The organism is Vibrio sp. SCSIO 43137 (genome assembly GCF_028201475.1).
Lineage (GTDB): Bacteria > Pseudomonadota > Gammaproteobacteria > Enterobacterales > Vibrionaceae > Vibrio.
In genome coordinates this window covers 865,072-922,742 of the sequence record NZ_CP116383.1, presented here as the reverse complement: position 1 = coordinate 922,742, position 57,671 = coordinate 865,072, and the positions used below count along the sequence as shown (strand labels likewise).

Genomic DNA, 57,671 nt, shown 5'->3' with positions numbered 1-57,671 from the left:
GCTTTGGTCGGATTTAATCCTTTTGGACAAACACTTACGCAATTCATAATGCCATGACATCGGAAAACACTAAAGGCATCATCAAGATCGGACAAGCGCTCATCCCTAGCTGTATCACGACTATCTATCAACCAACGATAGGCAGCCAACAATCCCGCAGGGCCAATAAATTTGTCCGGATTCCACCAGAAGGATGGGCAGGAAGTGCTACAGCATGCGCACATAATACATTCGTAAAGACCATCAAGGTGAGATCGATCCTCAGGGGATTGAAGATTTTCTCTCGAAGGCGGTAGGGCACCATCTGAAATTAAATATGGTTTTACCTTCGCATAATTATCATAAAACTGCGTCATGTCCACTATTAAATCACGAACAACAGGTAATCCTGGTAAAGGCCTGATTACGATCACATTATTCTGCATCAGATCGGATAACGGAGTGATACATGCTAGGCCATTTTTGCCGTTCATGTTCAGGCCGTCAGAGCCACAAACCCCTTCACGACATGAACGTCTGAAAGAGATGGTAGAGTCCTGTTCTTTCAGCAGAATTAACGCATCCAGCACCATCATGTCGGAACCTTCTTCCACTTCCAGAGTATACTCCTTCATGTAAGGCTTCTTATCGACATCCGGATTGTAGCGGTAAAGAGAGAATTTAAGTTTCATCATTATCGCCTCCCTTTAGTATGTACGTACTTTTGGCGGAAACGCTTCGCGATGAACCGGTTCCATATTAACACTACGCTTAGACATCTCTTCAGTCTCAGGATTGAAGATAGAGTGGCACAGCCACTGCTCGTCATCACGCTCCGGATAGTCAAAGCGGGCATGGGCACCACGGCTCTCTGTACGGAAGTTTGCTGCTACCGCCGTTGCGAAAGCTGTTTCCATCAGGTTATCCAGTTCCAGACACTCAATGCGTTGTGTGTTGAACTCAGATGACTTATCTGACAGATGCGCTTCTTTCAGGCGGTCACGGATAACTTTAAGCTCTTCAAGGCCTTTCGCCATAGCATCGCCTTCACGGAATACCGAGAAGCTGTTCTGCATACAAGTTTGCAGATCTTTACGGATCTGAACAGGATCTTCGCCTGTACTGCTGTTTTCCCAACGCATAGTACGGGCCAGAGACGCTTCAATATCAGACTCTGTCGCAGGACGGGCTTCAGCTTGTGCTTCCAGAGTCTCACCAAGGTGAAGACCGGTCGCACGGCCAAATACCACAAGGTCAAGCAGCGAGTTACCACCAAGGCGGTTAGCGCCGTGAACGGAAACAGAAGCAATTTCACCGCAGGCAAACAGACCCTGCACTTCAACATCATTACCGCTTGCGTCTTGTTTAATGGCTTGTCCGGACACCTGAGTCGGAACACCACCCATCATATAGTGACAAGTCGGGATAACCGGAATTGGCTCTTTAACCGGATCGACGTGCGCAAAGGTTCTGGAAAGTTCACAGATACCCGGCAGTCTCGACTCAAGAACATCTTTACCCAGATGATCAAGTTTCAGTTTGATATGTGGACCCCAAGGACCGTCACAACCACGACCTTCCCTGATTTCAATCATCATTGAACGGGCAACAACATCACGGCCGGCCAGATCTTTAGCATTCGGCGCATAACGCTCCATAAAGCGCTCACCGTCTTTGTTCAGCAGATAACCACCTTCACCACGGCACCCTTCAGTTACCAGTACACCGGCACCGGCAATACCTGTCGGGTGGAACTGCCACATTTCGATATCCTGCATAGGCACACCGGCACGCAGCGCCATACCCACACCATCACCAGTGTTGATATGAGCATTGGTAGTAGAGGCATAAATACGCCCCGCTCCGCCTGTAGCCAGTATGGTTGCCTTAGATTTGAAGTAGCAAATCTCACCAGTTTCCATACAGATAGCAGTACAACCTAAGATGGCACCGTCCTGATTCTTAACTAAATCAAGTGCATACCACTCAGAGAAGATGGTTGTTTTATGTTTGATATTTTGTTGATACAGCGTATGAAGTAGCGCGTGACCGGTACGGTCAGCAGCCGCAGCCGTACGTGCTGCCTGCTCTCCGCCAAACTCTTTTGACTGGCCACCAAATGGTCGCTGATAGATTGAGCCATCTTCAAAACGAGAAAAAGGAAGCCCCATTTTCTCCAGTTCAATAACAGACTCAGGTCCGTTTTTACACATGTACTCGATGGCGTTCTGGTCACCGATATAGTCGGAACCTTTTACCGTATCGTACATATGCCACTGCCAGTCATCCTTATGAGAATTACCCAGCGCTACTGTGATCCCGCCCTGTGCTGACACAGTGTGGGAACGGGTTGGAAATACTTTAGAAAGCAGAGCACATGTCAGGCCCTGCTCAGAAATTTGTAAGGCAGCACGCATACCCGCGCCACCGGCACCGATTACAACGGCATCGAACTCACGAACTGGAATAGTCACTTACGCACCCCACAGAATAAATAGGCCGGAGAAGAAATACACGAACAACACAGCTACAAATGCAAACTGTAAGAAACCGCGTACCAAAGTTGGCTTGATATAGTCAGTTAGCACCTGCCACATACCGATCCACGCGTGGATCAGAATAGAAGTGAGTGCCAGCATGGAAAATGCCTTGGTGAAAGTGCCACCGAAAAAGGCTGTCCATGAGTGGTATGTGATATCGCCGCTAAATGCACAAAATCCGACAATGTAAATAGTGTACAGAGTCAGAATAATTGCCGTCGCTCGAATCAGTAGGAAGTCGTGAATACCATTACGACCAAATGATGAAACATGTTTTACCATACCAAAATTCCTCCCAGTAGTGACAACACTGCTGTTGCAGCAAATGTAACCTTGGCAGTCATAGAACCGGATTCAAAATCTTCAAAATGGCCCAGGTCCATTATCAGATGTCGAATGCCACCGGCAATATGGTAGGCAAGTGCAGTTAGAATTCCCCACAGGATAAACTTAACAAAGAAGTTATCGACCAGATCAGCGGCTTGCATGAAGCCTTGAGGTGAGGAGAGGGATAATGACAGCAACCATAGCAGGATGCCGACCGCTACAAATGTAATTACACCAGATACGCGATGAATAATTGATGATATTGCAGTGATCGGAAAGTGAATGGTCTGCAAATCTAGATTAACAGGTCTTTGCTTTCTTTCTTTCACGGGCTTGCTCACTCAGCTCCTTTGAGCATTTATTGTTATGTTCAATTTAAGTTGTCAACTCCACAAAATTTAACATTTACTTAACACTCAATCCCTGAAATGTGCGACTTAAATGTAAAATTAACGTTAATCAGCCCGTCTGAATTTAAACTAATGGATTCTTTCAAGCCTTGAATTTATAAGGAGTTAACAACAAAATTCTCGGTCACTATACGATTGGCAACATATTAATACAATTGTCTTAACAAAAAGTGCTACACAGCACATGTTTTTTAAACGAAAAATGATGAAAATCTTAACAAGTGCACACAAAAAGTTAGAAAAATTGACTTTACTTGTGATCATGCGTACAAATTAGTGCGCTAATTTAAAGCCCTGGATGGACAAAATTATAATCAAAGGAGAATGTTATGGCAGATAAGAATGCGACCCTTCATATTGAAGGCAAAGCACCCATTGAACTGCCGATTATGGACGGAACTTTAGGCCCGGAGGTAATCGATGTTCGCAAATTAGGTTCAAATGGCTACTTTACTTTTGACCCTGGTTTTCTTGCCACTGCATCTTGTGAATCCCAGATCACTTTTATTGATGGCGGTAAAGGTGTTCTGTTACACCGAGGCTATCCAATTGATCAGCTAGCTAACAACGCAGACTATCTGGAAGTTTGTTATATCTTGTTATATGGCGAAGCACCAAATCGCAAACAGTACGAAGAATTCAAAAAAATCGTCACTAAACACACCATGGTTCATGAGCAAATTGCCAGCTTCTTCCACGGATTCAGACGTGATGCTCACCCAATGGCAATTATGGTTGGTGTTGTTGGTGCCCTTGCTGCTTTCTACCATGATTCACTTGATATTAATAACGACACTCACCGTGAAATTGCGGCTTACCGTCTGCTTTCAAAAATGCCGACTCTGGCTTCAATGTGTTACAAGTACTCAATCGGTCAGCCGTTCATTTACCCACGTAATGACCTGAACTATGCAGAAAACTTCCTGCATATGATGTTTGCAAACCCATGTGAAGACTACGAAGTAAACCCTGTTGTTGCCCGTGCTATGGATAAGATTCTTACCCTGCACGCCGACCACGAGCAAAATGCTTCGACCTCGACTGTGCGTCTGGCGGGTTCTTCCGGTGCTAACCCATTTGCTTGTATTGCCGCAGGTATCGCATCACTTTGGGGCCCTGCACACGGTGGTGCAAACGAAGCCTGTCTGAGAATGCTGGAAGAGATCGGCTCAGTAGACAATATCCCAATGTATGTTGCCAAAGCGAAAGACAAGGATGACCCGTTCCGCCTGATGGGCTTCGGTCACCGTGTTTATAAGAACTATGACCCACGTGCAACGGTTATGCGTGAAGCGTGCCACGAAGTTCTTAAAGAGCTTAACATCGAAGATCCACTACTGGATGTGGCAATGGAGCTTGAGAAGATCGCTCTGTCAGATGAGTACTTTGTAGAGAAGAAACTATACCCGAACGTAGACTTCTACTCAGGTATCATTCTGAAAGCTATCGGTATTCCGGTATCTATGTTTACGGTAATCTTCGCTATGGCACGTACCATAGGCTGGATTGCTCACTGGAACGAAATGCACACAGATCCAAACAACCGTATCGGCCGACCACGTCAGCTATATACTGGCAAGCAGATGCGTGATTTTGAACCTCTGCATGAGCGTGAATAATTTCCGCATAAAGTAATACCAAAAACGCCTTCTAATGAAGGCGTTTTTTATTGCGATTTGTTTATTACTGCCTGTTTAGTATTACTTGCAGAAAGCACTAATCAATCTTTCCAGACTGTCTAACTCTCCTATCACTTTCTTGGTCCTGTCCACCGACAACTCAGAGAGGTTACCAGAGCCGGAAACAGCCTCTTTCATTCTTTCAATATGCATAACAATTTCATTGGTTACTGCTACCTGCTCATTTAATGCCTCTGAAGTCTCTTCAGACTGACTCCCCACTACACCTATCTGAGCAACAATATCAATAAAAGCCGTATGACTCTGCTGAGTACTCTCTACACTCTGATCAGAAAAGCGTTGTCCGGAAACAATTGTCTGACTAGTTTGTTTAACGGTATTTTGCAGGCCTTCGATTTTTTGCCGAATATCCTCAACCGACTGAGCCGTTTTACCGGACAGAGAACGGACTTCATCAGCGACTACGGCAAAGCCTCTGCCCGCCTCTCCCGCTCTTGCGGCTTCAATAGCAGCATTCAGGGCCAGCAAATTGGTCTGTTCTGCAATGGACTGAATCAACTCCAGAATACTCTCTACACTGCGCACTTCTTTATCTAGCTGTTCAAGGGAAGACTGAGAAGAGAGCAGTTCTTGATGCAACTGCTGAGTGGCATTTAATGAGTCATTAACTACTGCCTGACCATTTTCGGCAATATTCTGCACCCTAAGCGCATAATCTGCGTTCTCTTTGGCCTTAACCGCCACAGTCTCAATTGCCTCAAGCATTTCTTGCGCAGACATAGACATGGCATCAGTCGCGACTGTCTGCTCATGTATATTATCTGTTAGTGTCTCGCGGCTTTTCAGTTCCTCTTTGCTGGCCGTGCGGATCTTTTGAGTTGTTTCTACCGATCTGGCGGTCACTGCCCTTAGCTCTGCACTTTTCATTTTTGCAGACAGTTCTATGGCAGACCAGTCATCATAAAACCCGGTATAGGGGTGCTCCATCAGACTGTTGTCGTACTGCTTCTTCGCTAAGCGTAAAACCGACTTATGCCGTTGCCTTAGCCAGAGACTAACAGGGATCTGCAGACCGGCAAATACTGCCGGCAGCCACCATCCCGTAATACCGGTAGCTGTTAAACCTAAGCTCCCGGCACAGGCCAGATTAAGTGTCAGATTCCAGTCTATCCAGCGACGTCGCATCCGGCTGCCGGATTTTCCGGACAGGATTGATTTATACAGCTTTTCTGCCCGCGCAATCTGTTCATTGTCAGGTTTACTGCGTACCGATTGATACTCGAAAACCTGACCATGACTGTCCATAATCGGTGTAACAAAAGCCGATACCCAATAATGAGAGTCACTCTCTTTGCACTGATTCTTTACCAATCCCATCCAGTTCTGACCAGATTGGATATAATCCCATAACTGACCGAATGCCGCCTTTGGCATATCTTTGTGACGAATAAGATTGTGTGGCTTTCCTGTTAGTTCCTCGGGCTTGTAACCTGCAACTCTGCAAAACACATCATTGCAGTAAGTAATATGGCTATCTGGTGTTGTGGTCGATATAAGGCTCTCTTGCTGCGAATACTCCACTCGTTTCTGTGTCATTAGCCAACTCCGTTTGTTTTCCGAGCTTTACCCTGAGCAGCAGTTCTGTCAGGGCAACTCTGTTTATTAGAACATCCTCAATGACAAGTATTACGCAAGAAAAAAATTATTCAAATTAAATAGTTATACAGGGTTATCGATATCAATAAACTCTACATCCAGACCATGTTCAGTTGCTAACCACTCGCCCAGTGCTTTAACACCATACCGCTCGGTGGCATGATGACCGGCAGCAAAATAGTGGATATCTAACTCTCTGGCCGAATAGGTGGTTCTTTCTGAAATTTCGCCGGAAATAAAAGCATCCAGCCCTTTGGCGGCGGCAAGTTCAATGTAATCCTGCCCTCCTCCGGTGCACCAGCCGACAGACTGAATAAGTTTGTCTGACTCAGGCGCTATATGCAGTGGCTTACGGTTCAACGCCTGTTCTATACGTTGCGAAAACTCTGACGCCTTCAGCGGTTGCTTTAATGTGCCAAACAGAGCAACAGATTGCGGACCAGCCTCAAAGCCGCCCTCAATCTTTATCTCAAGTAACCTTGCCAGTTCGGCGTTGTTGCCAAGCTCAGGGTGAACATCAAGGGGTAGATGGTAAGCGTATAAGTTAATATCATTTTTAATCAGAGACTTAACTCTTTTACCCTTCATACCTCTGATTGCTTCAGGCTCCCCTTTCCAGAAATAGCCGTGATGGACTAAGATTGCATCAGCCTGTTTTTCGATGGCGGTTTCTATTAATGCCTGCGAGGCAGTGACACCGGTAATGATCTTTTTAACTTCACTACCTCCCTCAATCTGTAATCCATTCGGGCAGTAATCTTTAATAAGCTCTGGTGATAGTTTTTGGTTGAGTATTGCTTCTAGTTCTATATTGTTCATTTTCTCTGATACCAAATTAAGGTCTGTGCCGTATTATACTTGAGTATATTTGAGCATATCACAGGAGATTGTTATGCAGGAATCTGTCGGAAAAATTGCACAGTGGATTGTCAGCCAGCCTACGCTGTTGATAGCAAATCAGGCTCCGGTCAGCGATAACCCTTTCAGGCAGTGTGACGGATTTTCTCCACCAGCATATAACGGCAGCTCAAGGTTGGGTTTTGTTTATCAGGAGCTATGCCATCAGCTGTTTCAGTATCACCCTGATTACCGTGTTGAGCTTGAAGAGTTTCAGGTTCAACAGGGAAAACAAACACTTGGTGCTATTGATTTTATCGTCTGTAATCAAGCTATTGAACACTGGGAAGTAGCACTTAAATTTTACCTGTTACACGACGGGCTCTGGTTTGGACCGGAAGGTCAGGACAGGCTGGATATCAAACTCGACCGGATGCTTAACCATCAGCTGGCTATGTCGTCATGTGCTGAATTTACCCGTCAGTTTCCTCAGTTTAGCCACGCTAAGAAAATGTTGTTTATTCAGGGACGGCTCTATATCAACCCCTTCTTAGATCAAAGGGTTCCTGATAACTGCCTTGGCTATACATTAAACCCCGAATGCTGTAACGGAAAATGGTGTTATCAAAGCCAGCTAAATGGCATTAAACAGAAACTATATCCACTGGATAAACTAAACTGGGTGGCAGGCATAACTAATCCTGACAAGCTGCTGGACAGCACTATGCCGGCAGACAGAACTGTACATTGTCAGTCAGAGTCCGGTGAGTTCTGGATGATTGTTCCTGATGGCTGGCCAGAGAAACGATAGATACTAAAAAGCCGATACAAATTGTATCGGCTTAGTCTCAGCTATAGGGTTAATTATAAACCAGCGTCAGCAAACACCTGATTTACAATCTCCTGAGCTTCTTTCTCAATCAGCTTAAGGTGCTGTTCACCTTTAAAGCTTTCACAGTAAATCTTATAGATCTCTTCAGTACCAGATGGGCGGGCTGCAAACCAGCCATTCTCAGTAGTCACCTTTAGTCCACCGATAGCAGCACCGTTACCCGGAGCATGAGTCAGACGGGCAGTGATTTTCTCACCTGCCAGCATTTCGGCTGAAACCATCTCTGGTGAGAGCTTAGATAACACCTTCTTCTGTTCACTATTGGCAACAGCAGAAATGCGGTTGTACTCAGAAGCACCATGTTTCGCTGCCAGCTCTTCATAATATTGCTGAGGGTTCTTGCCGGTTACCGCAGTAATCTCAGCAGCCAGAAGGCAAAGCAAAATACCGTCCTTATCTGTAGACCAAGGCGTTCCATCCTTACGCAGGAAGGAAGCACCAGCACTCTCTTCACCACCAAAACCGAATGAACCGTTATACAAGCCATCAACAAACCATTTAAAGCCAACCGGAACTTCACACAGTTCCCGGCCAAGGTCGGCTACCACTCTGTCGATAAGTGCACTGGATACCAGAGTCTTACCTACGGCAACCTCTTTGCCCCAGTTATCACGGTGGCGGTACAGGTAGTCAATACAAACCGCCAGATAGTGGTTAGGGTTCATCAAGCCTGACGGAGTCACGATACCGTGTCTGTCGTAATCAGGGTCATTACCAAAGGCTAAATCATACTCATCTTTCAGTGCCAGCAAACCTGCCATGGCGTATGGGGAAGAACAATCCATACGGACAACGCCATCTTTATCCAGAGACATAAACTGGAAAGATGGGTCAATCGCTTCACTCACTAAGGTAATATCCAGTTGATAAGCCGCAGCAATCTGGCGCCAGTAATCGATGCCTGAACCACCCAGAGGATCGACACCGATTTTCAGCTTCGCTTTCTGGATCGCTTGCATATCGATAACATTGATTAAGTCATCAACATAAGGCTTAACTAAGTCCTGCTCGCATAGCAGTTCACTCTGCTTAGCCTGTGCAAGAGGCATTCTTTTTACCCCGGTCAGGCCTTCTGCGATCAGTTGGTTGGCTCTGTCTTCAATTGCAGAGGTCAGTTCCCCTTCTGCAGGACCACCATGAGGAGGGTTGTATTTGATACCACCATCCTGAGGCGGGTTATGCGACGGAGTAATAACAATCCCGTCCGCTTTATCCTGATGCTTAAGATTATGAGTCAGAATTGCATGAGAAATGCCCGGCGTCGGTGTATAACCGTTCTCTTCTTGCACCACAACCTGAATGCCATTGGCAACCAATACTTCAATAGCAGAATAGATAGCCGCTTCAGACAAGGCATGAGTATCTTTACCTACGTATATGGGGCCTGTGGTTCCGTGGGCTAAGCGCACTTCAGCAATCGCCTGAGCGATGGCCAGAATATGATGCTCATTAAATGTAGATTTATCCGCGCATCCGCGGTGACCGGAAGTGCCGAACTGAACCTTGTGGGCCGGATTTGCCGCATCTGGCTGCAGAAGAAAGTAATTCGCAACCAACGCAGGAATATTATGTAAATCTTCTTGCAGTGCTTTCTGCCCTGCCCGGGAGTGTATCGCCATCGAATAATCCTTTAAAAAATAAAAATAAACATTACAAACTAAAAAGCCTCATAACGACGCTTGAGGACTACATCATTATGAGGCTGAAATCTTATATAAAACTAGATTACCATTTTAAATTTATATCGAACTGCACACTTTTTCGATTAACTCGGCCGGGTAGCTCATTCTGGTCATCAATTGCTCAACCATCTGGCGTTTACGATTAGTGTTGTTGTTGGTAATCACCCAGAAAGGCGTTTCTGGTATTGCCCGTGGTTTGGTGGTTTTACCACTGGCGAGCAGAACAGCTTCATTATCGGCAAAGTAAACCCGTGTTCTGCCTTTTACTTGTGTCGCTTCAGCAAAGCTCTGCTTATCGGTCTGATACAGAGATGACAACACCAGCATAAAACGATCAATGGCTTTTTTACTTCCGGCAAACTCGTCTGAGATCAGAAGCGATCTCATCACTTTAACGCCGTCGACTTTTTCTGTATTACCAGCGTCTTTGCTTACAACCAGCCCTGCCGGTTCTTTAGTAACAGGTGTCGACTCTTCTACGATCGCAGACTCAGCGACTTTAGGAGTGGATTGCTCTGTACCATCCATATTAAGTAGCCGCCTTAAAATGTCCGATGCACTCTCACCAATATGCTCGGTCTGGCTTGCTATATAACGGTAAAGATCCTCTTCTACTTCAATCGTTTTCATTCGCTTTCACAATCTCACTGTTTGAATATCCTGATGATTATACTCAAACAGGTTAAAGATGCGAGTTCCAACTCAGAATAATGTGTATTGAGTTTGCCTGAGCAGAAACGAAGCACTAACATAGGCTTAAAACTTCAACAACAAATAAACTATGTCTGCGTTGCTCAACTATAAACTTCAGGGAGAAGGTCAGCCCCTTCTGTTAATACACGGCCTGTTCGGCAATCTGGATAACTTAGGTCTGCTAGCCCGGGATTTAGCCAGTGATTTTCAGGTGCTCAGTATCGATCTAAGAAATCACGGTGTTTCATTCCATGATACCAGCCATACCTATCAGGAGATGGCTGATGATGTATCTCAGTTACTTAATCACCTTGGACTAAAACAAGTTATTGTTATCGGTCACTCCATGGGCGGAAAAGTGGCGATGAAGCTTGCTTCTGACCATCCGCAAGCGGTCAGCAAACTGGTAGTAATGGATATGGCTCCTGTGGCTTATCAGTACCGGAAACATGACAACGTTTTTGCCGGCTTGGAAGCAGTTATTCAACATCGTCCGGCCAATCGTAATGAAGCACTTTCATTATTGGCAGAACATATAGAGATGGAAGGGGTTCGTCAGTTTCTGGGCAAATCCCTCTACCGGGCAGAAGGTTATCTGAAATGGCGCTTCAATGTGCCGGCCATTCTGGATAATTACTGGAATATTCTGGGATGGGATTTACAACCGGGATGCCCTGTCGCTACGCTATTTCTTAAAGGTGCAGATTCGGACTATATTACTGCTGAATATCAGAAAGAGATTCAGCAACAATTTCCTAATGCCAAAGCGCATATTATTGCTAATACCGGTCACTGGTTACACGCAGAAAAACCACAAGAAGTGGTCAGGGCAATAAGGCGATTTATCCGCTAAAAAACATAAGCAGTGTATAAGAATCCCCAAGCTGATTGATTCTCAGTTTATGGTCTATAACATCAATTTCACACAGGATAGATCATTAACTTTACATGTTAACAGTGATATAGTTCTCCAACTAATTTGGCATAGGAAAATGATATGCTCTACGACTACATGGATACATTAAACACAATCGGCTTAGATTTGCTGTTTGCCGGTATCTTCTTTTTTATCGGAATGGCGATAAAAGATGTGCTTAAACAAGGCAATGTTCCTGTATTCGGTCAGCGGGTAGTATGGTCTGTTCTGTTTTTAGGTTGTGCAGGCTTTATCGCTAAAGGCATTATTCAACTTAGCTGGGAAGGCACCGGGCTGGGTTGACGGTCGTTTTCCGCCAATATCAACAATAAATATATAGGTATTCATTTATGGCAAGTGTAGGTCTCTTCTTTGGTAGCGATACTGGTAATACAGAAGCCGTTGCAAAGATGATTCAAAAGCAGCTGACTAAGAAGCTCGTTCACGTTCAGGATATTGCAAAAAGCAGTAAAGAAGATCTGGATAACTTTGACCTGTTGATTCTGGGTATTCCTACCTGGTATTACGGTGAAGCTCAGTGTGACTGGGATGACTTTTTCCCTGAGTTAGAAGACATTGATTTCTCTACCAAGCTGGTTGCTATTTTCGGTTGCGGCGATCAGGAAGACTATGCTGAGTATTTCTGTGATGCTATGGGTAACATCCGTGATATCGTGGAAGCCAAAGGCGGTACTGTATTAGGTCACTGGCCAACTGAAGGTTATGAGTTTGAAGCGTCTAAAGCTCTGGTAGACGATGAAACTTTTGTCGGTCTATGCATTGACGAAGATCGCCAGCCAGAACTTACCGATGAGCGTGTAACCAAGTGGGTTCAGCAGATTCATGAAGAGATGTGCCTGTCTGAATTAGAAGACTAATTCCCCACAGCAGAATGTCGAAGCGCCTCATTAAACTGAGGCGCTTTCTTGTTCATACTGACGGTACTTGGGCTTTTTCCTGACATACAGTTTTCTCTGCACTTCTGAAACCACATTTTCATTACGATCCTTAACGTAAATTATAAATTCAGGAAAACACTTCTCACCGCACGCTGTTTCACTCAATATTTTATCCAGCATATCCTGACTAATCTGAAACTCTGCATATAAATCACTGGAGCCCGGCTTAATAAAATTAATACTCGCCTCTTTATCCCAGACATAGTACTCCTCTCCCAATATTCCCATCAGCATAAGAGCGTAAATAGGATCCGTCAGCGAGAAGATACTTCCTCCATACTGAGTTCTATTGGCATTTTTATTCCACCAACGCAGCTTTAGCCTGACACGTACATTGCGAAAATCTTCGCTTATACTCTCAATTTTAATCCCCGATCCCCAAAATGGCGGCCAGATGTTCAGTGCAAACCGCACAATTCCCGGCTTATAAATCCGTGCAATACCTTTGTTCATAACCTTCCCTGTTAACAAATTGTTATTGGCAGAGTACAATATCTGAAATTTCGAGCAAATATTCAAATATTTATTATTAAGCCTTTGAAGTTTTGGGTTTAATGTTAGTTCACGCTGACCTATAATAGGAACAATTGTAACTGTCGCATTAACTATGCAGTTCATCTACAGGAAGAGATATGACAGATAATAATAAAGCGCTTAAAGATGCCGGACTAAAAGTGACCCTACCGCGTCTTAAAATTCTTGAGGTACTTCAAGAGCCTGCGAGTCAACATATAAGCGCTGAAGAGCTCTACAAAAAGCTAATAGACCTTGGTGAAGAAATTGGACTTGCGACAGTATATCGTGTTCTTAACCAGTTTGATGATGCAGGTATTGTGACACGTCACCACTTCGAAGGTGGCAAATCTGTATTCGAATTATCAACTCAGCATCACCATGATCACTTGGTTTGCCTTGATTGTGGCGAAGTTATTGAGTTTTCAGATGAGGTTATCGAGCAGCGTCAGAAAGAGATTGCACAGTCATACAATATTGAATTGACCAACCATAGCCTTTACCTATACGGAAAGTGCCTGAATGGTGACTGTAAAACCGATGCCAACGCTCATATGAAGAAATAACAGTGTTATTTCTCAACATGCATATAAAAGCCAGTTTGTTATAGCTGGCTTTTTTAATGCCTGCTGAACAAGGCAACGAATCTTCAGCTGCTATTAGCAAAATAAGTCGTTCCGCAATATAAAAAAACGCCCGATACCAACTGGTCCGGGCGTTTTTTATAGCTATTATCTGGCGTTTAAACGTCTTTCTTAGCCCAGGTATCCCGTAGGCCAACTGTGCGGTTAAACACTAAAGCATCCGCTTTTGAATCCTTAGAGTCTGCACAGAAATAACCAGTACGTTCAAACTGATAACCCTTCTCGGCAACAGCCTCGGCTAAGCTTGGCTCAACAAAACCATTTTTAACCACTAGTGAATCCGGGTTAATGGTTTCAGCAAAGTTATCTGTTGCAGCCGGGTTTTCAACGGTAAACAGACGGTCATACAGTCTGATTTCAGCCGGCAAACCATGGCTTGCTGATACCCAATGAATAACCCCTTTAACCTTACGCCCGTCTGACGGGTTCTTACCAAGGGTTTCTGAATCGTATGAGCAGAAGATAGTGGTGATGTTACCATCGGCGTCTTTTTCAATACGCTCAGCTTTAATCACATAAGCACCACGCAGACGAACTTCTTTACCAAGAACCAGACGCTTATACTTTTTGTTTGCTTCTTCACGGAAGTCATCACGCTCAATATACACTTCACGGGTAAACGGAACATCTCGGCTGCCCATTTCCGGTTTGTTCGGGTGATTAGCAACTGACAGAGTCTCTACTGATGACTCATCATAGTTTTCAATCACAACTTTAACCGGATCCAGCACTGCCATTGCACGAGGTGCATTGTCGTTCAGGTCATCACGGATACAAGATTCCAGAGAACCAAACTCAATCATGTTCTCCTGCTTAGTGACACCAATACGCTTACAGAACTCACGGATAGACGCAGGTGTAAAGCCACGACGACGCAGGCCGGAAATAGTTGGCATACGTGGATCATCCCAGCCATTAACCAGATTTTCAGAAACCAGCTGGCTAAGCTTACGCTTAGACATTACTGTGTATTCCAGATTCAGGCGGCTAAACTCGTACTGACGAGGCTGGCAGTCAATGGTAATGTTTTCCAGAATCCAGTCGTAAATACGGCGGTTGTCCTGAAACTCCAGCGTACAGATAGAGTGAGTAATCCCTTCCAGCGCATCAGAAATACAATGAGTAAAGTCGTACATCGGATAGATACACCACTTATCACCAGTCTGATGGTGATGGGCAAAACGAACACGGTAAATAACCGGGTCACGCATCACCATAAATGAAGATGCCATATCAACTTTCGCACGCAGACAAGCTTTGCCTTCTTCGAACTCCCCATTACGCATTTTTTCAAACAGCGCCAGGTTCTCTTCAACACTGCGGTCGCGGTAAGGGCTATTCTTACCCGGCTCTTTCAATGTTCCGCGGTACTCGCGTATCTGCTCCGGACTTAGCTCATCAACATACGCTAAGCCTTTAGTAATCAATTCAACTGCATAGCCGTAAAGCTTATCAAAGTAGTCAGAAGAGTAATGAATATCTCCCGCCCACTCAAAGCCTAACCAGTGCACATCATTTTTAATAGATTCAACGTATTCGATGTCTTCTTTCTCAGGGTTTGTATCATCAAAACGGAGATTACATTGTCCCTGATAGTCCTGAGCAATACTAAAGTTCAAACAGATAGATTTAGCGTGACCGATATGCAGGTAGCCATTCGGCTCCGGCGGAAATCGAGTATGCACACTTGTGTGTTTGCCATCCGCAAGATCTTTATCAATGATTTGGCGAATGAAATTCGATGGACGAGCTTCAGCTTCACTCATCTAAGCACCTCTATTTTTTGGGAGGATCGGTTATAAAACAACCGCCCTAGTATTGTCAGAAATTCGTTCCCAACGGCTGCCTGTTACTATTGCGAAGCCAGCCTGGGTTTTAGCTCCTAATGATCCACATTTATCACTATCGACACAACTAAAAGTGATGAAATAATAGTAATTTCCGCTCTTTTTATAGGGAAGTAACTTGTTCCGGTTAATTTACTCTGGAATCGGAGGCATTTATGACCTTGCAATAAGGTCTTTTGCACAAGAATACATAACTTAGCTGATCTGAATGGTAAGAACGAAAAAGGCCTTCCGGTTGGAAGGCCTATTCAATTAATCACTTATCAGAAGTTATGGTACCTGTACTTCAACAAGGTCTTCTGATGCAGGAATATTCTTCATCTCACCGGCAATAATTTCAGCCAGAGGACCAAGGATAACCTGAAGGTTGTTGTTACCCAGCTTAACCACACCCATTGCACCAAGGGCTTTCAGTTTAGCTTCGTCTACAATTTCCATATCTTTAACTGTTAAGCGCAGACGGGTAATACAAGCATCAATGTTTTGCAGGTTATCGTGTCCACCCAGAACTTTCAGATACTTTTTAGCAAGTACTGCTGAGTCTTCACTTACACCACTGCTTTTCGCTTCAACTGCATCTTCATCTTCACGACCCGGCGTTTTCAGCTTGAAGGTTGTGATAGCCCAGCGGAACACAAAGTAGTAGATAGCGAAGAATGCGAAGCCCTGAACAATCAGCATATACCACTTGTTCGCCAGTGGGTTTTGCGCAGACAGCACCATATCCACAAGGCCAGCAGAGAAACCGAAACCAGCAGTCCAGTTCATCATATCGGCGATAAACAGAGAGACACCTGTCAATACTGCGTGTACCAGATACAGTACCGGAGCAAGGAACATAAAGGAGAACTCTAGCGGCTCAGTTACACCTGTGAAGAACGATGCGAAACCTGCAGCAATCATAATAGAAGCTACACGCGCTTTATGTTCAGGACGGGCAGTATGGTAGATAGCAAGAGCGGCACCCGGCAGACCAAACATCATAATCGGGAAGAAACCAGCCATATAGCGGCCTGTTTCACCAACAACACCAACACCAGCTTCTACTGCATTCGGAGTCCACCAGTTACCAAGGTCGTTAATGCCCGCCATATCGAACCAGAACACTGAGTTAAGTGCGTGGTGCAGACCAACAGGAATCAGCAGGCGGTTGAAGAAGCCGTAGATACCAGAACCTACTTCACCTAAACCAACAATGCTTTCACCCAGAGAAATCAGACCGCCAAACACAACCGGCCAGATAAACATAAGCACAAATGAAATCACAATAGCAGCGAAAGAGGTTAAGATAGGAACCAGACGTTTCCCACTAAAGAAGGCGAGTGCTTTATGCAGTTCAACTTGGTAGTAACGGTTGTACAACTCAGCGGCAACGATACCAGACAGAATACCGATAAACTGGTTATTGATCTTATTGAAAGCCAGAGTAGAACCTTCATCTAAAGTAACAAGGCCGATAGCTTCTACCGCACCTGCACCACATAGTGTAGTAATTACCATGTAGCAGACAAAGCCAGCCAGAGCGGCAGCACCGTCTTTATCTTTCGACAGACCGTATGCAACGCCAATTGCAAACAGCACAGACATGTTATCAATGATGGCTGCACCTGCTTTAATTAAGAAAGCCGCCAGCGCATTGTTTCCACCCCAACCAGTTGGATCCAGCCAGTAGCCGATCCCCATTAGTATTGCTGCAGCAGGCAATGTTGCAACTGGTACCATCAGTGCTTTACCTACTTTTTGAAAGTATCCGAGAACGTTCACTGTAAAATTCCCCCTATAGAATTTTAATTAAGTTCGGTTGACTTATTTTAGTCTTCCAATTTAGTCACTTTCAGTTTAAGAAATTAAATTCGTCCCGCAAATTAAAACCTCCATTTGTGTGACTTAGATCTACATGTAAAAGTTGTAAACAAGGATTTTGCTAGCGAGATCATAAAACTTATTTTATGATTCGAATTATTGAAGCTTCGAGCTTAAGATTTAATCGTTATATACATATTGTTGAGGTGTCGTCGTGAGACTTATTCCATTAAATTGCGCACAAGATGTCGGGCTTTGGTCAGCAAAGCATATTGTTAACCGAATCAATACATTTAAGCCAACATCCTCCCGCCCCTTCGTTCTCGGGCTGCCTACCGGCGGCACACCATTAACGACCTATAAGCAGTTAATCCGACTTTATAATGAAGGCGAAGTAAGTTTTGAAAATGTAGTGACGTTCAATATGGATGAGTACGTTGGCATCCCTGCCGATCATCCGGAGTCATACCGATCATTTATGTATGAAAACTTTTTTAACCACATTGATATAAAAGAAGAAAATATTAATCTGCTGAATGGTAATGCAGAGGATCACGAAGCAGAGTGCTTGCGCTATGAAGAGAAAATCCGCTCTTACGGTCAGATTCATCTGTTTATGGGTGGTGTGGGGAACGACGGACATATTGCTTTTAACGAGCCCGCTTCTTCTTTATCATCTAGAACCAGAATTAAAACTCTGACTGAAGATACCCGGATTGCCAACTCGCGCTTTTTTGACGGCGACATTAATCAGGTACCTAAGTATGCTTTAACCATAGGTGTAGGTACGCTACTGGATTCGAAGGAGATCATGATACTGATTACCGGTCATAATAAAGCCCTTGCGTTAGAAGCAGCCGTTGAAGGTTCAGTCAATCATCTCTGGACTGTCTCAGCACTACAACTGCACCCTAAATCTGTCATCGTATGTGATGAACCTTCAACTCAGGAACTGAAAGTCAAAACCGTGAAGTATTTCAGAGAGCTTGAAGCTGAAAATATTAAGAATTTGAAGTAATCAATGAGAAATCCTGCCATGTATGCACTTACCAACTGTACGATTTATTCTGGTAGCGATGTGCTGGAAAACCACGCCGTCATTGTTGACGGCAATACTATCCAGAGCATTTTGCCGTCAGAAGAGGTTGCAGAACATATACCAGTTATTGACCTGCAGGGCGCCAATCTAAGCCCGGGCTTTATCGATCTGCAACTTAACGGCTGTGGCGGCGTTATGTTTAACGATGCAATTTCCGTTGAAACTCTGGATACCATGCACAAAGCAAACCTGAAATCAGGTTGCACAAGCTTTCTGCCAACACTGATTACGTCCTCTGATGCGGATATGCGTCAGGCGATTAAAGTGCAAAAAGAGTATCAGCAACAGCACAAAAACCAGTCGCTCGGCCTGCACCTTGAAGGTCCTTACCTGAATGTGGCAAAGAAAGGGATTCATAACCCTGACTTTATCCGCGCTTCAGACGATGAAATGATTAATTTCATCTGCGAAAATAGTCATCTTATTGCCAAGGTGACCCTTGCTCCTGAGAAGAACCAACCTGAAGTAATTAAAACCTTGGCAGACAACGGCATTGTGGTAGCTATCGGTCATAGTGATGCTACTTATGCTGAAGCCTGTCAGGGATTTGATGCCGGAATCAGTTTTGCTACCCACCTGTTTAACGCCATGTCACCTATGACTGGCAGAGAGCCGGGTACTGTCGGGGCAATTTACGATTCTGAAAAGGTCTATGCCGGCGTGATTGCTGACGGCTACCATGTCGACTATGCCAATATCCGCATTGCTCATAAAGTAAAAGGAGAAAAGCTGGTATTAGTGACAGACGCCACAGCTCCGGCCGGCGCTGAAATGGATCACTTTATTTTTGTCGGCAAGAAAGTATATTACCGGAATGGCAAATGCGTCGATGAAAACGGAACCCTTGGTGGCTCAGCATTGACCATGATTGAAGCAATTGAAAATACCGTTAAATTTGTCGGACTTCCGTTAGATGAAGCACTGAGAATGGCCACCCTATACCCGGCGAGGGCAATAGGCGTCGATCATCACTTAGGACAGATTAAAACAGGAATGACAGCAAACCTGACTGTGTTTGACAATGACTTCAATGTAAACGCAACAGTAGTCAACGGACATTACGAGCAGACATAAATATGAATGGCGGACAAATTGGTAACGTAGATCTGGTAAAACAACTCAACAGTGCGGCTGTATACCGCCTGATTGATCAAAAGGGTCCGATTTCACGGATACAGATCGCCGAAGTTAGCCAGCTTGCTCCCGCCAGCGTCACTAAAATTACCCGTCAGCTTATGGAACGCGGCCTGATCAAAGAGGTCGCGCAGCAAGCCTCTACCGGTGGCCGGCGGGCTATTTCACTCACCACAGAAGTAAACCCTTTCCACTCTGTCGCCATCCGTCTTGGACGGGATTATATTCAGTTTAGTCTGATGAATCTGAGCGGCGAAGAACTGGCCAGCGATCAATCTACCTTCGACTACAGCAATCAGTCTGAACTTAAAGATGGCCTGCTCTCTCTGATCAAAAAGTTTATTGATAGCCATCAGGATAAAATCAAACAACTTATCGCTATTGGTATCGTGTTGCCCGGTCTGGTGAACCCGGAAACCGGCGCTGTCGACTATATTCCTAATACTGATATAGATAGCTTCTCTCTGGGTGATTTGATTCAGGATCACTTTGCCGTCTCCTGTTTTATCGGCAACGATATCCGCGGTAAGGCATTGGCAGAGCATTACTTTGGCGCAAGCCGTGACTGTAATGACTCTATTCTGGTCAGTGTTCACCGGGGAACCGGAGCCGGCATTATTGTTAACGGTCAGGTATTTCTTGGTTCCAACCGCAATGTTGGTGAAATCGGCCATATCCAGATTGACCCATTGGGCAGCCAGTGCCAGTGTGGCAATTTTGGTTGTCTGGAGACCGTTGCCTCTAACCCGGCCATTTTAGAGCGCATTAATGAGCTGTTAAGCAAGGGCTATGACTCCTCGCTGTCTGAACTAAGCACTATCACCATGAAAGAGGTCTGTCAACACGCCTTAGAGGGCGATGATCTGGCAAAACAGAGTCTGGTCAGGGTCGGCAATAAGCTGGGTAAAGCCATTGCCATCACCATCAACCTGTTTAACCCCCAGAAAATTGTCATTGCCGGAGATATCACAGCAGCAAAAGAGTTGGTTTTTCCTGCTATCCGTCGCAATATTGAAACGCAATCTTTAACCACGTTTCATACCAACCTGCCTATCGTTGCTTCAGAGCTTGAAGGCAAGCCGACTATGGGCGCATTTGCTATGATAAAACGTGCCATGCTAAATGGAGTTTTGTTACAAAAACTTCTTGAAGAATAAGCAGTTTTTATGGTCAACTCTAACGGGCTAAGCTTATAACGCTTGGCCTTTTCTGTATTAGAGGGGAAGGTATGGATCTTATTCTGTTGTCCGCAGCATTTATCTCCGGATTTATCGCACTCAAGTGTCAGTTGCCACCCTTAGTGGGTTTTCTGATCGCCGGTTTTTGCTTAAGTTTTGCTGGTTTTGAGTCCAGTCACACCATAGAGCTTCTGGCCGATCTCGGGGTAACGCTGCTGCTGTTTACCATCGGTCTCAAGCTGGATATTAAAACTCTGTTAGCAAAAGAGATTTGGGCAGGAGCAACACTGCATAACCTTTTTTCGACCCTGTTTTTTACCCTCGCCCTTCTGGCGTTAAAACTGATTGGCGTATCGACGCTAACTGCTCTGTCACTGGATCAACTGCTGCTAATTGCTTTTGCCCTGTCATTTTCCAGCACAGTATTCGCCATTAAAACCCTTCAGGAAAAAGGTGAAATGAATGCCATTTATGGCAGCATCGCTATCGGTGTTCTGGTTATGCAGGATATCTTCGCGGTGCTTTTTCTGACCATTTCGACCGGTAAGTTGCCTCTCTGGTACGCCATCTTCCTGTTCGCCCTGCCTTTACTGAGGCCCCTTCTCTACCGGGTTTTATCCTGGGTTGGTCACGGCGAAATGTTGGTGATTTTCGGTATCTTCTCTGCCCTTGTTCTGGGTGCCGGCTTGTTCCAGTTTACCGGAGTAAAAGCGGATCTGGGTGCCCTGATTTTAGGTATGATTCTGGCCGGACATAAAAAGTCTTCTGAACTGTCTAAATCACTATTTAACCTGAAAGAGCTGTTTCTGGTCTGTTTCTTCCTCAATATAGGCCTCTCACAGCACCCTAACCTTTCAGGCTTAATTACTGCCTTTCTGTTTCTGATGTTGTTGCCAGTTAAGGGGATTCTCTACTATTTGGTATTCGATCGCTTTAAATTCCGGGTACGGACTTCATTTCTGGCCAGCCTGACACTGCTCAACTACAGCGAATTCGGTTTGATTGTGGGCGGGCTGGCATACAAACTCGGCTGGTTACCGGGGGATCTTCTGGCCTCCATTGCTATTGCTGTGTCTCTCTCCTTTATCATCGCTTCTCCGCTGAATCGATTTGGTCACACAATGTATCAACGTTCGTCGAACTGGCTTAAGCAGCAGTCAGAGGAAAAACTCAACCAGCTGGATCGCCTGATTAACCCGGGCGAAGCACAGGTACTTATTTTAGGCATGGGCCGGATAGGCACAGGTGCTTATGATGAGTTGACACAAAGATATGGCCACATAAATCTGGGCGTAGAAGTCCGGCAGGATGCCGTTAAGCAACACACCGATCAGGGACGAAACGTTATCTGCGGTGATGCTACTGACCCGGACTTCTGGGAACGTATCTTAGACACGGGAAACGTTCAGCTAATCTTACTGGCCATGCCACACCATTTGGGAAATCAACTGGCACTGCAACAGTTAAAGAATAAAGGATTTAGCGGAAACATAGCCGCTATTGCTGAGTACCCCGATCAACTTGAATCTTTGCTTGAAGAAGGGGTAAATGCTGCCTTTAATATCTACCATGAGGCAGGAAGTGGATTTGCCCGTCATGTTTGTGACCAGTTACAACCAACATTTGATACAGCAAAAAACAGCCATGATTAAAAAACTGGTTATTTAGGCGGCAAAAAATAGATCTCATTCGAAATAAGGCCAAAATATTGGATATTTTCTTTTATTAAGGCTATTTAATTATTTTTTTCATCACAAAAGGTTGCTTTTTTTAACGACAATGGCAAATTTAGGCTATTGCTCCAACGGATATGAATTAGGGAATAAAAGTATATGTGTTCAATTTTTGGCATTTTAGACATAAAAAATGACGATGCAGCGTTACGTCCAATTGCGCTGGAAATGTCTAAAAAACTACGTCACCGCGGTCCAGACTGGTCTGGTATCTACGCTTCAAAACGTGCAATCCTTGCGCATGAACGTTTAGCCATTGTTGGACTGAATAGTGGTGCACAACCTCTGTATAGCCCGGATCGTAAACTGGTTCTGGCCGTTAACGGCGAGATCTATAACCATAAAGAAATTCGTGCAAAGTATGAAGACAGATATGACTTCCAGACAGATTCAGACTGTGAAGTTATTCTGGCTCTTTATCAGGATATGGGTGAAAAACTCCTTGAAGAGCTAAACGGTATTTTTGCTTTTGTTCTTTATGATGAAGAAAAAGATCAGTATCTGGTTGGCCGTGACCATATCGGTATCATGCCTCTTTATCAGGGCCGTGACGGATACGGAAACTACTATGTTGCCTCTGAAATGAAAGCGCTTGTTACGGTTTGTAAAACCGTGAGTGAGTTCCCTCCGGGCAGCTACTTCTCCTCTGAAGATGCAGAACCTCAGCGTTATTACACCCGTGACTGGATGGAATATGACGCAGTAAAAGATAACGAAGCAGATAAAGCAGAGCTTACCGAAGCACTAGAAGCAGCGGTTAAACGCCAGCTAATGACTGACGTACCTTATGGTGTGCTGCTGTCTGGTGGTCTTGACTCTTCTATCACCTCTGCAGTAGCAAAACGATTTGCTGCTATGCGTATCGAAGATGACGAAAAAACCGAGGCATGGTGGCCACAGTTGCACTCCTTTGCCATTGGTCTGGAAGGTGCACCTGACTTAATCGCGGCTCGTGAAGTGGCTGATAAGCTGGGTACAGTACACCATGAGATGACTTATACTGTTCAGGAAGGCCTTGATGCTATCCGTGACGTTATCTATCACATCGAAACCTACGATGTAACCACTATCCGTGCGTCTACTCCTATGTTCCTGATGGGACGTAAAATTAAAGCTATGGGTATCAAGATGGTTCTTTCCGGTGAAGGTGCCGATGAAATCTTCGGTGGTTACCTCTATTTCCACAAAGCGCCAAATGCTAAAGAGATGCATGAAGAGCTGGTTCGTAAACTTCTGGCACTGAACATGTTTGACTGTGCCCGTGCGAACAAGTCTCTGGCTGCATGGGGTGTTGAAGGGCGTGTACCTTTCCTTGATAAAGAGTTTATCGATGTTGCGATGCGCATTAACCCTCAGGCGAAGATGTGTGGCAACGGCAAAATGGAGAAACACATTCTGCGTGAGTGTTTCGAGCACTATCTGCCGGACTCTATTGCATGGCGTCAGAAAGAGCAGTTCTCTGATGGTGTAGGCTACAGCTGGATCGACTCTCTGAAAGAAGTCGCGGAAGCAAAAGTTTCTGATCAGCAGCTTGAAACCGCAGAGTACCGTTTCCCGTACAACACGCCAACAACAAAAGAAGGCTATATGTACCGTGAAATCTTCGAAGAGCTGTTCCCGCTACCATCTGCTGCAGAGTGTGTACCGGGTGGCCCGTCTATCGCATGCTCCTCTGCAAAAGCGATTGAGTGGGATGAAGCCTTTAAGAACATGGCTGACCCTTCAGGTCGTGCAGTACAAACCGTGCATAACGACTCTTACTAAGCTCTGTCAGACCATCACCGCCACACCGGCGGTGATGTAAGAGTAAAATGTAAAAAAGCCTGCCTTTATCAGTAAAGGCAGGCTTTTATCTATTCTGGTTGTAACTGAAAGCAGTTAACCCTGCAACTCAATATCGCTGTTACTTACCCGCACTTCTACCGTCTGGCTAATCAGTTTTATAAGCAGAATCGAGCGCAACTCGCCATCAGCTTCTGAGTATATGGCATCAAGGCCGGCAAACTGACCTTGCTTAATTCTGACCACCTGCCCTTTGTCCGGCAGAGAAGTTACCATAGGTTCGACAGCCTGCTGTTCAACCTGCTTAAGCTCATAGATTAAATCACCCTGAACTTCCTGCGGATAACTACCTTGTCTTACAAAATCCACTACACCCCTGCTGGAACGAACGGTAGTGAATGTTGGGCCGGCTTCATAATCAAACCGGACAAACAGGTAAGAAGAAAACAGCGGCTCAGTCACCACCTTTCTCTTACCTCTTACCAGCTTTTCAACCTGCATTTCCGGGTAGTAGCACTCTACTCCCTGATTCTCCAGATGCATTCTGGCTCTGGCCAGATCGCCTCTCTTACAATAAAGCAAATACCAACGTTTCATAACTCTGTTTTTTTATAATAAATTCGCGTAATGCTAACATTTCCAATACCGATGAAACAGAAATTACTAATAAGCCAGCTTAATCCATCAAGAGATGATTAAAGAAACTCCTTGCATAACCTATCCATCATTTCAATGTGAGCATCATCGTCATTCAAACAATCAATATAATGATAGCTCTCGCCACCCGCATTCAGGTAAATTTCTTTGCATTCCTGTGCTATCTCTTCCAAAGTTTCCAGACAATCTGCTGAAAATGCCGGCGTTATAATATCCAACCGTTTAATACTTTTCTTAGGTAGCTGCTCAAGCGTCTCATCAGTGTAAGGCTTTAGCCACTCTTCACGGCCAAAACGCGACTGATAACTCATGCCCATTTGCTTATCAGACAACCCCAGCTCCTCTGCTAACAGCTGAGTGGTTTTTTCACAATGCTTAGGATAGATATCACCGTTATCAGCATAACGTTGAGGAATGCCGTGGAATGAACAGAGCAGGTAATCCGCCTGACCATGCTTCTGCCAGTGACTACGGATTTTCTCCGCCAGTGCTTTGATATACAAAGGGTGATCGTGATAATTGTTCACGAGCTCAATCTGTGGCGGCTGGCTAATCTGGCTCAAAGCCTTCTCAAGCGCATCTTCTACTGCACCGGTTGTGGTGCCCGAGTACTGCGGATAGAGTGGTAATACGGTAACCTTATCGACTCCCTGCTGCTTCAGCTGCTCAATTCCTGACTGAATACTTGGATTTCCATAAGTCATCCCCAGCGCAACGGGGACTCCCGTCAACTTTTCCAGTTTATCAGCCTGACGTCGGGAGTAGACCATCAGGGGAGAGCCTTCATCCATCCAGATGCTTTTATATAAAGCTGCTACCTTAGGTGAGCGTCTAGGCAGAATAATGAGTTTCAACACAGGTAACCAGATCCAGCGCGAAAGGTCGACCACTCTTTTGTCCTGCAGAAACTCGCCTAAAAACGCTTTCACTGCATCACTGTCCGGCCGGTCAGGTGTTCCTAAATTAACCAGTAAAATCCCATTTTTCATATAGCTACATTTGATTTTGGTAAGGTTGAGCTAGCTTATCCTGTATCCGTTAAGCTGACAAAGGTTTGTTTAAATCCTGTTATTGGAGCAACAAAAAACCCGGCTTATAAGGCCTAATGCTGATCAGTTAAGAAATTTAATAGATCAGTTGAACGATCCTTAAAAGGCTTCAAAATCCGGTATCAAGTAATTGATGCCGGATTTTTTATGTCTATTCAGTCCCTCCTTGATACAACTATTTCCTCTGTAAAAGAGCTCACTTCATTAGACAAGTTGAACTCACTACTCTCTCCTGAGTTGCTTGCACAAGCATTTGAAAAAGCGGGGGTTGCAACTGTACGCAAACGTCGCTTGCCATTGGAGGCTGTGGTTTGGTCAGTTGTAGGAATGGGTTTATTCCGACAAGAATCCGTCTGGGATATAGCCAGTAAACTTGATGTATCTTTGCCTGGAAAACGTCATTTAGTTGCACCAAGCGCATTAGTTCAAGCCCGGCAGAGGCTAGGTGTGGAAGCCATGCAGGAAACATTTCAGGCTCTGGCTGCTCATCACTTTAATAAGCAAAAGTTTGAAGTGTGGCATGGACTTAACCTGCTTGCAGTGGACGGTGTCGTTTTTCGTACCCATGACAATGCCGAAAACCGGGACTTCTTCGGCTCCGATAGCAATAAACAAGGGGAAAACAGTTACCCTCAGGTGCGCATGTGCTGCTTGATGGAGCTATCAAGTCATCTGCTTTTGGACAGTGCCTTCGATGCCAGAAAGATTGGCGAAATGACTCTTGCCGAAAGGCTGATTGAACACGCACCTGATATTCTCACTAACCCTATTTGACAGAGGTTACTATTCACTTGGCCTGTTAAATAGCTGGTCTCAGGCGGGAACAGAAAGGCACTGGATGATACCGGCTAAAAAGGACCTTGTTTACACTGAAGTGCATAAACTCGGAAAAAGAGACAGGCTGGTATCAATCAAAACATCTCCTCAGGCACGAAAAAGTTCTCTGACTTAAATGAAGAATTAATCGTAAGATTAACAAGTTATACCATTGATGGTCAGGAGTATCGTGTTTTAAGCTCGCTGACAGATCCGCTGAAATATCAATATAACGAGCTGGTAGAGCTTTACCAACAGCGTTGGGAAATTGAGCTTGGCTATCGAGAAATAAAACAAACCCTTTTATTGTCTGCCCACACACTAAGAAGTCGAAAGCCAGACATGGTTCGGCAAGAGCTATGGGGAGTACTTGTTGCCTACAATTTGGTTCGTATAGCGATGATCGAAGCTGCTTCAGGCATGGATGATGTTAATCCAAATAGGTTAAGTTTCTCTCACTGCGCGAGACATGTAATGGTTTATCTAACTACTATACCGATCAGTAGTCCGGGTAACCTTCCGAAGCACTATGCTACGCTTCTGGAAACGTTAAGAATGTTTGAATTGCCAGACAAGGTACCAGATAGAAAGTATCCTCGAGTGATGAGGAAAAAACCTAAAAAGTACCCTTACAAAAAATGCCAGTCAGCTTAACTGACTGGCATTAGGCTTATAAGGCCGGGTCTTTCAGCATAAGTGCTACTGACTATTAAGAAAGTGCTTTTTCCAGCTCTGCACTTACTTCAGCAACCTTCTTAGTACCATCAAACTTCAGGTAAGTGGTGTTGCCCTGCTCTGCTTCGTTACCGTAGTAAGAGATAAGAGGAGCAGTTTGCTCATGGTAAACACCAAGGCGCGCGCGTACTGTCTCTTCTTTATCATCATCACGAACTACCAGTGGCTCACCAGTTACGTCGTCTTTGCCTTCTTCTTTCGGCGGATTAAAAGTAACGTGGTAAGTACGACCAGAAGGAAGGTGAGCACGACGACCCGCCATACGCTCTACAATCACATCGTCTGCAACATCAAATTCGATTACGTAGTCTACCGCTACACCCATGTTTTTCAGGCCATCAGCCTGTGGGATAGTGCGTGGGAAACCGTCCAGAAGAAAACCTTTTTCACAATCATCTTGAGCAATACGTTCTTTGATCAAACTCAGGATGATGTCATCAGATACAAGCTGACCAGCGTCAATAACTGATTTTGCTTTCTTACCTAACTCTGTTCCTGCTTTGATAGCAGCACGAAGCATATCACCAGTAGAAATTTGCGGAATACCGTACTTTTCCATGATGAATTGAGCTTGTGTGCCTTTACCTGCACCCGGAGCACCCAGAAGAATGATGCGCATGATATATCCTCTTGTTTTGATATTTATACCGAAGCTCACAGCTGAGCAGAATTTACATCTGCCACGATAAGTTTCGGTATAAGGTTAGATTAAACTTTCAAAAAAATTTTAAAACTCACATTCAGGGTTGAGAGTTTACCACACTTTTAGCGGGGATTGTGCAGATTAAGACTAAAGAAGCACCATTTATCACTAATTATGCAAATACCTTAATAAACCTTAAAGATACTGCAAGATAGCAACAAAATGGTGCTTTTTAGCTTAATTTAGCGACTTAAGGTTATTACACCTTAGTCAAAAGCGAGTTAATTGCGCCCAGGAACTGGCTAGGATCTTCCATTGAGCCACGTTCTGCCAGCATTGCCTGACCAAGCAACAGCTCAACCCAGCGACCGAATGCTTCTTCATCTGCTTCATCCGCCATACGCTTCACAAGCTCATGCTCAGGGTTAATCTCGAAGATGTACTTCACTTCAGGAACATCCTGACCAGCCGCTTCCAGCAACTTAGCCATCTGAGTACCCATTTCGAAATCATCGGTCACAACAACGGCAGGGGTAGAGGCAAGCTTAAAGGTTGTACGAACCTCTTTCACACGGTCACCCAGATAGGTTTGTGTGCGCTCAACAACAGACTTAAACTCTTCTTCCGTCTCTTTCTGCTTCTCTTTATCTGCATCGTCTTCAAACTTGCTCAGATCAAGGCCCGCTTTAGTAATTGACTGGAACTGCTTACCATCGAACTCAGTAAGGTAGTTCATCAGCCACTCATCAATACGATCGTACATCAGAATAACTTCAATGCCTTTTGCCTTAAACTGCTCAAGGTGAGGGCTGTTTTTCGCTGCCGCATAGCTGTCTGCAGTCAGGTAGAAAATCTTATCCTGCTCTTCTTTCATGCGCTCAACATAAGAAGCCAGAGAAACTGTCTGCTCTGAAGTGTCTGACTCTGTCGATGCAAAACGCATCAGGCCGGCAATCTTCTCTTTGTTTGAGAAATCTTCAGCAGGACCTTCTTTCAGCACCTGACCAAACTCTTTCCAGAATGACAGATATTTCTCTTCATCATTCTTAGCCATACGCTCAAGCATAGTAAGTACACGCTTACTACAAGCATTACGTAGAGACTGAGTAACCTTGTTGTCCTGAAGAATTTCACGGGAAACGTTCAGTGGCAGATCATTGGAATCTATCAGGCCACGCACAAAGCGCAGGTAAGTAGGCATAAACTGCTCAGCGTCATCCATAATAAATACGCGCTGAACGTAAAGTTTCAGGCCGCTCTTATGATCGCGGTTCATCATATCCCATGGTGCTTTCGCCGGGATGTAAAGCAGACTGGTGTAGTCGTTCTTACCTTCTACGCGGTTATGGCTCCAAAGTAGCGGATCAGCAAAGTCATGGGAAACATGCTTATAGAACTCTTTATACTCTTCTTCAGAGATATCAGATTTGTTGCGCGTCCACAGAGCCTGAGCCTTGTTGATTTGCTCCCACTTGCCTTCCTCTTTCTCATTGCCTTCTTCATCTTTCTCTTTCGTCCAGATGGAAACAGGAATGCCAATATGGTCAGAGTACTTGCTGATGACATCACGCAGACGCCACTCGGACAGAAACTCTTCACCCTCTTCACGCATATGAAGAATGATATCAGTTCCGCGGCTCTCTTTAGTGATGGACTCAATGGTGTATTCACCTTCACCGGAAGAGTGCCACTGAACAGCTTCATCGGCACCCAGACCAGCAGCACGGGTACGTACTGTTACTGCGTCTGCAACAATAAACGCAGAGTAGAAACCAACACCAAACTGACCAATCAGTTGTGAATCTTTGCTCTGATCTTCAGATAGTTTTGAGAAGAACTCAGCAGTACCTGACTTCGCGATAGTACCCAGATGCTCAATAACATCGTCACGGCTCATACCAATACCGTTATCGGATACGGTCAGCGTTTTCGCTTCTGCATCAAACGACAGCTTCACACCCAGATCAGCATCACCCTGATAGAGTTCAGCATTAGACAGAGCCTGAAAACGCAGCTTATCAGACGCATCCGATGCGTTAGAGATCAGCTCGCGCAGGAAAATTTCTTTGTTTGAGTAAAGTGAGTGGATCATTAAGTGAAGTAGTTGTTTTACTTCAGACTGAAAGCCACGAGTTTCTTTATTTGCTGTAGTTGTCTCGCTCATTTTAACTCCATGAGATTTTGGTTCCGGCAGAATACTCTGCTTGGGCATAAACAATCGCCCTTTTCTGTTGGATATAAATAAGGGTGACAAGCGTGATTTCAAGGCTATAACAGAGAAAAAATTGATCAGCTTACGTTTTTGAGAACCAAACGCCGTACTATGACAGCATTTTCCGGCTGAGATGTAGAGATCAGCATAGGTGCGTGAGGTGCAAAGAGAGTGAGTTAAGAGAAGAGGAGCCGTACAGTGGCTCCCCTGTTTATCAGACGGTTTCTATTCGTACCGAGGCAATAACTTCACCGGAGAAGCTGATGACCTCCAGCTGACTTCCGTTCAGCGTACCATAACTGGCAGGGAATCCCCCTTTAGGAAAGGTTACCGATCCGGGGTTATAGATATACTGTTTGCCCTTTAACTCAGCACAAGGGATATGAGTATGACCATGGGCAATCACATCTCCCCGCTTCAATACAGGCCGGTTATCACTGTTGTAAAGGTGACCATGGGTCAGAAACAGTCGCTGACCACTCTCCATCAATACCCATGAGTAACTTTCCATCATTGGAAAGCTAAGCAACATCTGATCCACTTCGCTGTCACAGTTGCCACGTACCGCAATGATCTGTTCGGCATACTGGTTCAGCAACTCAGCAACTTGCGCAGGCTGATAACCTTCAGGAACCGGATTTCTCGGGCCGTGATTAAGAATGTCCCCCAGCAGAACCAAGTGCTCAGCACCGGAACTACGGAATTTTTCCAGCACTTGTTCTGTTGCGGGAAGAGAACCATGTAAATCAGAGGCAAAAAATAGCTTCATATATCCTCACTTATTTCGCTTTTGCTGATTGTACATCCAAGGGGAAGGGCAGCTCAATCCTGATTGAAGGCAAATCAAGCCGGACAACAGGATTGAGCGTTAGTGTGAAAGCAATCTGAACCGGTTACAGCAGGGCCATTCCGTTTACAACAATATTGTTGTAACTCACCATACCGATAATTTTGCCGTCTTCCACTACAGGAGCACGGCTGACACCAAAGCGTTCAAACAGCCGGGCACAGTACTTCACATTCATGTCCGGGCTTACAGTCAAAGCAGGTTTAGTCATAATTTCGTAAATATTGGTTCGCTCACTGGAGCGGTTTTTCGCCAGCACTTTTTTGGCAATATCATTCATCAGAACAATACCGTACTCGTCGTCTTCATTACGTTTATTAACGACAAGGGCTTTCACCACATGCTCACGCGCCAGTTTGATTCCTTCCTCAACGGTGGTTAATCCATCTACCATCACATAGGAATTTGCCATAACGTCACGGACGCGGATTATACTCTGTTGGCTCATAACTCTTCCTCTACCACTTTAGTTAATGTTTCGACCTGATGCGCAACACCAACGGCATCTTCTATATCTATCTGAATTGCAATACCCTGCCCTGACTGATCATCAAATTCACCAACCTCATTGATGGTCTCCAGTATCTGTCTGGACAAATGTTCCTCTACCACAAACAGCACTACATCACGCTGTACTTCAAGGGTTAAACCGAAGAAGGTGGTTTTCTGGTTAAGACCTTCCCCTCTGGCGTTATTAATGACCGTTGCACCAGTTGCTCCGGCTGAGCGGGCAGCGTCCAGTACGGCATCTGTCTTTGTATCTTCAACAAAGGCTATAAGAAGTTTAAAGCGCATTCTCGCTCTCCTTCGATTTTGATTTTGAGTTCAACCATTGCGTAATCTGAGCGTACGCCATCACTGAAATGATTGGGAATAAACTGGCAAAGGCGATTAAGCCAAATCCATCTATCATGGGGTTTCGTCCCGGAACCGTAGAGGCCAGACCAAGCCCCAGTGCCGTAACCAGAGGTACAGTCACAGTCGAGGTCGTTACTCCTCCTGAATCGTAAGCCAGAGGCACGATCAGCTTAGGCGCGAAATAGGTCTGAATCACCACCACGATATATCCGACAATAATGTAATAGTGAATCGGGTCTCCCACCACAATCCGGTAGCTACCAAGTGAGATCCCGACGGCCACACCGATTGCTACGGCTATTCGCAACCCGTTTACACTGATTGCGCCACCGGAAACCTGATTCGCCTTAATCGCCACCGCAATAAGGGAAGGTTCTGCGATGGTGGTACTAAACCCTATGGCAAAAGCAAACAGATAAACCCAATAGTAATCGATCCAGCTCAGTGACTCGGTCAGGCTATCCTTAAATGAGTAAAGAAAATCCGGCGCAGTAAGCTGCTGAGCCATGGTCTCGCCTAACGGGAACAGTGCCAGATCAAGCCCTATCAGGAATAGTGATAACCCCAGTATCACGTAGAAAAAGCCGAGAATTACCGTAGGCAGGTTGGCGACCGGTTTTCGTAAAATAGCAATCTGGAAGCCAAAAATAATGGTGGCAATTGGCAGCACATCTTTGACAGTCGAGATAAAGGTATCAATAAAAATAGCAGGACTAATCATGTCAACACCATCCCGTATATCATCACGAACATCATTGGCAGCAGGGAGGCAAAAGCGATCAGACCAAACCCGTCCAGCATAGGATTTCGTCCTTTAATGGCAGAAGCCAGCCCGACACCAAGAGCGGTTACCAGTGGCACAGTAATGGTGGAAGTCGTTACCCCGCCTGAATCATAGGCGATACCAATAATATTCTCAGGAGCAAACCATGTCAGGATAACCACACCGACATAGCCGCCGATGATCATAATATGAATCGGCCACCCTTTAATAATACGTACCACCCCCAGCACAATAGCGATGCCGACAGACAAGGCAACAGTAAAACGCAGGCCGTTTGCATAGCCGGACATTTCATCTTCAGTATGGGGAATCATACCGCCTTCAGCGGCAACTTGTGCTGCTTCAGCGGAGACGGCGGTCAGCGCGGGTTCTGCTATGGTGGTTCCGAACCCCAGACAGAATGCAAACAAGATAAGCCAGAAGATGCTGCCTTTACGGGCAAAGGCGTGAGCCATAGACTCACCGATAGGGAACAGCCCCATCTCCAGACCAAATACAAAAAAGGTTAAACCGAGCACGACTAAAATCAGCCCGAACAAGATTGGCAGTATATTTGGTAAGGGCTCCTGCAGAACGACTAACTGGAAAAATCCAATCACGAACACAATAGGAAGCAGATCACGCAGACTTCCTAACATTGCTTTAAATAAAGCAACTAACGCTTTCATTCTCTCTCCCTGAAATATTTCGTATTGTTATCAGTAACTATATGAAATACAGTGACTGAATTCCGCGCTTTTTTACAAAAATGAGATATTTAACATCTTAAATTAGCATAACCTGTACAACCGACACGTTTCCTCTTCGGTTCCCCGTGTTACCAGACATTTTATAGGGTTATCAGCAACTATTTATTCTACTAATCAGAGACTATACTGATAGTTACTTACCACAGAAGGTACATAGTGAACAAAAGTCGTTTAACAGGGTTAAAGTTAAGCCTTTTATACAAGGAGGTATCATGCAGATTCTGCTGACTGGCGGGACAGGCTTTGTAGGTTCTGAGTTGGTTAAATACCTGAGTACGCATCAGATAGTGCTACTGACAAGGGATATATCAGCGGCAAAAAAGAAGCTTTATCATACCGATCTAAGAAACATCACCTATATCGACAGTCTGGATGATTATCAGGACTTCAATCAATTTGATGCCATTATTAATCTGGCTGGTGAACCCATCGCCGGAAAGCGCTGGAGCAACAAGCAGAAAAAGAAAATCTGTCAGAGCCGCTGGGGGATAACAGAAAAACTGGTGGAGCTTATTCACGCCAGTACCGAGCCACCGGAAGTGTTTATCAGTGGTTCTGCCGTGGGTTATTACGGCGATCAGCAGCAGCACCCGTTTGATGAATCGCTGCATGTTTATCACGAAGGCTTTACCCACCACGTCTGTTCCGCCTGGGAATCAATCGCTATTAAAGCTGAATCCGATAAAACCCGTGTCTGTATGCTGAGAACCGGACTGGTTCTGGGGCTTCAGGGGGGCGCACTAAAAGCCATGTTACCGCCATTTCAGTTTGGAATGGGCTCTGTTCTGGGTAAAGGCGATCAGTTTATGCCATGGATTCATATTCAGGATATGGTGCGGGGTATTGTCTATCTGCTTGAAACTCCTCATGCCAAAGGGCATTTCAACTTCAATGCGCCTCACCCGGTTACCAATAAACATTTCAGCCGCACTTTAGCCAGAACCCTGCGCCGGCCTCTGTTTATGGTGACACCCAAATGGCTGTTCACCTTAGCCATGGGTGAAGCCAGTTGCCTGCTGTTTGACAGTATTCACTCTAAGCCCAAACGCCTGACTGAACTCGGTTTTCACTTTAACTACTCAAGGCTGGAGCCGGCCCTTAGCAACCTGTTCCACAACACTAATTACTCGATAAAATAAGAACAAATATAACAATGACACAAAAATCCATACTCATTACCGGCTGCTCTACCGGCATTGGCTACGCCTGCGCCCACGCTCTGCACAACAAAGGTTATCTGGTGATTGCATCCTGCCGATATGCTGAAGATGTCGCCAGACTTCAGCAGGAAGGACTTACTTGTATCCAGTTAGATCTGAGCGACTCTGACAGTATCCGTAACGCAGTGTCGCAAACTATGGAGATCTGCAATGGTAACCTCTACGCACTGTTTAATAATGGTGCTTACGGTCAGGCCGGAGCACTGGAAGATTTACCTGTAGAAGCCCTGAGAGAACAGTTCGAAACCAACCTGTTTGGCTGGCATCAGCTGGTTTGTGAGGTACTTCCCTATATGAGGAAGCAGCAACAGGGACGAATTATTCAGAACAGCTCAGTTCTGGGTTTTGCTGCAATGAAATACCGCGGAGCGTATAACGCCTCTAAATTTGCTCTCGAAGGCTGGACGGATACCCTTCGTCTGGAGCTACACAACAGCAATATCAACATATCCCTGATCCAACCGGGGCCAATTGAAACTCAGTTTCGCGCAACGGCACTGAAAAAATTCCGCCAGTGGATCGATGAAGAAAACAGTGTCCATAGTCAGGCATATCAGCAGCAGATAGACCGCCTGCAGCAAGAAAGCTCTAACAACCGCTTTGTTCTGCCGGCAGAAGCGATCGTAGAACCGCTGCTGCACGCACTGGAGTCTGACAACCCGAAAATACGTTATCCCGTCACAACACCGACCAAGGTGTTTGCCGTGTTACGGCGGATTTTACCGACCAAATGGCTGGACTCTATTCTGCGAAAGGCAGCTTAAGGGCTGTCAGAAAAACTAATATGGCAATATGACACGGTTTGTCATAAAAGCGTCATACAATGTATATACACTCTTCTCCATACTGTAGAGGTGAACTGTACCACCTCATTTTTAGCGCTACATTTGGTGAAGAAGATGACATTAAATCAACTAAACTGGATTGGTATAGGTGTTGCGCTAGTTTTACTGTTATCTCTGTAGCACCTCTGCCATATCAAACATTAAATGCTCCTGAAAAGGGGCATTTTTTGTTTCTGCTCTATTGATTTTTACCCTATAAACCCATACTTAATCAGTACCCTAACCGTTAAGGACTAAGTATGCATTCCGAGTTTATCGTGGAGTTAAATGAGCAGAACTTCCGCCAGACATTAGAACAGTCAGCACAAAAGCCAGTACTTCTCCATTTCTGGGCACCCGCCGTGCCTGAAAGTGCCGATATTATTCCATCACTACAAAATCTGGCTCAGCAATATGCCGGTGCATTTACCCTTGCCCTGCTTAACTGCGAGCAGGAACAGATGATTGCCGGACAGTTTGGTGTACAGGCGCTACCTACCATAGCTCTGTTTGTGAAAGGTCAGCCCGTTGACGGACTTGGCGGCCCTCAGACTCTTGAGGCCATTAGCGCCATGTTAGTTAAACACCTGCCAAGTCAGGACGAACTTGCCATACAGCAGGCACAACTGAAGATTCAGGCTGGTGAACATAGTGAGGCACTTACCCTTCTGGCGGGGCTTTCTGATGAGTTTAAGAATCGTGGTGATATCAAACTGGCGACAGCAGACTGCCTGCTGGAAACTCAGCAATTTGATCAGGCAAAAGTATTGCTGGGTAACATTCCGCTGGAGTATCAGGACAATTACTATAAAGGCTTGGTCGCAAAGCTGGATCTGCATGAACAAGCAGCAGACAGCCCTGAGATTCAGGCACTGGAAAGCCGGTTAAGAGAGACACCTGACGATATCGCAACGGCATGCGAACTAGCCCTGCAGTATCATCAGGTAAACCGCAGTGAGGAAGCGCTGCAACTTCTTTGGGTATTCCTGAGCAGAGATCTAAATGCCCTTGACGGTGAAGTTAAAAAAGCCTTTATGGATATTTTGTCAGCACTAGGGCAAGGCAATGCTGTTGCCGCCAAATACCGCAGAAACCTCTATTCTTTGCTGTACTGATCCAATTTTTGACAGGGGCTTTCCACCAGCCCCTATATTCCCGACTATACTCTTTCCTGTCGAATTAAAAATTGTAACAAAATCATTGCGTTCTCTAACTCAGAGCAATGAAATGTGAGAAAATTCTGACCGCCACTTTTCATCACATAAAGGACTAATCATGACTATTGATGTACTCATTACCATAGGAATTTTGATTTTTGTTGTTGTTGCATTTATCGCTGCAGGAGTGAAAACCGTTCCTCAGGGCAACAACTGGACCATTGAACGATTTGGACGATACACCCATACCCTCAAACCGGGCATTAACCTGATTATTCCGTTTGTGGATAGTGTCGGCTCAAAGATCAATATGATGGAGCGGGTTCTGGATATTCCGGCTCAGGAAGTGATCTCAAAAGATAACGCTAACGTAACCATAGACGCCGTCTGTTTTGTACAGGTTATCGACGCAGCAAAAGCCGCTTATGAGGTAAATGATCTGGAGCACGCGATCCGCAACCTGACCCTGACCAATATACGTACGGTTCTTGGTTCAATGGAGCTGGATGAGATGCTCAGCCAAAGGGATATGATCAACGTTAAGCTGCTGGCTATCGTGGATGAAGCGACCAATCCGTGGGGAGTGAAAGTTACCCGTATCGAAATTAAAGACGTGCAGCCACCGGCAGACCTGACCGCCGCCATGAACGCTCAGATGAAAGCGGAACGTAATAAAAGGGCAGATGTACTGGAAGCGGAAGGTGTCAGACAAGCTGAAATCCTGCGTGCAGAGGGTCATAAGCAGTCAGAGATCCTCCGGGCTGAAGGTGAAAAACAAGCGGCGATCCTGCAAGCTGAAGCCCGTGAGCGTGCTGCTGAAGCAGAAGCCAAAGCGACTGAGATGGTTTCAAACGCCATTGCTCAGGGTGATATGCAGGCGGTAAACTACTTTATTGCGCAGGGCTATACCGAAGCCATTAAATCTATCGGACAGGCAGAAAATGGCAAAATTATTATGCTGCCACTAGAAGCAACCGGACTGATGGGGTCAGTAGCGGGTATTGCTGAAATGTTTAAACAAAGCTCAGATAAAAAGGATAACTCTTGATAGAACTACTACAGCAAGTTAATCACTGGCACTGGATAGCATTCGGCCTGTTTTTGCTGCTGGGTGAGCTGCTGGGAACCGCCGGCTATTTCTTATGGCTGGGCATTTCAGCAGTACTGGTTGGTGCGATTCTGGCAGTGCTCCCTATCGGCTGGCAGCTTCAGTGGGTCTCATTTGCCTCTTTCTCATTGATATCCACCTGGGCATGGTGGCGATATCAGTTTAAGAAAGACAAGAAGTCCGACTCAGAAAGGGAGCTGAACCATAAACAGGCTCAACTGCTGGGTAAAACCGTGCGTCTGGAAGAGGATGTACAGAGAGGCAACTGCCGTATCCGCCTTGGTGACTCCACATGGTCTGCCAGATGCGATCAGGACATTCCGGCAGGTACCATGGTCGTGGTCACTGATGTAAACGGAATAATTCTCACCATAGCGCCGGAATCCAGCAGTTAAGTTGTTCATAACAGTGCTATATATCAAATTCTTAACATGAACTAAGTAACCAGAAACCGATTAAGGCACCACATGAACGATATTTTTTCAGCGTTCATGTGGTGCCTTTTCTGATATCAAACAATAAGCAATTAATCCACCGAGTGACTTCAGCATAAACCCGTGTAAGCTTCTATGCTAGGAGTCCTCTAGCTGGGCAAATCCTTGAACAAAAATGCAGACGTAAAATAAAGTTATCTTACAATAGATTAGAAAAAAGATGCCTCTTAGTATGTACTACTGGCAACCAAAGATAAGTATATTATTCTTAAATTTTCATTTACTCAACTAGCCCGTAGTGTGAAAAATCGAAATGCAAAAACAGCCTATTTAAAGAAATGATACATTTAATAATCTCTATCTCTAATACAATACAATATACCATTACGACTAGACCAAAAACTCATAAAGTCATCACTTAATTCATGTAAAAATGAAGAGTACGGCTCAGTACTTTCAATGTCATTTTTTAATGTGGGCAAATAAATCCTAGCTTGTTCATTTATTGCTTGAAGATTCTTGCTATCAACTATATGTATTATCTCATCCTTCTCTAACGTCCAAGTACCAGAGATTTCAGTCTTAAACTCCAAAACTTCACCACTGTCATCTTTCAAAACAATAGTATAAATAACTTCATGAAAAGATGAGTTATTGTATTGTGTTTTACTAAATACTGCACTATTAGCGCCATCATTGTAACAAGTCCAGTCGGCAAAAATTCTCTCTTGTTCATAATTTTTTGCACAAACTGAAAAAGATAAAATAGTAGCTATAACTATAGTTAAAGTTTTCATTGAGGCATCCATGAAGAATTAATATGCTTTAAAGTAAACATAGTTTGGTCACTATAGCATAAATTAAAATCGTTTATACGAAATGCATACGATATTGAGTCAGGAAGGATAGTCTCATCTAATTTTGCCACCTTATATGCACAACCTAATAACACTTCTAATATTAATGAAGGACCTGTCAAAATCAAGGTCGCTTCATCTTTATCGTCAAATCCATCGTGTCTATAGTTTGACAACCTTTTATAATAGGTGTTACTTTGTTTTTTAATTTTCGTTAAGTCTAAAGAAATAATTCCATTCCTTTCGCAATATGTATATCTCCTTCTAATTTCTCTTAATATCAATCTAATAATTTTAGATTTTTCATGACATGCAATAATGTTGTTATTAAACTCAAGTAATGCATTCTTTGAGGCTGAAATACTAATTAGTGACTTATGAACTAAAGGTAATTCTGGAGCAATAAAGTTCACGTCACCATCTAATAAGGTTTTGTTAATCTCTGGTATTAATTGTGGGGATAAGCCCATAAGCAATGACTTACAATAATCAAGTTTGTCATCACCTACATTCTTGCAATATCGATTACGTAATGTAAGGTTATAACTCACATAAACATCGAGAATGTTCATTATTGACTTAGGGATACTGTATTTACGCTGAAAATACTTATAATCAAAGTTTATACTTGGCAAGGTATCAACATCCACGTAAACACCACCATAATTCCACAAAATTAATAATCGGACAATGTCACTTGCAGCAGCAAAGTTTCCTCTCAATATTGTCTCATACAAAAAATATTTCCGTTCTTTCCTATTTTCAAAAATAGTATAATCTGGAAAAATATCTACTACAGTGAAATGCTGTTCAAGTTCTGATTTTTTGGATAAATATTCAGCTTCTATTACATCAAGTCGACATTTTAAGTCAGGCAAATATTGGTCAATGTATGAAACTATTGCATCGTCCAAAGTAACTAAATTTTGAGAAACTGAAAACTTATAAAGAACATCTTGTGCTTTGAGATGACTAATATTATATCGAGCACTTATCATGTCAAGGAGCTCATTTCTAATAGAGCTGTACTTAGTAGAGCTATCTATCCATAAAATGATACTAGCTCCAAGCTCTTTCCATATAAATAGATATTCCAAATTTTCATCATTTATACTTCCCAACCAAATAAAATGGTAGTAATTAGGTACTATACCATCTTCTTCCAACCCAATTTTAGAACCACTATTTCTCTCGTCAATATATTCTAAAATATCTTCCATTTTATCCATAAGTAAATAATCATCAAACAAGTATATACAATCTATAAAAGATAGCTTCATTTTATAAATCTCTTATTTTTCTTTGTAACTCTATTTTTCTTATAAGGAACCCCCTCCATCTACGAAGTTGCTCCGAGTTGTTCGCGTATATTTTGTCGCCACATTTCTGACGGCCAGATAAAGTATTAGGATCTGAGTAAAAACCCGATAACATCCCTTCTGATGAGTTTTCATTCATGATACTTCTATAGTTACCGCAGCTATAGGCATGCGCAATTCTTGGGCCAGAGTTAACCTTATTACTATATTCTTTTTCATGCCCAGCTAAAGCTAAGTGACCAAGCTCATGTTCCATTGTATATATGCCAGCTCTCATGGATATCAGTGCAATTCTATTTGCAACATATGGATACGTATAACCAATATTTTCATCATTTAAATCATCATAAATTACAACCACAAACTTATTTAGCTTTGTTATATGCTCTTTTTTTTGTTCAATAGGCATTCTACTTAACAACCGATCGTATAGCAGCGCATAGCCCTTACCGCTAGATGGTACTTCTCCCAAGTTGAGATATTCAATTCTCGTAATCTTACGAGATAAATTTATGCAGGTTCGGCTTAAAACATCATTAGAGGCTTTAATGAACAATTCAATTCTATTATTTATGAATTCTTCGTTATAATTATTCAGTGTTTTTTTGTCTATAAAAAAAGTAACTTCTGTTTCAATAATATTTTTGCCATCAGTACACTTTGGATATATTAACTCACTATTTTCATTTATATAGTAGTAAACACTATAGAAAAAAAATAAATAACATTATCAAAAAAACAAACTTCTTCATGAAAATTCCATAGTAAAGAGATAATAAGAATATAACTTCAATAAAGGTATAGTAATACCTTTATTGAAGTTATAATATATTATTTATTGATTAACCCACAACTTGCTCCAATCCTTCTGCTCACAGAACAACCCTATTAGATAACAAGTTGGTTCAAAAGTTAGTCGAATCAATTTTCCTATCAAAGACCCTTTCTCGCGCATTTTCATTTTATATGCCAACTCATATGCACGATACTTAGCAATAGGCAGCATGATCTTTTCAAAGAAAGACCTCTTTCGCATAAGTTCAACATATGGAATGGCCCAATAATGATATCCTTTCACTGTAATCTTTGATAAATATCGTTCGGTGAACTCCAAGTCCGCTCGCCATACGTCTCGTTCAAGCATCCCCTTCTTATAGAAATAAGTACATATAACTCGGCTACTGCCGCTGCCACCGCTATTGCTGCTACTACTAGCACGCGAATTGCAGCCATGACGATTTTTACTATCATTTACCTTAGCCTTAGTTTGAGACTCCTTATCAGAAGCCTCGTGAAGCTCAGATGCTCCGGCTGCACACCCATCACAAATACTGCGATCATTAACTTTTGAACCCTTTCCCGGATTAAGTGCTTCGCAGATTTTACCATTTAGTTTGTCAGATAGTTCTTTAGTTTTTGGATCGATTCCTTTACCACCGACTACTAACTCCAAGTCACTTGGATCCAACGTCTGAACTTTCGAACATATTACTTTTTTCATGTTTCTATCCTACTTTAGCCTAGTTAAAAAATAACCATCACTTTACAAACAGCTCTAGTATTTGAATATAAAGCTCAATACTTCCTAAGCTACAAATATATTATTTCTTAATTAACACCCCCTAACTCATTCTCATTAAAAATATATAAAACCCTATTAAGAACCTCTAGACCTCTAATGTGTAGCTTAATGTACCTCAAATCATTTATAATATTTGGATAACACATCACAAAGGGGAATCAACTTAAGAAAATACAGCAAAAGATATAGTAAAGTAGATTAACAAAACATATTAAACATGGATTTAATAAGATTACAATATAGAAGAGGAGAATAATATCTTTTACTGAATTACTGTTATTTAAAGTAAGTGACACTTGATTTATGGTAATATCATGAGCTAGTTTAAAATACGGCAAATGCCAAAAATATAATTTCAAAAACTATATGACACGATTAAGATATAAATTATTTATGTATAGCATAGCTTATACTTTCATTATTTTGGCCATCCACTAAATACTGAAAACGCCATATTAATTAATAAGTTAATATAACATTTCATATGGAGATAACATGATATTTAGAAAAGAAGTTTTCAAAGCTAGAGTGAGTAGAATATCTGGAGATGTCGTGTTATCTAACCCAATATCATTTTACGTGGCTGTATTTTTTATTTTATTTATATTCTCTGTAGTATCCATATATCTAACTCAATCTACCTACTCTAGAAAAGAGAATGTAAAAGGGTATTTAATACCGAAAAAAGGCTTGATCAAAGTTTATTCAGAGCGTTCAGGAGTTATTGATAAAATTCTAGTATCAGAAGGGGACTTTGTTGTTAAAGGGCAAGCCATAGTAAAGATTAGAAATAGTGAAACTTTATCTACCGGAATAGATCTATTTATTATTATAAGTAAGGAAATAAAAAATCAACTACGTGAACTTGAAATCGAACTTGCAATTAATAAAAAGTTATCACTAGAGAAATTGCATCAAATAGAACACCAAATTATTCAGAAAAAAGATAATCTAGAATTATTGAAGAAAGCCAGAGCCACTAGCAATAGAAAAATTAAGTTAAAAAAAGAAAAACTAGAGAATGAAACAACCTTGAGTAAAAAAGGTTATCTCTCAAAAGTTCAACTTAACATCGCACAAGAAGAATATTTAGATGCTTTAGAGAGTATTGACAGATTAGAAATAGAAATAAATGCAGTTAATATTGATATATCATCTTTGAAATCAGAAATGAATTCTATTCCCGATCAAGAACTTCTAACACTCACAGGAATCAATCGAAAAAAATCAGAGTTGAATGCAAAATTAGTAGATCTAAATAGTAGATATAACTTCATAAAAATAGCTCCAGAGTCCGGAGTTGTTTCAGCTATTCAATTAGATCCAGGTACTAGAGTAAATGCTAACTCCCCTATTCTCAGTATTATTCCCGCTAACTCCACTTTGGAAATAGAACTACTTTTACCAACTAAATCTGCAGGTTTTGTAAAATCTGGTGATCCGATTCAAATTCGCTTTGATGCTTTCCCGTACCAAAAGTTTGGCTTAGCGAGAGGAGAAATAATAAGTATAGATCAGGCTTTGGTACTTCCTAGCGATAAAATTTTTCCTATAAAATTTGATGAAGCCATGTATAGAGTAAGGGCAAAAATTTTTAATCAGTCAGTTATTGCCTATGGAAAAAAGTTTCCACTGAAAGTTGGAATGATCGCCGACGTAGATATAATTTTAGAAAAACGGACATTACTAGAGTGGTTACTTGATCCTATTTATTCAGTAAAAGGCAAGCTAGGATGAATTACCAAAAAGTAAAACTCAAAGTTGTGAAGCCAATAAATCCACTGGAATTACTCAATTTCACGGGAAGAAAGCGAGTTCCGTTAATATTACAATCTGAAGTTGCAGAGTGTGGTTTAGCTTCTCTAGCGATGGTTTCATCATATTATGGTTATCAAATAAATATCTCAACTATTAGAAAGTACTCCGTAACTGGCTTTCAAGGCATGAGCCTCAAACAGCTCATGGAAGTATCTACTAAGCTTCACTTAACTCCACGTGCTGTCAAATGCGATTTTGATTCAGTATCCAAATTAAACTTACCTTGTGTAATACATTGGGATTTAGATCATTTCGTAGTATTAACCAAGGTAACTAACAGCAGTTTTTTCATCAATGATCCCGCTATTGGAAAACGTAAGCTAACGTATCGTCAGTTTAGTGACTCATATACTGGTGTAGCTTTAGAGCTCACACTTACATCAGATTTTAAAAAGAAAGATGTCCGTCAAAAAATGCAGATCAGTCATCTTTGGGAGAAAATAATTGGATTGAAACGCACTTTATCTCTCCTTTTTCTTCTCTCTATAATGCTCCAATTTATAGCATTGCTGTCACCATACTATATGCAAATGGTTATTGACAACGTTCTTCTTAGCAATGATAAAGCATTGCTTATAGTATTAGCTATAGGATACTTTATTCTAGTCGTAATACAGATAATTATAAGTTCTGCGAGAAGTTGGCTAACTATCAGGCTTAACAGCTGTATGAACATACAAATGGGTGCTAACTTGTTTAACCATTTGATGCGGCTTTCACTTGGTTACTTTGAAAAGCGTCATATTGGTGATGTTGTATCAAGATTTAGCTCATTGAACTCTATTCGTGATTTACTTACAACTGGCATTATAGAGACTATCATTGACGGATTAGTTGCTATTGTTGTCTTAGTAATGATGTATTTTTATAGTCCCATATTATCAGGACTTGTATCAGTTATTGTTATTATTTCATTTCTCATTCAATTACTGTTTTTTTATCCTAATAGGCGCATTGTTGAAGAATCAATTGTTGCTTCCGCAAAGGAAGACTCAGCCTTTTTGGAGTCAATTCGAGCAATTCAACCAATAAAGTTGTTTAGCCATGAGACAACACGGCAGAACACATGGTTAAATAGATATGCAGAAGTTATCAACGCTGATATTAGGCTGGGAAGGTTAAATATCACAGAAGGAGCAATATCCAGACTAATTTGGGGATTAGAAGCAACTTTAGTTATTTATCTAGGAGCACTGTCTGTAATGGAAGGTTCTCTTACAGTTGGTATGATGTTAGCATTTATCGCTTATAAGGGCCAGTTCACATCAAGTATGACAGCGTTTTTAGATAAAATAATTGCTTTTAAGTTACTCTCGCTGCATTTAGAACGCATATCCGATATTACTTTGGAGAAAAAGGAAAAATATAACTCTAGTATAATGCTACCAAGGGAAATAAAGGGCCACATAAAGGTTGAAAATTTATCTTTCAGATATACTGATAGCGGCGAGTGGATTTTGAAAGATGTGAACATAGAAATAAAAGCCGGTGAAAGTGTCGTCATAATAGGTTCATCTGGGTGTGGAAAAAGTACATTGATGAAGATTATTCTTGGTCTATTAAAACCAACATCAGGAAAAGTTTTTCTTGATAGTATTGACGTTAGTCAATTATCACTGAGTGAGTACAGAGGAAGTTTTGGTGCTGTTATGCAAGATGATAAGCTTCTTTCAGGCACGTTATCAGAGAGCTTAACTATGTTTGACTCGAATTATGATGAGAAACACCTAATTGAAAGTTGTAAAAATGCTTGCATTTGGGAGGATATACAGCACCTCCCTATGAAACTACACTCCTTGATTGGTGATATGGGTAGTTATTTTTCGGGAGGGCAATTACAGCGTTTGTATCTTGCTAGAGCACTGTATAAAAAACCTAAAATATTGTGTTTAGACGAATCAACGAGCCACTTAGACCAAAGAAATGAAATGGCAATTAATGATAATATGAGAAAATTATTTATGACCAAAATATTAATTGCTCATCGAAAAGAAACCATTGATTCTGCCGAACGCATTATTAACCTGGATAATTGATTAATTTTTCACATAGGGCATATGCGTGATCACTCGAAATAAGACTCTTTATGTATATGTATATGTATATGTGTAAGTCGTAAACTATTATCTGTCTCTACAACAAATCAACTAGTAAAAGTGTAATTAATTACTAATTGTGGAGTTAAACTTAATTTTTCTAAGAGAAAACTTATGAAAGAACACCAGAAACAATACTATTACTGCGAAGTCTGTAGAAAATTTACTGACCACGCTTCAGTTTCTCAGAATACACCTGAAGTACCACAAACATTCACATTAAGTCAGTCTTTTTTATTCAGGACAATTCGTCTCCTTATTGATATTTTTACAATGAACTCGACAGGTGTCGGTAGTGGATATAATGGCAATGCTGAAGAGACATATACATGTAAAGAATGTGGTAATTCATCAATATCTTAAAATTCCTTCATATAATGTTCTTGAATTATTATTATGCATAAAGCAGCCTCTTTCTCTGTTCGCTAGAAACAAAAAATCGGACTCAGAAAGGGAACTGAACCAGAAGCAGGCTCAACTGCTGGGTAAAACCGTGCGTCTGGAAAAGGATGTACAGAGAGGCAACTGCCGTATCCGCCTTGGTGACTCCCTATGGTCAGCCAGATGCGACGAAGATATTCCGGCAGGTACCATGGTAGTGGTCACTGATGTAAACGGAATTGTCCTCACCATAGCACCGGAGCCCAACCGTTAAATAATGCACTCAGTGCTACTCATCAAATTGTAACCCTCCCCAAAATACTGGCCGCTAGCAATTAGAGCTTTTCCGTTTACACTGAAAGAAACGGAGAACGCATGATGAAAAGATCGCGCTACACTGAGACACAAATCGTCAAGATATTGAAGGAAGTGGAAGCTGGCCGAAAGGTCAACGAAGTTTGTCGTGAATACGGTATTTCTGATGCCACTTACTATAACTGGAAATCCAAGTACGGCGGTATGGAAGCCTCTGATATCAAACGCCTGAAAGAGCTTGAAGATGAAAACAGAAGGCTTAAACAGATGTTTGCCGACCTTAGTCTGGAGCACCGTATCGTCAAAGATATTTTGGAAAAAAAGCTATAAAGCCAGCGGTCAAACGCGAACTGGTCGAGTATGTTCGCAAGCAGTTTCAGGTCAGTTTAAAAATGGCCTGCCGCGCAGTTGGCATCAGTGATTCCGTGTATCGATACAAGCCTGACCCACACAGAGATGACGAAGTCATAGCGAAGCTTCAGGAAGCCGTAGAACGTTATCCTGCGTATGGCTTCGGCAAGTTGTTTAAAGTTCTCAGACGATGGGGGTATCCATGGAATCACAAGCGAGTTTACCGCATTTACTGCTCACTCAAGCTGAACATGAGACGTAAAGGAAAAAAGCGGCTACCTAAACGAGAACCGGCGCCATTGGTGTGTCCGGAGTGGATAAACAGTTGCTGGTCTATCGACTTCATGAGTGACGCTTTGGCCTGTGGCAGACGATTTCGCACCTTTAATGTTGTGGATGACTTTAATCGTGAAGTACTCGCCATCGAAGTGGATTTAAACCTGCCAGCTCCTAGGGTTGTACGTGTGCTTGAGCGCATCATCGCTTGGCGGGGCGTGCCTGCAAAACTGAGAATGGACAATGGGCCAGAATTTATCTCAACCACGCTAGCTGGCTGGGCTGATGAACACGATATCGAGCTTGAGTTTATACGGCCTGGAAAGCCCACTGAAAACTCCTATATCGAACGTTTTAACCGCACTTATCGAACAGAGATACTGAATATGTACCTGTTCAAAACGCTCAGCGAAGTTCGGGAGCTGACAGAAAACTGGATGAGAGAATACAACGAAGAACGCCCCCATGACTCACTAAATGATCTGACGCCATGGGAGTATTTAGCAAGACACGAAAGCAGGAAAAACTCTAACGTGCCGTGCCATTAAAACAGGGAAGGTTACAAAATGATAAAAAAGCCACAGTCTCCTGTGGCTTTTCTGATTTCAGGGCGAAAACATTACGATGTTAAGTCATCAATAATGGGGCAGTCAGAGCCGGCATTACCGGGGCATTTCATCACCCACTCTTCCAGTTGCTGTTTTATCTCATTCAGCTCTGTCAGTTTGGCATTAACTTCATCCAGCTTTTCTCTTGCCTTTGCTTTCACTTCAGCGCTGCTCCTTTCAGGATCATTAGCAAAGTTCACCAGAGACTTACATTCATCAAGGGTAAAACCGACCCGCTTTGCCCGGGCAATCACCAACAGCTCGTCGATATGTTTACGTGAGTAAATCCGGTAGCCGTTCTCCGATCTTAACGGGGCTGAGATCAGTCCCTTCTCTTCATAAAGACGAATCGACTTGGCAGATAGCTGAGTCTGTTTTGATACCTGACTAATTTTCATAACCAGAACTTTATCCTATTTCCCACTCATAAGCTTTGCTAACGATTTTTTGGTCTTATCTAATTTGGACTTAGCCTGCTTCAGCTCTTTTTCCTGTAATGAATAATCTGCAACAAGAGAAGAATAGCCGCTGTTGTTTAAGCAGTTAGACAGCTCAGACTCAGTAGAAATAACTTCCTGTAAAATTTGAACTTTATGTTTACACAACTTACCAAAAATACCAGCTTGGCAATCACAAGTAACTTTAACTACTGATGTTTCGCTACTCTCGATTACAACTTTATACGGTTGCTTCGCAGATCCTTGAATAAAAAACTCATTATTACTTATCACCAAAAACTCCCCAGAGATCATCTTCAGTCCACACAGGTACATTCAATTCTTCAGCTTTTTTAAGCTTGCTTCCAGCTTTTTCTCCGGCAACTAGAATATCAGTATTCTTCGAGACACTACCTGTCACCTTCGCTCCAGACTGCTCTAATAAACTTTTAATTTCGTTTCTCTTCATCTGAGTAAATGAGCCTGTAATGACCATTGTTTTACCTGAGACTTCAGCTACATGGCTTTCATTTGACTCTTCTACCTCTATTCGCTCACTATTCCAATGTACGCCGAGTGAAAGTAACCTTTTTTCTAAATTTAATAACCTAACTGCATTGTTCTCATACTTAAGGTAACTTTGAATACCATTCCGAGCTGTAGTACTCAAACCAGATACAGATATAAAATCAATATATTCGGCAGATACTAATGACTCAAACGAAGAGAAGTATTTAGATAAATTCTTAGCAGCAATATCTCCTACGCCCAAGATACTCAAAGCCTTAAGGTAATGACTCATCACCGACTTTTCTTGTAACTTTTGACTGATGCCTTTCTCTTCTGGACTAATAGTAAGTTGTTCGTACAAATCAGAAACATACTCCATGTTTTTGTTGTCCGTAAAATAATCAACCAACTCACCCGCTACTTCTACACCAACATCGGGAATAAGCATGAATGTCTCTTTTGGACATTTAACTATATTGCTTAAGCATCCTAAGTACTTGACTAACGATTTAGCAGTAGCTTCACCAACTTCCTGAATTCCTAAGCTAAGAATCAGGCGTTCTAATGAAATTTCTTTTTTATTCTGAATTGAAAAATATGTATTTTGTGCGGACAGTTCAGCGAATCCTTCCAGCCCAAGAAAATCATTTTCTTTTAACCTAAATAAATCTGCTGGCGTCTTAATTAAGTTACGCTGAACCAGTTGAATGATGACTTTTTCACCCAACCCATCCATATCAAAACATTTTTTAGACACAAAGTAGCTCAAGGATTGGATTAGTTGAGCTTGGCAAGCTAATCCACCAGTACACTTACTAGTTGCTTGCTCAATTTGATGACTCTTGGTTTTTAAGCTCTTTTCCTTAACAACACGCTCTACACTGGAAGAACAGACCGGACATTGCTCAGGAAACTTAATCTCCCTTGCGTCTTCTGGTCTTCTCTCGTTAACCACTGCGACGATTTGCGGGATCACATCACCTGCACGGCGGATAATCACCGTATCACCAATCATGATACCCAGACGCTCTATTTCATCGGCATTGTGCAAAGTTGCGTTACTTACGGTAACACCGCCGACAAAAACAGGCTCAAGCTTGGCAACCGGAGTAATGGCACCGGTTCTGCCGACCTGAAACTCAACATCATTCAGCAGAGTGATCTCTTCCTGCGCAGGGAACTTATAGGCAATAGCCCAGCGCGGTGCACGGGCAACAAAACCCAGTTGCTCCTGAACGGCAATATCATCAACCTTAATCACCACCCCATCGATCTCATAGGCCAGCTCTTCCCTGCGGTTCATAATGTCCTGATAGTAAGCTTTTACTTCGTCCAGAGAGTTCAGCAGGCGGGTTTCCGCACACATAGGTAAGCCCCAGCTTTTAAGCTGCAGGAAACGGTGATAGTGGCTGCTGTTCAGCTCGCCGCCCTGAACAACGCCCACACTGTAGGCGTAAAAATCCAACGGTCGTTTTGCAGTAATTCTGGAATCAAGCTGGCGCAGGCTGCCTGCAGCAGCGTTTCTCGGGTTTACAAAGGTTTTTTCGCCTTTCTTCTGCGCTCTCTCATTAAGCGCATCAAAACCGGCCTTAGGCATAAACACTTCACCACGAACCTCGATCCGCTGTGGCCAGCCTTCACCCTGAAGCTTAAGGGGAATAGATTTTATGGTTCTGACGTTTTCAGTGATATTTTCACCGGTAGCACCATCACCACGGGTAGCCGCCTGTACCAAAATACCATCAACATACAACAGGCTAACGGCCAGACCGTCCAGCTTAGGTTCGCAGCAGTAGCTTTTAATTGAGCCACCAGCCATTCTGTCCAGCATGCGCTTCTGAAATGCATCCAGCTCATCGTCATCAAAGGCGTTATCCAGCGATAGCATAGGAATTTCATGGGTTACCTGAGTAAAGCCATCCAGCGGCTTGCCACCAACACGCTGGCTGGGAGAGTCCGCTGAAACCAGTTCAGGGTGCTGCGCTTCTATCGCCAACAACTCCTTCATCAGCCTGTCATATTCAGCATCAGGTATGGTCGGGTTATCCTCGACGTAGTACTTAACACCATGTTCATGAAGGGTCTGTTTTAGCTGTTCAAGCTGCTGTTGTATCGACTGAGACATATCTAAAAATTGTTCCTGATAACTAAAAAGGGCTCCTGTCGGAACCCTTATAAAATTTAACTGTTCTGGGCGGCGTTCTCTGACTTAAATGCACGTATCCGGTCACGATAGCTTGTCAGCTTATCCGGTGTCAGAAGGTTACGTTGATCATCAAGTACGTTAGCACTTAAATCATCCGCTATCTGCTGGGCTGTTCTCAGCATCAGCTTAAAGTTCTGCTCAGCATCACCAAAGCAAGGTAAGGTCATAAAGAAGGAGATACCTTTAGTGGTAAAGGTTTCCGGATCGTCATGTTGCAACGTGCCCGGCTGCATCATATTAGCAACGCTGAACAGTACCTTGCCATTTCCGGAAAGATCAGCATGGCGATGGAAGATATCCATCTCGCCGTATATCAGGCCATTTTGCTGCATACTGTCAAACAGTTTAGTTCCGACAAATGCGTCCTCACCGGAGCAGTGAACATGTAACACAATCACTTCCATTTCAGGCTCTGCCGGCTCTTCAGGCTCTACTTGTTCTTCGGCTACTGTTTCTGCCTGATCTTCAGCTTGCTCTACTGGCTGTTGAACCACTTTTCTTGGTTTTGAAACCAGCTCAACATCACCATCAGAAAAAATGATGTCATCTTCCAGTACCGTATCATCGCCATCAAGCTTAACTGTCGGAAGATCATCTTCATCAAACGGGTCATTTTCTGCAACAATCGGTGCACTATGTTCAGCATCGTCACCGATAGAGACTGAATCCAATGGATCATTTTCAAAAGCGCGTTCTACTCCAAAAGCAGGATCTTTGCGGCTCTTTTTAATAATTTCAAAGTCATCATCCGGCGCAGCAAGAGATTCATTCATATCATCAGAAGAGAGAGACTCTGCACTAAACTTGCTCTTCTTCTCTTTTTTACTTGTCCATAAGCCGTGAGCCAGAAGGGCAGCAATGGCCAAGGCTCCAACAATTATGAGTACTAATCGCAATTCCTGCATTTTTCACTCTCATATAAAACCGGTGTATCTGGTCACCGGAATACAAATAATCCGCACATTGGGGGTTACTTTACCAAAACTAGGGCAAGTTTTTGAACTAATTAATTAAAGATGTTGCCGACAGCCTGTGACTGTTACCACGCTTTTCTGCTTTTTCTTTGCAACAACAATGCCTATACTCACCTCTCTATATCCCTTTGGCGAAAGGGGCGTAAAACGATTTTTTGTTATCAATAGAGTGAGTAGCGAATGAAACAATCTGGTTTTGGTTATTTTTTTCAGGGATTTACGCTGGCATTGACTCCCGGCATCCGACGCTTTGTGATTTTTCCCCTGCTGGCCAATATCGTTTTAGTAGGTAGTGCTCTTTTCTATCTGTTTTCCAACCTGAATGAGTGGATAACCAGCTGGATGAGCTATGTTCCTACATGGCTGGACTGGCTGTCATATATTCTCTGGCCGATTCTGACCATCACCATATTAGGTACTTTCTCTTATTTCTTCAGCACGATTGCTAACTTTATTGCCGCGCCTTTTAACGGCTTGCTGGCAGAAAAAGTAGAAGAGAAGTTAACGGGAAAACCGGCTGCCCAGCAAAATATGGTTAGTTTAATTAAAGATACCCCGAGAATCCTGCTGCGCGAATTGCAGAAAATGAAGTACATCCTACCCAAAGCGATCGGTCTGTTTATTCTTTTATTGATTCCGGCACTAGGTCAAACCGTTGCTCCCCTGCTGTGGTTTATTTTTTCTGCATGGGTTATGGCCATTCAATACTGCGACTATCCGTTTGATAACCATAAAGTGCCCTTCCAGTCTATGCGTCAGGATCTAAAACAGAATCAGGGCAAGGCCTATGGCTTTGGTATGTTAGTCGCTTTCTTTACTGCTATTCCTGTACTAAACCTAATCATAGTTCCGGTTGCCGTATGCGGTGCTACCGCGATGTGGGTAAATGAGTTTAAACATAAACATTAAATATCGGCTGAGAATTTCTCTATAGCTTTTGTCATCGGGCAAATATCGATAAGCAAACCCTCCGCGCCAGGGATGGCGCGGCGGAGCCCCACGGATGGGTTTATGCGTGTTTGTGTTCGATGTTTGCCAAGGTGGCTCATGTTTAGCAAAAGTTACTTAGGAACTAATATCATATAACTTTTTCATCTTTCTGATTTTTTCGATCCGGAAGTATGCTTTTGAACATATTCTGAATAATGAATGAAGGAACATAAGTCATGAGCAAAATTTACGAAGATAACACCCTTACCATTGGTCAAACTCCCCTTGTTCGTTTAAACCGCGTGAGCAAAGGAAACGTACTGGCTAAAGTAGAAGCACGTAACCCAAGCTTCAGCGTCAAAGACCGTATTGGCGCCAATATGATCTGGGAAGCTGAAAAGTCAGGAAAACTAAAAGCGGGCGTTGAACTTGTGGAACCAACAAGTGGTAACACTGGTATTGCTCTGGCTTTTGTTGCTGCAGCTCGCGGCTATAAACTGACCCTGACTATGCCTGAGTCAATGAGCCTTGAGCGTCGTAAGCTGCTTAAAGCACTAGGCGCAAATCTTGAGCTGACAGAAGCAGCAAAAGGCATGAAAGGTGCCATTGCTAAAGCAGAAGAGATTGTTGCCAGCGACCCTGATAAATACCTGTTACTACAACAGTTCAATAACCCTGCAAACCCTGCTATTCATGAAAAGACTACTGGCCCTGAAATCTGGGATGCCACAGACGGTGAAGTAGACGTTATTGTCGCAGGTGTTGGTACCGGCGGTACAATCACAGGTGCCAGCCGTTATATTAAAGGTGAAAAAGGCAAAGCTATTACTTCTGTTGCTGTTGAACCGGCAGAGTCTCCGGTCATTGCACAGGTTTTAGCCGGCGAAGAGATTCAGCCAGCCCCTCACAAAATTCAGGGTATCGGTGCCGGCTTCATTCCGGAGAACTTAGATTTAGAACTTCTGGATAGAGTGGAAGCCGTGACATCAGAAGAGGCGATCGAAATGGCACGTCGCCTGATGGAAGAAGAAGGTATTCTGGCGGGAATTTCATCCGGTGCGGCTGTTGTAGCGGCAAATCGCATTGCAGAATTGCCAGAGTTCGAAGGTAAAACAATTGTTACAATCTTACCAAGCTCAGGTGAGCGATACCTAAGTACCGCGCTGTTCTCAGGCCTGTTCACTGAGAAAGAGAATCAGCAATAATTCTTTAACATACATGTGCTCAAATCAATTTTTAAACTAAAAAAGCCCCTTTCAGGGGCTTTTTTTATTGATCCCTGCCGAGCCTTTGGTAATATCACCTTGGTTTTATTTCTAGCATCAAAATAAAACATGTTCGCTAGTTTAGAATTCTGTCAGTTGTCACTTTTATCGGACAGCTGACTAAATTTAAACCAGTTGCGCAATCGTTACTTTTCTTTTTCTGTTTCAGGAATCAGAAAAGAACAGCTGAGCTAAACTGGTTCATATACATACAAAATATTAAATTAATTGGGGTATATCACATGTATCAGAAGCAAGTTGAAATCACTGCAGAAAACGGCCTTCACACTCGTCCGGCAGCACAGTTTGTTAAAGAAGCGAAATCTTTTGAAGCAGATATCACTGTGACTTCTAACGGCAAAAGCGCAAGTGCGAAAAGCCTGTTTAAACTTCAGACTCTGGGCCTTGTAAAAGGTACTGTAGTTACTATCTCAGCAGAAGGTGCTCAGGCTCAACAAGCTGTTGACCACCTGGTTGCTCTAATGGACACATTAGACTAATCAATCAGTATTTTTTATGAAGCCATTTTGTTAGCGCAAAATGGCTTTGTTAAATCTACCGATTCCTCAGCTGAAAGTGAGTCTCTACACTCTCTTTTAAATAAGAAACACACCCATTTAAGGTAAGGCTATGATTTCAGGCATTTTAGCATCTCCCGGCATCGCTTTTGGTAAAGCACTCCTTCTTCAAGAAGATGAAATTGTCCTAAACAAAAACCTGATTACAGACGATCAAGTTGAAGCAGAAGTTAAGCGCTTCCATGAAGCACGTGACAAATCTGCCCGTCAGCTTGAAGTGATTAAGCAAAAAGCTCTCGAAACATTTGGTGAAGAAAAAGAAGCCATTTTCGAAGGGCACATCATGCTACTTGAAGATGAAGAGCTGGAAGAAGAAATTTTAGCACTGGTCAAAAACGACAAACTGCACGTTGATAACGCCATTCATACGGTTATCGAAGAGCAGGCTACCGCTCTGGAATCTCTTGATGATGAGTACCTGAAAGAGCGCGCGACAGATATTCGCGATATTGGTACCCGTTTTGTTAAAAATGCATTAGGTATCAATATTGTTTCCCTGAGTGATATTGATGAAGAAGTGATTCTGGTTGCTTACGATCTGACACCTTCAGAAACCGCACAGATCAATCTGGATTATGTACTGGGTTTTGCCTGTGATATCGGCGGACGTACTTCTCACACCTCTATTATGGCTCGTTCGCTGGAACTGCCAGCCATTGTTGGTACTAACGATATTACTAAGCAAGTTAAGAATGGTGACACCATTATTCTTGACGCTATGAACAACAAGATCATTGTTAATCCTTCGGACGCAGAGCTAACTGAAGCAACTCAGATCCGTGATGCCTTTATCGCTGAAAAAGAAGAGCTGGCCAAACTTAAAGATCTTCCTGCCATTACCCTTGATGAGCACCGCGTAGAAGTTTGTGGCAACATTGGTACCGTGAAAGATTGCGCCGGTATCCTGCGTAACGGTGGTGAAGGTGTTGGCCTATACAGAACTGAGTTCCTGTTTATGGATCGCTCTGCCCTGCCGACAGAAGAAGAGCAGTATCAGGCCTATAAAGAAGTTGCGGAAACAATGGAAGGGGAATCTGTCATTATCCGTACTATGGATATTGGTGGCGACAAAGATCTTCCGTATATGGATCTGCCAAAAGAGATGAACCCGTTCCTTGGTTGGCGCGCAGTTCGTATCAGCCTGGACCGTCGTGAAATTCTTCGCGATCAGCTTCGTGGCATTCTTAGAGCCTCTGCTCACGGTAAGCTACGTATCATGTTCCCTATGATTATCTCTGTTGAAGAGATCCGTGAACTGAAAAAAGCCATTGAAGAGTACAAAGCCGAACTTCGTGCTGAAGGTCTGGCATTTGATGAGAATATCGAAATCGGCGTTATGGTTGAAACTCCGGCCGCAGCAGCCATTGCTCACCATTTAGCGAAAGAAGTTTCTTTCTTTAGTATTGGTACTAACGATTTAACTCAGTATACTCTAGCGGTAGACCGAGGAAACGAGTTGATTTCTCACTTGTACAATCCTCTATCACCTGCTGTACTAACGGTTATCAAGCAAGTGATCGATGCGTCTCATAAAGAAGGTAAATGGACTGGCATGTGCGGTGAACTTGCCGGTGATGAGCGTGCAACGCTACTTCTTCTTGGCATGGGTCTGGACGAATTTAGTATGAGTGGCATTTCAATACCGAGAATTAAGAAGGTTATCCGGAATGCTAACTTTGCAGAAGTTAAGTTAATGGCAGACGAAGCTCTTGCTATGGCTACTGCTGCAGAAATTGAAGCTCATGTGGAAAAATTTATCGCAGAAAAATCAAACTGCTAATATAATTAACAGAATAATTAAATGTTTAGGAGCATGACATGGGTCTGTTTGACAAACTTAAGAAACTAGTATCAGATGAAGGTGCTGACGCAGGGGCTATTGAAATTATTGCACCACTTTCTGGTGAAATCGTAAATATCGAAGATGTGCCAGATGTGGTTTTCGCAGAGAAAATCGTTGGTGACGGTATTGCGATCAAGCCTGCTGGTAACAAAATGGTTGCTCCGGTAAATGGTACAATCGGTAAGATCTTCGAAACTAACCACGCATTCTCAATTGAGTCTGATGATGGTGTTGAGCTTTTTGTTCACTTCGGTATTGATACTGTTGAACTTAAAGGTGAAGGTTTCACTCGTATTGCTGAAGAAGGTCAGGCAGTTAAAGTTGGTGACACTGTGATTGAATTTGATCTTGCTTTCCTTGAAGAAAAAGCAAAATCTACACTAACTCCTGTTGTTATCTCTAACATGGATGAAATCAAAGAGCTGAACAAGCTTTCTGGTTCTGTGTCTGTTGGTGAAACCACAGTACTTCGTGTTACTAAGTAATTAGTCTTATTTAGTCTGAAAGCCCGCTAAATTACTTAGCGGGCTTTTTTGTATCTGTCTGTTTTAAAATCTTACCCGGCTTTCCCTCCACAACTTTCCCTTTACAAGTTTGCTGTTTCCTTTCCCTTGCTTTATCTCAGGTTGCTATAGCCCATTATTAAAAAGTCAGCAGAAAGCAAAAAACCCTGACATCAAGTCAGGGCTTTTACTGTTTCGCTTTAAGTTAAAGGGAATTAACCCAGTAAGCTTAGTGCTGTGTTTGGTGCCTGCTTCGCCTGTGCAAGTACTGAAGTCGATGCCTGTTGCAGGATTTGCGACTTAGTCATTGCCGTGGTTTCTTTAGCGAAGTCTGTATCTTTGATTCGGCTCTTAGACGCATTCACGTTTTCGTTGATGTTGTCTAAGTTGTTGATTGCGCTATCGAAGCGGTTCTGGAATGCACCTAGCTCCGCGCGGTGGCTATCTACATATTTCAGTGCCGCA

The 57,671-nt window shown here is 43.2% G+C and carries 54 protein-coding genes and 1 pseudogene (2 of these 55 only partly in view); 26 read left to right on the top strand and 29 right to left on the bottom strand.

Annotation, left to right across the window (positions count from 1 at the left end; translation table 11 throughout):
• The 4 genes in view from PK654_RS04450 to sdhC are tightly spaced (at most 15 nt apart) and all read right to left on the bottom strand, a layout consistent with a single transcriptional unit that may run on beyond the window.
• Window positions 1-671, bottom strand: the 5' portion of a protein-coding gene (locus tag PK654_RS04450) for a succinate dehydrogenase iron-sulfur subunit (RefSeq protein WP_271698790.1). It extends 43 nt beyond the left edge of the window; 671 of the gene's 714 nt are visible here — the first part of the coding sequence; it begins with the start codon at window positions 669-671; its stop codon lies off the left edge, out of view.
• A 15-nt stretch (window positions 672-686) separates the two neighbouring features.
• Window positions 687-2,453, bottom strand: coding sequence for a succinate dehydrogenase flavoprotein subunit (gene sdhA / locus PK654_RS04445; RefSeq protein WP_271697887.1), 1,767 nt, complete (start codon window positions 2,451-2,453; stop codon window positions 687-689).
• Complete coding sequence (sdhD, locus tag PK654_RS04440; RefSeq protein WP_271697886.1) at window positions 2,454-2,801, bottom strand: succinate dehydrogenase, hydrophobic membrane anchor protein; 348 nt, start codon at window positions 2,799-2,801, stop codon at window positions 2,454-2,456.
• On the bottom strand, window positions 2,795-3,187 hold the full coding sequence (gene sdhC / locus PK654_RS04435; RefSeq protein ID WP_271697885.1) for a succinate dehydrogenase cytochrome b556 subunit: 393 nt from the start codon (window positions 3,185-3,187) through the stop codon (window positions 2,795-2,797). The genes sdhD and sdhC overlap by 7 nt, the downstream gene beginning before the upstream one ends.
• Window positions 3,188-3,585: 398 nt before the next feature.
• Between sdhC and PK654_RS04430 the strand changes: the two genes are divergently transcribed.
• Complete coding sequence (locus tag PK654_RS04430) at window positions 3,586-4,875, top strand: citrate synthase (protein WP_271697884.1); 1,290 nt, start codon at window positions 3,586-3,588, stop codon at window positions 4,873-4,875.
• An 81-nt stretch (window positions 4,876-4,956) separates the two neighbouring features.
• Here PK654_RS04430 and PK654_RS04425 read toward each other — a convergent pair whose 3' ends face one another.
• Window positions 4,957-6,492: a methyl-accepting chemotaxis protein gene (locus tag PK654_RS04425; RefSeq protein WP_271697883.1), complete on the bottom strand. Its 1,536-nt coding sequence runs from the start codon at window positions 6,490-6,492 to the stop codon at window positions 4,957-4,959.
• Between the two features lie 123 nt (window positions 6,493-6,615).
• The gene (locus PK654_RS04420; protein WP_271697882.1) at window positions 6,616-7,371 is read right to left on the bottom strand and encodes a Nif3-like dinuclear metal center hexameric protein; all 756 of its coding nucleotides are present in this window, start codon (window positions 7,369-7,371) and stop codon (window positions 6,616-6,618) included.
• A gap of 73 nt (window positions 7,372-7,444) precedes the next feature.
• Here PK654_RS04420 and PK654_RS04415 point away from each other — a divergent pair, with 73 nt between their 5' ends.
• Window positions 7,445-8,200, top strand: a complete 756-nt coding sequence (locus PK654_RS04415; RefSeq protein ID WP_271697881.1) for a DUF1853 family protein — start codon at window positions 7,445-7,447, stop codon at window positions 8,198-8,200.
• 53 nt (window positions 8,201-8,253) lie between these two features.
• On the opposite strand, the gene pgm is transcribed toward PK654_RS04415, so the two are convergent.
• Together pgm and seqA are read right to left on the bottom strand one after the other, a co-directional pair.
• A complete protein-coding gene (pgm, locus tag PK654_RS04410) occupies window positions 8,254-9,900 on the bottom strand; it encodes a phosphoglucomutase (alpha-D-glucose-1,6-bisphosphate-dependent) (protein WP_271697880.1) in 1,647 nt (548 codons plus the stop codon).
• A 120-nt stretch (window positions 9,901-10,020) separates the two neighbouring features.
• Window positions 10,021-10,593, bottom strand: coding sequence for a replication initiation negative regulator SeqA (gene seqA / locus PK654_RS04405; RefSeq protein ID WP_271697878.1), 573 nt, complete (start codon window positions 10,591-10,593; stop codon window positions 10,021-10,023).
• A 151-nt stretch (window positions 10,594-10,744) separates the two neighbouring features.
• On the opposite strand from seqA, the gene PK654_RS04400 reads away from it, so the two are divergent.
• From PK654_RS04400 to fldA, 3 genes are all read left to right on the top strand, one after another.
• A complete protein-coding gene (locus tag PK654_RS04400) occupies window positions 10,745-11,509 on the top strand; it encodes an alpha/beta fold hydrolase (protein ID WP_271697877.1) in 765 nt (254 codons plus the stop codon).
• A gap of 144 nt (window positions 11,510-11,653) precedes the next feature.
• Window positions 11,654-11,875 carry a DUF2788 domain-containing protein gene (locus tag PK654_RS04395; RefSeq protein ID WP_271697876.1) on the top strand — a complete coding sequence of 74 codons (222 nt, stop codon included), beginning with the start codon at window positions 11,654-11,656 and terminating at the stop codon, window positions 11,873-11,875.
• Between the two features lie 47 nt (window positions 11,876-11,922).
• Window positions 11,923-12,450: a flavodoxin FldA gene (gene fldA, locus PK654_RS04390; RefSeq protein WP_271697875.1), complete on the top strand. Its 528-nt coding sequence runs from the start codon at window positions 11,923-11,925 to the stop codon at window positions 12,448-12,450.
• Between the two features lie 30 nt (window positions 12,451-12,480).
• Here fldA and PK654_RS04385 read toward each other — a convergent pair whose 3' ends face one another.
• The gene (locus PK654_RS04385; RefSeq protein WP_271697874.1) at window positions 12,481-12,984 is read right to left on the bottom strand and encodes a DUF4442 domain-containing protein; all 504 of its coding nucleotides are present in this window, start codon (window positions 12,982-12,984) and stop codon (window positions 12,481-12,483) included.
• A gap of 179 nt (window positions 12,985-13,163) precedes the next feature.
• Here PK654_RS04385 and fur point away from each other — a divergent pair, with 179 nt between their 5' ends.
• A complete protein-coding gene (fur, locus tag PK654_RS04380; protein ID WP_271697873.1) occupies window positions 13,164-13,610 on the top strand; it encodes a ferric iron uptake transcriptional regulator in 447 nt (148 codons plus the stop codon).
• Between the two features lie 176 nt (window positions 13,611-13,786).
• Here the strand turns inward: fur and glnS are convergent, their stop codons facing one another.
• Complete coding sequence (gene glnS, locus PK654_RS04375; RefSeq protein WP_271697872.1) at window positions 13,787-15,454, bottom strand: glutamine--tRNA ligase; 1,668 nt, start codon at window positions 15,452-15,454, stop codon at window positions 13,787-13,789.
• A 351-nt stretch (window positions 15,455-15,805) separates the two neighbouring features.
• Window positions 15,806-17,299, bottom strand: a complete 1,494-nt coding sequence (gene nagE / locus PK654_RS04370) for an N-acetylglucosamine-specific PTS transporter subunit IIBC (RefSeq protein ID WP_271697871.1) — start codon at window positions 17,297-17,299, stop codon at window positions 15,806-15,808.
• 253 nt (window positions 17,300-17,552) lie between these two features.
• On the opposite strand from nagE, the gene nagB reads away from it, so the two are divergent.
• From nagB to asnB, 5 genes are all read left to right on the top strand, one after another.
• Entirely contained in the window at window positions 17,553-18,356 is an 804-nt protein-coding gene (gene nagB, locus PK654_RS04365; RefSeq protein ID WP_271697870.1) for a glucosamine-6-phosphate deaminase, read from the top strand.
• A gap of 18 nt (window positions 18,357-18,374) precedes the next feature.
• Window positions 18,375-19,511, top strand: a complete 1,137-nt coding sequence (gene nagA, locus PK654_RS04360; RefSeq protein ID WP_271698787.1) for an N-acetylglucosamine-6-phosphate deacetylase — start codon at window positions 18,375-18,377, stop codon at window positions 19,509-19,511.
• Window positions 19,512-19,513: 2 nt separating this feature from the next.
• Window positions 19,514-20,728 carry a DNA-binding transcriptional regulator NagC gene (gene nagC, locus PK654_RS04355; RefSeq protein WP_271697869.1) on the top strand — a complete coding sequence of 405 codons (1,215 nt, stop codon included), beginning with the start codon at window positions 19,514-19,516 and terminating at the stop codon, window positions 20,726-20,728.
• A 71-nt stretch (window positions 20,729-20,799) separates the two neighbouring features.
• Window positions 20,800-22,401: a cation:proton antiporter family protein gene (locus PK654_RS04350; protein ID WP_271697868.1), complete on the top strand. Its 1,602-nt coding sequence runs from the start codon at window positions 20,800-20,802 to the stop codon at window positions 22,399-22,401.
• Between the two features lie 180 nt (window positions 22,402-22,581).
• Window positions 22,582-24,246 (top strand): asparagine synthase B, encoded by a 1,665-nt coding sequence (asnB, locus tag PK654_RS04345; protein ID WP_271697867.1) that lies wholly within the window; start codon window positions 22,582-22,584, stop codon window positions 24,244-24,246.
• Window positions 24,247-24,360: 114 nt separating this feature from the next.
• Here the strand turns inward: asnB and rfaH are convergent, their stop codons facing one another.
• Window positions 24,361-24,861, bottom strand: coding sequence for a transcription/translation regulatory transformer protein RfaH (rfaH, locus tag PK654_RS04340; protein ID WP_271697866.1), 501 nt, complete (start codon window positions 24,859-24,861; stop codon window positions 24,361-24,363).
• 98 nt (window positions 24,862-24,959) lie between these two features.
• Window positions 24,960-25,910, bottom strand: coding sequence for a ferrochelatase (hemH, locus tag PK654_RS04335; protein WP_271697864.1), 951 nt, complete (start codon window positions 25,908-25,910; stop codon window positions 24,960-24,962).
• A 207-nt stretch (window positions 25,911-26,117) separates the two neighbouring features.
• On the opposite strand from hemH, the pseudogene PK654_RS04330 reads away from it, so the two are divergent.
• Window positions 26,118-27,440 (top strand): annotated as a pseudogene (locus PK654_RS04330) (IS4 family transposase).
• Between the two features lie 55 nt (window positions 27,441-27,495).
• On the opposite strand, the gene adk reads toward PK654_RS04330, so the two are convergent.
• The 7 genes from adk to PK654_RS04295 all read right to left on the bottom strand — a co-directional run bounded on the left by adk (window position 27,496) and on the right by PK654_RS04295 (window position 33,533).
• On the bottom strand, window positions 27,496-28,140 hold the full coding sequence (adk, locus tag PK654_RS04325) for an adenylate kinase (RefSeq protein ID WP_271697863.1): 645 nt from the start codon (window positions 28,138-28,140) through the stop codon (window positions 27,496-27,498).
• A 283-nt stretch (window positions 28,141-28,423) separates the two neighbouring features.
• Window positions 28,424-30,328 carry a molecular chaperone HtpG gene (htpG, locus tag PK654_RS04320; RefSeq protein ID WP_271697862.1) on the bottom strand — a complete coding sequence of 635 codons (1,905 nt, stop codon included), beginning with the start codon at window positions 30,326-30,328 and terminating at the stop codon, window positions 28,424-28,426.
• 262 nt (window positions 30,329-30,590) lie between these two features.
• Window positions 30,591-31,145, bottom strand: coding sequence for a phosphodiesterase (gene yfcE, locus PK654_RS04315; RefSeq protein ID WP_271697861.1), 555 nt, complete (start codon window positions 31,143-31,145; stop codon window positions 30,591-30,593).
• Window positions 31,146-31,269: 124 nt separating this feature from the next.
• Entirely contained in the window at window positions 31,270-31,671 is a 402-nt protein-coding gene (locus PK654_RS04310) for a CBS domain-containing protein (protein WP_271697860.1), read from the bottom strand.
• Window positions 31,668-32,018: a P-II family nitrogen regulator gene (locus tag PK654_RS04305; protein ID WP_271697859.1), complete on the bottom strand. Its 351-nt coding sequence runs from the start codon at window positions 32,016-32,018 to the stop codon at window positions 31,668-31,670. Before PK654_RS04305 ends, PK654_RS04310 begins: the two co-directional genes overlap by 4 nt.
• A complete protein-coding gene (locus tag PK654_RS04300) occupies window positions 32,008-32,802 on the bottom strand; it encodes a DUF1538 domain-containing protein (RefSeq protein WP_271697858.1) in 795 nt (264 codons plus the stop codon). The genes PK654_RS04305 and PK654_RS04300 overlap by 11 nt, the downstream gene beginning before the upstream one ends.
• On the bottom strand, window positions 32,799-33,533 hold the full coding sequence (locus tag PK654_RS04295; protein ID WP_271697857.1) for a DUF1538 domain-containing protein: 735 nt from the start codon (window positions 33,531-33,533) through the stop codon (window positions 32,799-32,801). Before PK654_RS04295 ends, PK654_RS04300 begins: the two co-directional genes overlap by 4 nt.
• Before the next feature lie 293 nt (window positions 33,534-33,826).
• On the opposite strand from PK654_RS04295, the gene PK654_RS04290 reads away from it, so the two are divergent.
• The 5 genes from PK654_RS04290 to PK654_RS04270 all read left to right on the top strand — a co-directional run bounded on the left by PK654_RS04290 (window position 33,827) and on the right by PK654_RS04270 (window position 38,318).
• Window positions 33,827-34,753 carry a TIGR01777 family oxidoreductase gene (locus tag PK654_RS04290; protein ID WP_271697856.1) on the top strand — a complete coding sequence of 309 codons (927 nt, stop codon included), beginning with the start codon at window positions 33,827-33,829 and terminating at the stop codon, window positions 34,751-34,753.
• Window positions 34,754-34,767: 14 nt separating this feature from the next.
• A complete protein-coding gene (locus tag PK654_RS04285; RefSeq protein ID WP_271697854.1) occupies window positions 34,768-35,598 on the top strand; it encodes an SDR family oxidoreductase in 831 nt (276 codons plus the stop codon).
• A gap of 320 nt (window positions 35,599-35,918) precedes the next feature.
• Window positions 35,919-36,773, top strand: coding sequence for a co-chaperone YbbN (locus PK654_RS04280; protein ID WP_271697852.1), 855 nt, complete (start codon window positions 35,919-35,921; stop codon window positions 36,771-36,773).
• Between the two features lie 160 nt (window positions 36,774-36,933).
• Window positions 36,934-37,863 carry an SPFH domain-containing protein gene (locus tag PK654_RS04275; RefSeq protein ID WP_271697850.1) on the top strand — a complete coding sequence of 310 codons (930 nt, stop codon included), beginning with the start codon at window positions 36,934-36,936 and terminating at the stop codon, window positions 37,861-37,863.
• Entirely contained in the window at window positions 37,860-38,318 is a 459-nt protein-coding gene (locus tag PK654_RS04270) for an NfeD family protein (RefSeq protein WP_271697849.1), read from the top strand. The genes PK654_RS04275 and PK654_RS04270 overlap by 4 nt, the downstream gene beginning before the upstream one ends.
• Window positions 38,319-38,704: 386 nt before the next feature.
• Here the strand turns inward: PK654_RS04270 and PK654_RS04265 are convergent, their stop codons facing one another.
• The 4 genes from PK654_RS04265 to PK654_RS04250 form a co-directional block, all read right to left on the bottom strand.
• Window positions 38,705-39,154 carry a hypothetical protein gene (locus PK654_RS04265; protein WP_271697847.1) on the bottom strand — a complete coding sequence of 150 codons (450 nt, stop codon included), beginning with the start codon at window positions 39,152-39,154 and terminating at the stop codon, window positions 38,705-38,707.
• Window positions 39,151-40,494, bottom strand: coding sequence for a TcdA/TcdB catalytic glycosyltransferase domain-containing protein (locus PK654_RS04260; RefSeq protein ID WP_271697845.1), 1,344 nt, complete (start codon window positions 40,492-40,494; stop codon window positions 39,151-39,153). Before PK654_RS04260 ends, PK654_RS04265 begins: the two co-directional genes overlap by 4 nt.
• Before the next feature lies 1 nt (window position 40,495).
• A complete protein-coding gene (locus PK654_RS04255; RefSeq protein ID WP_271697844.1) occupies window positions 40,496-41,089 on the bottom strand; it encodes a hypothetical protein in 594 nt (197 codons plus the stop codon).
• A 279-nt stretch (window positions 41,090-41,368) separates the two neighbouring features.
• The gene (locus PK654_RS04250; protein ID WP_271697843.1) at window positions 41,369-42,034 is read right to left on the bottom strand and encodes a hypothetical protein; all 666 of its coding nucleotides are present in this window, start codon (window positions 42,032-42,034) and stop codon (window positions 41,369-41,371) included.
• A 576-nt stretch (window positions 42,035-42,610) separates the two neighbouring features.
• On the opposite strand from PK654_RS04250, the gene PK654_RS04245 reads away from it, so the two are divergent.
• The 4 genes from PK654_RS04245 to PK654_RS04230 all read left to right on the top strand — a co-directional run bounded on the left by PK654_RS04245 (window position 42,611) and on the right by PK654_RS04230 (window position 47,900).
• Window positions 42,611-43,852 (top strand): HlyD family secretion protein, encoded by a 1,242-nt coding sequence (locus PK654_RS04245; RefSeq protein ID WP_271697842.1) that lies wholly within the window; start codon window positions 42,611-42,613, stop codon window positions 43,850-43,852.
• A complete protein-coding gene (locus PK654_RS04240) occupies window positions 43,849-45,969 on the top strand; it encodes a peptidase domain-containing ABC transporter (protein WP_271697841.1) in 2,121 nt (706 codons plus the stop codon). Before PK654_RS04245 ends, PK654_RS04240 begins: the two co-directional genes overlap by 4 nt.
• A 364-nt stretch (window positions 45,970-46,333) precedes the next feature.
• Complete coding sequence (locus PK654_RS04235) at window positions 46,334-46,684, top strand: NfeD family protein (RefSeq protein ID WP_271698785.1); 351 nt, start codon at window positions 46,334-46,336, stop codon at window positions 46,682-46,684.
• A 104-nt stretch (window positions 46,685-46,788) separates the two neighbouring features.
• Window positions 46,789-47,900, top strand: a protein-coding gene (locus PK654_RS04230; protein ID WP_333909662.1) for an IS3 family transposase whose coding sequence is annotated in 2 segments (ribosomal slippage) — window positions 46,789-47,041 and window positions 47,041-47,900 — 1,113 coding nt in all. Because the reading frame shifts where the segments join, the coding sequence is not laid out codon by codon here.
• 71 nt (window positions 47,901-47,971) lie between these two features.
• Here the strand turns inward: PK654_RS04230 and cueR are convergent.
• The 4 genes from cueR to zipA are packed head-to-tail and all read right to left on the bottom strand — an operon-like array spanning window position 47,972 to window position 52,018.
• A complete protein-coding gene (gene cueR / locus PK654_RS04225; RefSeq protein WP_271697840.1) occupies window positions 47,972-48,358 on the bottom strand; it encodes a Cu(I)-responsive transcriptional regulator in 387 nt (128 codons plus the stop codon).
• A 15-nt stretch (window positions 48,359-48,373) separates the two neighbouring features.
• On the bottom strand, window positions 48,374-48,691 hold the full coding sequence (locus tag PK654_RS04220; protein ID WP_271697839.1) for an SWIM zinc finger family protein: 318 nt from the start codon (window positions 48,689-48,691) through the stop codon (window positions 48,374-48,376).
• Window positions 48,681-51,032 carry an NAD-dependent DNA ligase LigA gene (gene ligA / locus PK654_RS04215; RefSeq protein WP_271697838.1) on the bottom strand — a complete coding sequence of 784 codons (2,352 nt, stop codon included), beginning with the start codon at window positions 51,030-51,032 and terminating at the stop codon, window positions 48,681-48,683. The genes PK654_RS04220 and ligA overlap by 11 nt, the downstream gene beginning before the upstream one ends.
• 56 nt (window positions 51,033-51,088) lie before the next feature.
• Window positions 51,089-52,018, bottom strand: coding sequence for a cell division protein ZipA (gene zipA, locus PK654_RS04210; RefSeq protein ID WP_271697837.1), 930 nt, complete (start codon window positions 52,016-52,018; stop codon window positions 51,089-51,091).
• Between the two features lie 249 nt (window positions 52,019-52,267).
• Here zipA and cysZ point away from each other — a divergent pair, with 249 nt between their 5' ends.
• From cysZ to crr, 5 genes are all read left to right on the top strand, one after another.
• Window positions 52,268-52,996 (top strand): sulfate transporter CysZ, encoded by a 729-nt coding sequence (gene cysZ / locus PK654_RS04205; protein ID WP_271697836.1) that lies wholly within the window; start codon window positions 52,268-52,270, stop codon window positions 52,994-52,996.
• A 257-nt stretch (window positions 52,997-53,253) separates the two neighbouring features.
• Window positions 53,254-54,222, top strand: a complete 969-nt coding sequence (gene cysK / locus PK654_RS04200) for a cysteine synthase A (protein ID WP_271697835.1) — start codon at window positions 53,254-53,256, stop codon at window positions 54,220-54,222.
• 302 nt (window positions 54,223-54,524) lie between these two features.
• Window positions 54,525-54,782 carry an HPr family phosphocarrier protein gene (locus PK654_RS04195; protein WP_271697834.1) on the top strand — a complete coding sequence of 86 codons (258 nt, stop codon included), beginning with the start codon at window positions 54,525-54,527 and terminating at the stop codon, window positions 54,780-54,782.
• Window positions 54,783-54,912: 130 nt separating this feature from the next.
• The gene (gene ptsI, locus PK654_RS04190) at window positions 54,913-56,640 is read left to right on the top strand and encodes a phosphoenolpyruvate-protein phosphotransferase PtsI (protein WP_271697833.1); all 1,728 of its coding nucleotides are present in this window, start codon (window positions 54,913-54,915) and stop codon (window positions 56,638-56,640) included.
• 38 nt (window positions 56,641-56,678) lie between these two features.
• Entirely contained in the window at window positions 56,679-57,188 is a 510-nt protein-coding gene (crr, locus tag PK654_RS04185) for a PTS glucose transporter subunit IIA (RefSeq protein WP_271697832.1), read from the top strand.
• Between the two features lie 233 nt (window positions 57,189-57,421).
• Here crr and PK654_RS04180 read toward each other — a convergent pair whose 3' ends face one another.
• A protein-coding gene (locus tag PK654_RS04180; RefSeq protein ID WP_271697831.1) for a flagellin crosses the window boundary here: on the bottom strand, window positions 57,422-57,671 show its end. 881 nt of this gene lie beyond the right edge of the window; 250 of the gene's 1,131 nt are visible here — the last part of the coding sequence; its start codon lies off the right edge, out of view — the gene reads right to left on this strand; its stop codon occupies window positions 57,422-57,424.

Coding starts and splice junctions, on each gene's coding strand:
- sdhD (WP_271697886.1), bottom strand. CDS start 2,801: ATGGTAAAACATGTTTCATCATTTGGTCGTAATGGTATTCACGACTTC.
- PK654_RS04430 (WP_271697884.1), top strand. CDS start 3,586: ATGGCAGATAAGAATGCGACCCTTCATATTGAAGGCAAAGCACCCATT.
- PK654_RS04425 (WP_271697883.1), bottom strand. CDS start 6,492: ATGACACAGAAACGAGTGGAGTATTCGCAGCAAGAGAGCCTTATATCG.
- PK654_RS04420 (WP_271697882.1), bottom strand. CDS start 7,371: ATGAACAATATAGAACTAGAAGCAATACTCAACCAAAAACTATCACCA.
- PK654_RS04415 (WP_271697881.1), top strand. CDS start 7,445: ATGCAGGAATCTGTCGGAAAAATTGCACAGTGGATTGTCAGCCAGCCT.
- pgm (WP_271697880.1), bottom strand. CDS start 9,900: ATGGCGATACACTCCCGGGCAGGGCAGAAAGCACTGCAAGAAGATTTA.
- seqA (WP_271697878.1), bottom strand. CDS start 10,593: ATGAAAACGATTGAAGTAGAAGAGGATCTTTACCGTTATATAGCAAGC.
- PK654_RS04400 (WP_271697877.1), top strand. CDS start 10,745: ATGTCTGCGTTGCTCAACTATAAACTTCAGGGAGAAGGTCAGCCCCTT.
- PK654_RS04395 (WP_271697876.1), top strand. CDS start 11,654: ATGCTCTACGACTACATGGATACATTAAACACAATCGGCTTAGATTTG.
- fldA (WP_271697875.1), top strand. CDS start 11,923: ATGGCAAGTGTAGGTCTCTTCTTTGGTAGCGATACTGGTAATACAGAA.
- PK654_RS04385 (WP_271697874.1), bottom strand. CDS start 12,984: ATGAACAAAGGTATTGCACGGATTTATAAGCCGGGAATTGTGCGGTTT.
- fur (WP_271697873.1), top strand. CDS start 13,164: ATGACAGATAATAATAAAGCGCTTAAAGATGCCGGACTAAAAGTGACC.
- glnS (WP_271697872.1), bottom strand. CDS start 15,454: ATGAGTGAAGCTGAAGCTCGTCCATCGAATTTCATTCGCCAAATCATT.
- nagA (WP_271698787.1), top strand. CDS start 18,375: ATGTATGCACTTACCAACTGTACGATTTATTCTGGTAGCGATGTGCTG.
- nagC (WP_271697869.1), top strand. CDS start 19,514: ATGAATGGCGGACAAATTGGTAACGTAGATCTGGTAAAACAACTCAAC.
- PK654_RS04350 (WP_271697868.1), top strand. CDS start 20,800: ATGGATCTTATTCTGTTGTCCGCAGCATTTATCTCCGGATTTATCGCA.
- asnB (WP_271697867.1), top strand. CDS start 22,582: ATGTGTTCAATTTTTGGCATTTTAGACATAAAAAATGACGATGCAGCG.
- rfaH (WP_271697866.1), bottom strand. CDS start 24,861: ATGAAACGTTGGTATTTGCTTTATTGTAAGAGAGGCGATCTGGCCAGA.
- hemH (WP_271697864.1), bottom strand. CDS start 25,910: ATGAAAAATGGGATTTTACTGGTTAATTTAGGAACACCTGACCGGCCG.
- adk (WP_271697863.1), bottom strand. CDS start 28,140: ATGCGCATCATTCTTCTGGGTGCTCCGGGTGCAGGTAAAGGCACACAA.
- htpG (WP_271697862.1), bottom strand. CDS start 30,328: ATGAGCGAGACAACTACAGCAAATAAAGAAACTCGTGGCTTTCAGTCT.
- yfcE (WP_271697861.1), bottom strand. CDS start 31,145: ATGAAGCTATTTTTTGCCTCTGATTTACATGGTTCTCTTCCCGCAACA.
- PK654_RS04310 (WP_271697860.1), bottom strand. CDS start 31,671: ATGAGCCAACAGAGTATAATCCGCGTCCGTGACGTTATGGCAAATTCC.
- PK654_RS04305 (WP_271697859.1), bottom strand. CDS start 32,018: ATGCGCTTTAAACTTCTTATAGCCTTTGTTGAAGATACAAAGACAGAT.
- PK654_RS04300 (WP_271697858.1), bottom strand. CDS start 32,802: ATGATTAGTCCTGCTATTTTTATTGATACCTTTATCTCGACTGTCAAA.
- PK654_RS04295 (WP_271697857.1), bottom strand. CDS start 33,533: ATGAAAGCGTTAGTTGCTTTATTTAAAGCAATGTTAGGAAGTCTGCGT.
- PK654_RS04290 (WP_271697856.1), top strand. CDS start 33,827: ATGCAGATTCTGCTGACTGGCGGGACAGGCTTTGTAGGTTCTGAGTTG.
- PK654_RS04285 (WP_271697854.1), top strand. CDS start 34,768: ATGACACAAAAATCCATACTCATTACCGGCTGCTCTACCGGCATTGGC.
- PK654_RS04280 (WP_271697852.1), top strand. CDS start 35,919: ATGCATTCCGAGTTTATCGTGGAGTTAAATGAGCAGAACTTCCGCCAG.
- PK654_RS04275 (WP_271697850.1), top strand. CDS start 36,934: ATGACTATTGATGTACTCATTACCATAGGAATTTTGATTTTTGTTGTT.
- PK654_RS04265 (WP_271697847.1), bottom strand. CDS start 39,154: ATGAAAACTTTAACTATAGTTATAGCTACTATTTTATCTTTTTCAGTT.
- PK654_RS04260 (WP_271697845.1), bottom strand. CDS start 40,494: ATGAAGCTATCTTTTATAGATTGTATATACTTGTTTGATGATTATTTA.
- PK654_RS04250 (WP_271697843.1), bottom strand. CDS start 42,034: ATGAAAAAAGTAATATGTTCGAAAGTTCAGACGTTGGATCCAAGTGAC.
- PK654_RS04245 (WP_271697842.1), top strand. CDS start 42,611: ATGATATTTAGAAAAGAAGTTTTCAAAGCTAGAGTGAGTAGAATATCT.
- PK654_RS04240 (WP_271697841.1), top strand. CDS start 43,849: ATGAATTACCAAAAAGTAAAACTCAAAGTTGTGAAGCCAATAAATCCA.
- PK654_RS04235 (WP_271698785.1), top strand. CDS start 46,334: ATGGCAATGCTGAAGAGACATATACATGTAAAGAATGTGGTAATTCAT.
- cueR (WP_271697840.1), bottom strand. CDS start 48,358: ATGAAAATTAGTCAGGTATCAAAACAGACTCAGCTATCTGCCAAGTCG.
- ligA (WP_271697838.1), bottom strand. CDS start 51,032: ATGTCTCAGTCGATACAACAGCAGCTTGAACAGCTAAAACAGACCCTT.
- zipA (WP_271697837.1), bottom strand. CDS start 52,018: ATGCAGGAATTGCGATTAGTACTCATAATTGTTGGAGCCTTGGCCATT.
- cysZ (WP_271697836.1), top strand. CDS start 52,268: ATGAAACAATCTGGTTTTGGTTATTTTTTTCAGGGATTTACGCTGGCA.
- cysK (WP_271697835.1), top strand. CDS start 53,254: ATGAGCAAAATTTACGAAGATAACACCCTTACCATTGGTCAAACTCCC.
- PK654_RS04195 (WP_271697834.1), top strand. CDS start 54,525: ATGTATCAGAAGCAAGTTGAAATCACTGCAGAAAACGGCCTTCACACT.
- ptsI (WP_271697833.1), top strand. CDS start 54,913: ATGATTTCAGGCATTTTAGCATCTCCCGGCATCGCTTTTGGTAAAGCA.
- crr (WP_271697832.1), top strand. CDS start 56,679: ATGGGTCTGTTTGACAAACTTAAGAAACTAGTATCAGATGAAGGTGCT.